Below are 57,091 nucleotides of genomic sequence, written 5' to 3'. Positions count from 1 at the left end.
ATGATGTTGAAGCCGTCGGCCGCGCCGTTTTCGAACCATAGTTGGATCGCGTCGGCCACTTGCTCCGGCGTTCCCGCGAAAGTCAGGTGGCCGCGGCCTCCTCCCAGCCTGCCGATCAGTTGGCGTACCGTGAGTTTCTCGCGGCGGGCAAGCTCCACAATGAGGGTGTAGCGGCTCTTTGCGCCTTCGATCGAGTCCTCGTCCGGAAGATCGGCGGGAAGTTGGCGGTCGAGGGGCAGGTCCTCTGGGTTCACGCGGAGCGTCTTGGCCAGCTCGGCCCTCGCGTATTCGGGCCGGATCAGCTCATCCAGTTCGCGTTCCAGGCGCAGCGCTTCGGCATGCGTGGAGGCGATCACCGGGACAATACCCGGCAGGATCTTGATGCTCTCGGCCGCCCGGCCAAGCGCGACCGTCCGGGCCTTGAGGTCTCCGTAGAACGCCTGGGCATCTTCCAGGGTTTGCTGGGCCGTGAACACGGCCTCGGCGTACCTGGCGGCCAGGCCCTTGCCGTTCTCGGAGGAACCGGCCTGGACAATCAAGGGATGGCCTTGGGGGGAGCGCGGCACGTTGAGCGGTCCGCGGACCCGGAAATGCTTGCCCACGTGGTTGATGGGCCGGACCTTGGTTGAGTCTGCCCAGACGCCAGCTTCCTTGTCGGCAATGACCGCGTCGTCCTCCCAGCTGTCCCAGAGCTTGGCGGCCACCTCCAGGAACTCGGCCGCTCGTTCATAGCGGGCGGCATGGGCGGGCTGATCGTCGATGCCGAAGTTCCGGGCGGCTTCCGGTCCGGCTGTGGTGACCACATTCCAGCCGGCCCGTCCGCCGCTGACGAAGTCCACCGAGGCGAAGCGCCTAGCCAGGTTGAAGGGATCGTTATACGTGGTGGACGCCGTGGCGATGAGGCCGATTTTCTCGGTGGCAGCCGCAATCGCTGTGAGCAGCACCGTCGGTTCCAGCTTGCCCGCGGGACGGCGTCCGACGTCGCCGAAGATCACGGGGGAGTCTGCGAAGAAGATGGAGTCGAACGTGCCGCGCTCTGCGATCCGTGCGAGGTTTTGGTAGTGCCGGATGTCGGTGCTGGCGCGCGGGTTGCTTTCCGGCAGCCGCCACGAAGCCTCGTGGTGTCCGGTGCTCATGAGGAATGCGTTGAGGTGGAGTGTGCGTTGCTGGGGGCTCATCTGTGTTCCTTTCGTTGTCTCCTGGCCGCCAATCAACCACGAGACAACCGCCCCGCGCCAGCGTCGCGAAACCTTCCCGCAACAGCAGGAAACCGGGCTTCACAGCCGGAAACCGGACTCAATCTGGCGCCACGCGAAGCAATGTTTGAGCGGCCTCCGACGCTCGCTCACTTATGTGGGGTTTCTCGCCGACGCTCGCTCACTTATGTGGGGCTTTCCCCCGACGTTCGCTCACCTATATCTGAGCCGGCGTTGGGGGATTGGGGTGGATATCTGAGCGAGCGTCCGAGGCTGGCTGGACGACGCAAAGCCGCCCACCGCCGTCGTACTTTAAGACGCTCGCTCACTTATGTGGGGTTTCCCGCCGACGCTCGCTCACTTAAGTGAGCGGGCGTTGGGTGGAACGGCCTTGTATCTGAGCGGGCGTTAGGCCCCGGGTGATAGTTCGGTCACGGAAACACCGCTTTGGCACCCCGGGCACCTCGGGCGCGACTACCATGGATCAGTGCATTCGCAGATTACCGTCCGACCCGCCCTGCCCGAAGACTACGACGCCGTAGCCCGTATCACGATGTCGTCTTACGTGACCGCTGGCTACTATGGCAGCCCGGACCACCCATACCTGGAGAAGCTGCGCGACGTGGCCGGCCGCGCCCGGTACGCCGACGTTTTCGTCGCCGAACGCGACGGCCAGGTTATCGGATCCGTCACGTCGGCGAAGGCCGGAGGCGACTTCTCGGACATCGGCCTTCCGGACGAACTCGAAATGCGTACCTTGGTGGTTGATCCGGAGGTTCAGCGCTCCGGCGCGGGACGAGCACTGGTCCAGGCCGTCGTCGACCAAGCCCGCTCCATGGATGGCATCAACGCCGTCTCCCTCACGACAGGCGCCACGTGGGAAAGCGCCAACGCCCTCTACGCCAAAACCGGATTCGAGCGCGAACCGGAGCGTGATTGGTTCGTACCCGGGACCGACATAAAACTGTTCGTTTATCGGCAGGATGTGCGCCAGCCATAAAGTTTCCTCGTAAACCCCGGTCATCGGGCCGGGTGCGGAAACTGAGAAAGGCGCGGCATGCGCAAGACATTCGGCACGGGCTCGGTCTGGGAACAGACACTTGGATACTCCCGAGCGGTCCAGGTGGACAACACGCTCTTCATTTCGGCCACGGCGGCGTCGGGACCTGATGGCATCGTCGGTGACGACTTCTACTCGCAGACCAAATACATCCTCGAAAAGCTGGGTGCGGTCCTGGCCGACGCCGGCTTCGACTACGAGGACGTCGTGCAGTCCAAGCTCTACCTGACCGACATCACCAAATGGGAAGACGCCGGCCGCGCGCACGGCGAGGTCTTCGGCGAGATCCGGCCCACCCTTTCCCTGGTCCACGTCCTGCCGTTCCTCGACGCGGAAATGCTGGTCGAAATCGAACTGGTAGCCCAGAAGAGCGCCTGAACAGCCCAACTCACTAGCAGTAAGTGTCGTTTTGACGCCTCATAACGACACTTACTGCGAGTCAGTTGGGTGGGAACTACTTGGGTGGGCGAGTCAGTTGGGGGAGAGTCGCGCGGGGACGCCGTAGCGGTGTTCCGGGCGGCCGGTGCTGCCGTAGCGCAGTTGGATTTCGACGGCGCCATCGTCGGCCAGCGAGGACAGGTACCGTTGCGCCGTGGCGCGTGAGACGCCCACCCGTTCCGCTACTTCCGTGGCCGAGTATTGTTCCCCCGGCGCCAAGGACTCCAGTACCGATGCTTCGGTCGCCGATCGCGGCTTTCCCGACGGCGCCACGTCCCCCGCGACGAGCGCCCGCTTGGCCCGTTCGATTGTGTCCTGGTCCACCGCATGCTGCCGGCCCAGGATCCGCCGGTATCTGGCATAGGAGCGCAATTGCTGCGACAGCGATTCGGCGGTGAACGGTTTGAGCAGGTATGCCAAGGCACCCCGCCGGAGGGCTGTCCTGATGGACACGGCGTCGGAAGCCGCGGTCAGCATCATGGCATCCACATCGAGTTGCCCCAGGAGATCCAGGCCCGAACCGTCCGGCAGGTAGACATCCAGCAACACGAGGTCCGGCCGAAGGCTATGCACGGACTGCAGTGCCTGCGCCGTCGAACCCACCGGGGCCAGGGCCAGGAAACCGGCCACGGAGTCCACGTAGGCGGCATGGAGCTTGGCGACGTGGAAATCGTCATCCACAATCAACACCCTGAAGTCTTCGCTCATTGGTTTCCTTCCTTGCGTTCAGCTGCGGGTGGTTCGGCTGCTGCGGAGGATTCCGCCAATGAGGCATCGCCCGGCTTGCCGGTAACCCCCGGCATCGTGGCCATGAAGACGGCGCCCGGGCCGCCGGACGAGCCGGGGTCCAGGACGCGCACGTCGCCACCGCGACGCCGGGCGAGTTGCCGGACCAGCGCGAGCCCGAGTCCCTGCCCACCTGCCCTGGCGATGACGCCTTCGGTGGGTTCCGCCGTCGTGAACCCCTCCACGAAAACCCTTTCGGGCTCGACACCGCCGAGGCCGTCGCCGGAGTCCGCGACGACGATGTGCAGCGTGCCGCCGTCGGGCCCTGGTTCGTCGAGCAGCTCAAGCTCCACCCAGCGTTGCGTCGAAGAGCCGGCGACGGCGGCATTGACGGCGTTGTCGATCAGGTTGCCAAGCACGGTGGTGACGTCCTGTGGCTCGGTGACGTGCTCCCGCACCAGCGTCTCCGGGCCGATCCGCAACGCCACCCCTCGCTCGTCCGCTTCCACGCTCTTCGCGCCGACGAACGCCTGCAGATAGGGATCCTGGAGGAGTTCGGCTTGCTGGACAGGAAACTTCAGGGGGCCGGTGGCGGAGATCCTGGCGAGGTAGTCCTTGGCCTGGCCGTGCTGGCCGATGCTCATGAATCCGGCGATCGTATGGAGCTGGTTCGCGAATTCGTGGCGCTGGGCCCGGAGGGCGGCGGACATGGTGCCCACGGCGTCGAGCTGGCGCGTCAGCTGCTGCAGCTCGGTACGGTCCCTGAGCATGACCACCCAGCCGAGATCCTCTTTGCGGTGCAGCGCCTTGCGGGCGTTGGCAACCAAGACCCGCCCGCCCGCGACGATTTCCACGGCTTCGGCGTCGTGCGCAGAGGGTTGCGTGAGGGCTTTGAGCTGCGCGGGGACGGGGGCATTCTCCCAATCGGTGCCCGCCAAGTCCGTGCCGGACCAGTCCGAGCCCGCCGCGGCAGGGGAGCCGGGAGTTACCGCGCCTTCCGGCATGCCGAGCAGCCGCCTGGCCGCGGCATTGAAGACCGTGATGCGGCCATCGGCGGAAATGCCGATCACGCCGTCGTCCACTCCTTGAAGCACGGCAACCTGGTCATGAACCAGGGTGCTGATTTCTTCGGGTTCGAGGCCCAACGTCAGGCGTTGCAAACGGCGGCGGAGGAGGAATGACGCCAGAACCCCGGCAACCAGGGAGCCTGCCGCGGTCACGGCAATCGGGACGATGTCCTTGGCAAGGCTCTGGCCGAGCGACTCCATCGAATAGCCCACACTGACTTCGCCCACCACCGTGGCTGCGGAACCTGTCCCTGCGGAACCCGGAGCGTACACCGGAACCTTGGCACCTGCGGATGGTCCCAGAGTGCCTGTGTTCCGGGTGGTGACTTCCTTCCCCGACAGCGCATCCGAGGGATCCGTGCTGACCCGTTCGCCCAGCCGGACCAAGTCCGGGTGGGCAAGCCGCAAGCCGGTCTCGTCGGTGACCACCACGAACAAAGCACCAGTGCGGCTCCTGGCGGCCTCGGCAGCAGCCTGGATGGGGCCGGCCGCGAGCACTGCGGGAGGCGGCGTTCCCGGCTCGTTGCTGATGGCTTGGACCTGGGAACGGAGCGCGGGATCCGAAGCCACAGTGCGTGCCAAAGTCAGCGCCTGGTTTTCCGCCTCCGTGCCGATCCGCCCATAGACGAGCCACGCATGCACGGTGCCGCTAAGCAGCACGACCAAGAGAACGACCCCCAGTTGCAAGAGCAGGGTCTGCGTCGAGAACCGCAGGGCAAGCCTGGGCATGCTGCCTCCTTCCGGCGGGGATTGGCCGGCTGGAGCGGGGCAGCAGCGGCGCTGTACTTCTACGTTCTACCTCTCCATTGAAGCATTGAGCACAATGAGCAAAATGCTCTCAATCAGCAGTATGTCCATCAAATCCCACAAACGCCTTGCTGTGAGCGTCGCCACTATAGGTTCTGTATCGCGCATCACATCGACGTGATGCCGTTCACTGTAGTAAGGAGCCGGCTGTGCTGGTATTGCTTGGATTCGCAATGATTGCGGTGTTCATGATCCTGATCATGACAAAGAAGTTGACGCCCGTTCTGGCGCTGATCATCGTTCCCACCATCTTCGGCCTGTTTGCCGGTGCCGGTCTTGGCATCGGGCCAATGGTTATGGATTCGATGAAGTCCATGACGTCCACGGCCGCACTCCTGATGTTCGCGATCGTTTACTTCGGACTCATGATCGACGTCGGACTGTTCGACCCGTTGGTGAGGTTCATTCTCCGCAAGCTGGGCAACGACCCCGCCAAAGTGGTTCTGGGCACCGCCATCCTGGCGGCCGCTGTATCGCTCGACGGCGACGGCTCCACCACCTTCATCCTCACCACCGCGGCGATGCTGCCTGTCTACCTCCGTTTGAAGATGAGCCCCGTGGTCCTGACCTGTGTGGCCGGCCTCGCCAACGGCACCATGAACATCCTGCCGTGGGGTGGTCCCACTGCCCGCGCAGCCACAGCCCTCAAGATCGACGTCAACGACGTGTTTGTTCCGATGGTGCCGTCCCTCATCGCCGGCCTCGTCGTCGTCTTCGTGTTCTCCTGGCTCCTGGGCCTGCAGGAACGCAACCGCCTCCGCGCCACCGCTCCCGAGATCTGGGGTGACGTCGCCGACGCAGGGGACGTGTTCGACGGCGGCACGCGCCGCGGCGCTGGCGGCACCGGATCCTCGGGCCGCGGCGGGACTGGCACCGGCGGAGGCTCCGGCGTCGTGGTCCTGGAACGCACCGAAACCTTGGTTGACCTCTCCGACACCGGCTTGACCGACACCGCACTCGATCCCCACCGCAAGACCCTGCGCCCGAAGCTCTTCTGGTTCAACCTCGGCCTCACCGTCGCCGTGATGGTCATGCTCGTGGCCAACCTTGTGCCGCTGCCCTACGTCTTCATGGTGGGCTCCGCGATTGCCCTGCTGGTCAACTTCCCGAAGGTCAAGGAACAAGGCGCGCAGTTGGTGGCCCACGCACCGTCCATCGTGGCGGTGGTCAGCATGGTCATGGCGGCGGCTGTCCTTACGGGTGTCCTCAACGGCACGGGCATGGTCAAGGAAATGTCCGCGTGGCTGGTCCACATCATCCCCGCCGAGATGGGTCCGTTCATGGGCGTCATCACCGGCCTGCTCAGCATCCCCATGACGTTCTTCATGAGCAACGACGCCTTCTACTTCGGCGTCCTGCCGGTCCTGAGTGAAACCGCCGCGCACTACGGCATCAGCGGCGCGGAAATGGCCCGGGCCTCCATCACCGGCCAGCCTTTCCACCTCCAGAGCCCCTTGGTCCCCGCGATCCTGTTGCTCGTCTCGCTTGCCAAGGTGGAACTGGGCGACCACCACAAGAAGGTCCTGTGGCGCACAGCGGTCATCTCGGTCGTCATGCTCGCAGTGGGCATGCTGACGGGAGCCATCGGCATCGGGTAACAAAGCACCCAGCAACGCGGGGTCACTTACGGCCCATTCGGGACCTCCGGATGGGCCGTAAGTGACCCCGCGTTGTTCGTCGTCCAACCCACGTAGACTAGTCCGGAAAACCATTTGAACTTTGCAGGGGAGATCCATGGCTGCGATCAACCGTGACGACGTCGCGCATCTTGCGCGTCTGGCTCACATTGAAATGAGTGCCGAAGAGCTGGACAGGATGGCGGGCGAGCTCGCCGTCATCGTCGATTCGGTGAAGTCCGTCAGCGAAGCCGCCGGGGACGATGTCCCGGCTACGTCCCACCCGATTCCGTTGAACAACGTGTTCCGCGAAGACGTTGTGGGCCACACGTTCACGGCCGAACAGGCGCTGTCCGGGGCTCCGGATTCCTTCGAGGGCCGCTTCAAGGTTCCGGCAATCCTGGATGAGGACTAAGCGAATGACTGAATTGAACAACTCCGAACTCATCCGCTTGTCCGCGGCTCAGCTGGCCGCCAAGCTGGCCGCGCGCGAGGTCACGTCCGTCGAGGTCACCCAGGCGTACTTGGACCGGATTGCCGACGTTGACGGGCAAGTCAACGCATTCCTGCACGTCAATGCTGAAGAGGCGCTCGCCGTAGCCGCCGAGGTGGACGCGATACGCGCCGCCGGAGGTGCCGAAGCCGAAGCGCTGCACGAACTCGCCGGCGTACCCATCGCCGTCAAGGACCTCATCGTCACCATCGGCCAGCCCACCACGGCCGGCTCCAAGATCCTCGAGGGCTGGCACAGCCCCTACGACGCCACCGTCATCAAGAAGCTGCGCGCAGCGAAGATGCCCATCCTGGGCAAGACCAACCTGGACGAATTCGCCATGGGTTCCTCCACGGAACACTCGGCGTACGGCCCCACCCGCAACCCGTGGGACCTGGACCGCATCCCCGGCGGCTCGGGCGGTGGCTCCGCGGCCGCCGTCGCGGCCTTCGAAGCTCCGCTGGCCCTCGGCACGGACACCGGCGGATCCATCCGCCAGCCTGGCGCCGTCACCGGCACGGTCGGCATGAAGCCCACCTACGGTGCCGTTTCCCGCTACGGCGCCATTGCCATGGCGTCGTCGCTGGACCAGATCGGCCCGGTTTCGCGGACCGTGCTGGACTCGGCCCTGCTGCAGGAAGTCATCGGTGGACACGACCCCTTCGACTCCACCTCGCTGACGGACCCCTTCGACACGCTCGTTGCCGCAGCCAAGACGGGCAACGTCACGGGCATGAAGATCGGCATCGTCAAGGAACTCCACGGCGAGGGCTACCAGGCCGGCGTTGAGAACCGTTTCAACGAGTCCCTTGAGTTGCTCAAGGAGGCCGGCGCGGAAATCGTCGAGGTTTCCTGCCCCAACTTCAAGTACGCGCTGGGCGCCTACTACCTGATCATGCCGTCCGAGGTCTCCAGCAACCTGGCCAAGTTCGACGGCGTCCGCTACGGCTTGCGTGTCCTGCCCAAGGACGGTCCCATGACGATCGAACGTGTCATGGGTGCCACTCGCGCCGCCGGTTTCGGCGATGAGGTCAAGCGCCGCATCATCCTGGGCACCTACGCCCTGAGCGCCGGCTACTACGACGCCTACTACGGTTCGGCGCAGAAGGTCCGCACGCTCATCCAGCGCGACTTCGACGCCGCGTTCGCGCAGGCCGACGTCCTGATTTCGCCGACGGCTCCCACGACGGCCTTCAAGCTGGGGGAGAAGCTGGACGATCCGCTGGCCATGTACCTCAACGACGTCGCCACCATCCCGGCGAACATGGCCGGTATCCCGGGCTTGTCCCTGCCTGGCGGCCTGGCCGACGAAGACGGCCTGCCCGTAGGCATCCAGCTGCTGGCGCCTGCCCGCGAGGACGCCCGCCTGTACCGCGTGGGCGCTGTCCTTGAATCCTTGCTTGAAGAGAAGTGGGGTGGCCCGCTGTTGGCGAAGGCACCTGAATTGAAAAACGCAGGTCTCGGTACCGCATTCAACACCGCCGGAGGTTCCAACTGATGTCTACCGACGCCATCCTCAGCTTCGAAGAGGCCATGGAGAAGTACGACCCCGTCCTTGGCTTCGAGGTCCACGTGGAGCTCAACACCAAGACCAAGATGTTCTCCTCCGCTCCGAATGTCTTCGGCGACGAGCCGAACACCAACGTCAACGAGGTTGACCTTGGCATGCCCGGCGTCCTGCCCGTGGTGAACAAGACGGCGGTAGAGTCTTCCATCAAGATCGGCCTTGCCCTGAACTGCAAGATCGCCGAGTCCTGCCGCTTCGCCCGGAAGAACTACTTCTACCCGGACACCCCGAAGAACTTCCAGACGTCCCAGTACGACGAGCCCATCGCGTACGACGGCTACCTGGACATCGAGCTCTCGGACGGCACTGTGTTCCGCGTCGAGATCGAGCGCGCGCACATGGAGGAGGACGCCGGCAAGCTGACCCACATGGGTGGCGCCACGGGTCGCATCCAGGGCGCCGACTATTCGTTGGTGGACTACAACCGTTCCGGTGTTCCACTCGTCGAAATCGTCACCAAGCCGATCGAGGGCGCGGGTAGCCGGGCACCTGAGCTCGCCAAGGCCTACGTGGCCGCAGTACGCGAAATCGTCAAGAACCTCGGCGTTTCCGACGCCAAGATGGAACGCGGCAACGTCCGCTGCGACGCCAACGTCTCGCTGCGCCCGCACGGCCGCGAACGTTTCGGCATCCGTTCCGAAACGAAGAACGTGAACTCGCTGCGCGCCGTCGAGCACGCCGTCCGTTACGAAATCCAGCGCCACGCAGCCGTCCTGGACTCCGGCGAGCCGGTCATCCAGGAAACGCGCCACTGGCACGAGGACACGCGCACGACGACGTCGGGCCGCGCAAAGTCCGACGCCGACGACTACCGCTACTTCCCGGAGCCGGACCTCGTTCCGGTCCTGGCATCCCGCGAATGGGTCGAAGAACTCCGCGCCACGCTGCCCGAGCCGCCCGCGGCGCGCCGCAAGCGGCTCCAGGCCGACTGGGGCTATTCGGACCTCGAGTTCCGCGACGTCGTGAACGCCGGCGTCATGGACTCCATCGAGGAGACCATCGCCGCCGGTGCCAGCGCCTCCGTGGCCCGCAAGTGGTGGATGGGCGAGATCGTCGGACGCGCCAAGACGGCCGACGTCGATCCTTCCGAACTCGGCGTCACGCCGGAAACCATCGTGGAGCTCAACAAGCTCGTCGAGGGCGGCAAGATCAACAACAAGATGGCTTCCCAGGTGCTCGACGGCGTCCTCGCCGGCGAGGGCACCCCGGCCGAGATCGTGGAGAAGCGCGGCCTCGCGGTCGTGTCCGACGACGGCCCCCTGCTGGAAGCGATCGACGCCGCACTGGCGGCCCAGCCCGACGTTGCGGAGAAGATCCGCGGCGGCAAGCTTCAGGCCATCGGTGCGATCGTCGGCGGAGTCATGAAGGCCACCCGAGGGCAGGCCGACGCGGGACGCGTCAAGCAGCTGATCCTGGAGCGGCTCGGCGTCGAAGGCTGACCACCCGCGCCTCACCCAACTGGGTCGCAGTTAATGTCGTTCTGAGCCGTCAAAACGACAACAACTGCGACTCAGTTGTGTCTGGATCCACAGCCCCCACACAGCTTCAAGCGTCATCATGGAGTCATCAGTTCTTTGCTGCCCGCCCCTTACCGGCCCGGGGAGGAGCGGAGAAAGGATTCGGCCATGTCCACCATGACTCCGGGGGTTCGTAAGGCCCTCATCGCCGGCGGTATTGCCGTCGTCTTGAGCGGCGGTGGTGTGGCCGCAGTCTGGGCTGCCGGCCAGATCATCCCCGCGTACGTGGCAAGCGCGACGCCGACAAGTACGGCGTCGCCCGCCACGCCGTCGCCCGGGGCTACGTCGCCCGCCACGCCGTCGCCCGGCAAGGCCAGGCCGTTCCCCGTGCTTCCCCGCGGCATCGCAGGTCCGGGGATCCACGGTGAGTTCACGGTCAAGAACAAGGACGGCAGCTACACGACGCTCGTGTCGCAGCGAGGCACCGTGCAGTCCGTCAGCGATTCGAGCATTTCCGTCAAGAGCGAGGACGGCTTCACGCAGAGCTACGCGATCACATCGTCGACCACCATCGTCAAGCTCCCCGCTTCCGGAACGGGCACGCAAGGCCGGCGGCCATCGCCCCAAACCATCAAGGCCACCGACCTGAAGACGGGCGACACTGTAGCAGTCTCCGGCACGAAGAGCGGCACCACAGTCACGGCCACACGCATTATCGCAGGTACCTTGCCTGCTGCGCCCAGTGATGGCGGACGGCGGTTGGGCTCCGGGAGCGTCTCTTCCTGAACGCTGTTCGAGCTGACCCTGCGCCCGCTCGTCTGGCTATGATGCTACTACCGCCGCACCACGCCCGTGGTCCGGCGGCTTAGCCACGAAGGAGACGAATGCGCCCCACGATCAAGTCCGTGGCGGCGGCAGCCGGGGTCTCGACGGCGACCGTGTCCTATGTGCTTTCAGGCAGAAGCGGCAAAGACGGCAGCAGGAGCGGTTCCGGGGTGGCACCAGCTACCGTGCTTCGGGTTCAAGAGGCTGCCCTCGCCCTCGGATATCGCCCCAACCAATCGGCACGGGCAATCCGCACCGGACGAACGAACCTGCTCATGTTGTCGCTCACCATGATCTCGGATCCGTGGGCATTGGATGTGAGCCGCGCTGTTGGTACGGCTGCGGCCCGACGAGGCATTACGCCGATGATCCTGGCCGATACCGACTGGCGGGTGGCCCTCAAACGGCAAAACGCGGACGTGACATTCATCGACGGCGCCGACGAGCCCGGCGATGTCGAACTGCTGGCACACGCGGCAAGGTTGCAGCGCCTTGTGGTCTTCAGCGACACCATGGAACCTGAGGGATTCGACGTCGTGCGGCCGGTGGTTGGTTCGTCGTGCGATCTGGCAGTGGAGCACCTCACCGCGCGGCACCGCCGCGTGGCTTGCCTGATCTCATCGGCACCGTCGATGAGCACCCTGGACATCCGCTTGGGTGCCTACACCCGCGGCCTTGCCAAGGCTGGTTTGGAGTACCGGGACGACTACGTCGAGGCGTATGACCGCGACGGACTCAGCGCGTTCGACGCAGCGTTTCGGCTCCTGCAGCGTGCGGACCGACCGACCGCGATCTATGCGACCACCGACTTCGCCGCGATCGCAGCCATCCATGCGGCCCAACGCCTGCAACTCCGCATTCCGGAAGACGTCGAAGTGATCGGGATCGGCAACACCACGGAAGGCGAGCGCATGACGCCGTCGTTGACCACCGTTGGTCCTGAGGGCTTTTTCGATGGCTTGGCCGCATTCCTGCTCGACCGCGCAGAGAATCCCGATGTGCCTGCCGGCATTCTGGAATTCCCGTGGAAGCTCATCGTGAGGGACTCAGCGCCCTCGGCGTGAATCCGACTCTCCGATGAGAAACCCGACGCTCCCGGCGTGAGCCGGGGCTGTCCCTTTGGCAGGTCGAGGCATGCGCCCGGTGATCGCTCTAACCGCCCTCCATGCACTTTGGTGACGTTTTGTGCCCGAAAAAGTTAAGAAAAGATCATTCGAAATCTTGCCTTTAAACGATTAACATGATGTGATCAACTGCACAACACCAGTTGGGTTGGCTGTTCGCCGAATGCGGGCCCGCCCCGAAGGACCGTCGGTCTTCTGACCAAGACATCGGAGAATTCTTATGAACCACAACGTGACCCGCAGGTCATTCCTTTCCTTTGCGGCTGCCGGTGCCGCCGTCGTTTCGCTCGCTGCCTGCGGCGGGAACAGTGCCGCAGGGGGCAGCGCAGCCAAGGCCGCCTACGCTGCTCCCGCGAAGGACCTGAGCGCGGAGCTGAGCTACGCCATCTGGGACGCTGCGCAAAAGCCCGCGATGCAGAAGATCGTGACCGAATTCAACAAGCAATACCCGAACATCAAAGTCACCATCGACGTCACGCCGTCCAAGGGCTCGGCCTACTGGACGAAGATCCAAACCCAGGCAAGCAGCAACACCCTTCCGGACGTTTTCTGGATGAACGGCCCGCACATCAAGCTTTACGCGCAAAACAACCAGCTGTTGTCCCTGGACGGCCTGGTGTCCGGCAAAGCAGTGGACACGGCCAATTACCCCAAGGCACTCGTGGATTTGTACACCGTCAACGGGGCGTTCTACGGGGTCCCCAAGGACTTCGACACCAGTGCGCTCTTCTACAACAAGGCCCTCTTCAAGGAGGCCGGCGTGTCCGAACCGACGTCCACCTGGACGTGGGACGACGTGAAATCCGCCGGCGCGAAACTATCCAAGTTCTACCAGGGCAAAGGCATCTACGGCTATGCCGGCGACCTCACGGGTGGCCAGACCAGCTACTACAACACGATGATCGAAGCCGGCGGGACCATCATCTCGACCGACGGCAAGAAGTCCGGATACGACTCCGCCGGATCAATCGCCGGCCTCCAGTTCTGGCGCGACCTGATCGAGTCCGGGGTTTCGCCCTCGATGCAGCAATTGACGGACACCTCCTCGAGCGACATGTTCACGTCCAGGAAATTGGCTATGACCATGGACGGTTCCTGGACCGTCGGGCCGGCCCAAAAGGCACTCGGTGACGATCTGGGCATTGTCAGCCTCCCGAAGGGGCCGAAGAGCAACCAGAGCGTGATCCACGGACTTGCCAACGTGATTCCCGCCAATGCGAAGAACCCTGCCGCGGCGCAGGCATTCGTGGCCTTCCTGGGAACCCAGGATGCTGCCAAGATCCAGGCGGAAACGGGAACCGTCATCCCGGCCTTCAACGGCACCCAGGACGCCTGGGTAAAGTCTGTTCCCTCCGTTGACCTCAGCGTCTTCCTTGACCTGGCCAAGGATGCCTCGCCCCACCCGGCGTCGGCCAATACAGCCGCCTGGAACGAACTCGAGAACACCCTGCTGCCGCAGGCGTTCGCCGGGACCAAGCCGGTTGCCGACGTCGCAAAGGACCTTGCCAGCCAGATGAATGCCGCCCTGGCCAAAGAATCATGAAAGCCCAGACCCTGACGCCGGCAGCCAAGGGCGTCCGTGCAGCCCTACCAGCGGGGCATCGCCGCAAAGGAAAATCGAAATCGGATGGCTGGTGGCCATGGTTGTTCGTGGTGCCCACTGTCGCGGGCATCGGCGTGTTCTACCTTTGGCCGATCGTCCAGACGTTCTACTACAGCTTCACCAAGTGGGGAGTCTTCGGCGGAACCAAGTTCATCGGCCTGGACAACTATGTGCGGATGTTCGCGGATTCCACCATTCCGCAGTCAATCGTCAATACGCTGGTCTACACGGTGGTCGTGCTGCTGGGAATTCCCATCGCGGTCATCCTTGCGTCCTTGATCGAGCGTCCCGGCCTGCGCTTCGCGGCCCTGTACCGGACGCTGTACTTCATTCCCTACATCACCATGCCGGCCGCCGTCGGGATCGTATGGAGGTTGATCTACAACGGTGACTTCGGACCCATCAACTGGTTCCTGGGCTTGTTCGGGATCCAGGGCCCCTACTGGACATCGACGCCGGGGTTCGCGCTGCTTGCCGTGGCTACCGTGGGGCTTTGGATGTCGCTGGGATTCAACCTCATCATCATCAGCGCGGGACTGCGCGAGATTCCGCGGGAGCTCTTCGAAGCCGCGGAGATGGACGGGGCCAGCCGGGTCCGCCAATTCTTCAGCATTACCGTTCCGCTGTTGACGCCCAGCATCTTCTTCGTCACGATCGTCACCGTCATCAGCGGTTTCCAGCTGTTCGATCTGCTGTACGTGATGATGGGGAAAGCGAACCTGGCCATGCCGCAGACGCAAAGCCTCGTGTACATCTTCTACAACCAGGCCTTCCTGCAGAACGACAAGGGCTATGCGGCAGCCATCGGCATCTTGATCCTGCTGATCATCGCTCTTCTGACCGCTTTCCAATTCCGCATCCAGAAGAGGTGGGTCAACTATGTCTGAATCGATGCTCTCAACAAAAAGCGGCGTCGAATCGCGGCAGAGCGGAACAGCTGCATTCAGCCCCTCTCGCGCCGGGGGCAAACCACCGGGACCCTCAAGCCGCGGCACCAAGGGCGGCAACGGCAAGAGCCGAGGCGGCACCAAGGGCGGCAAGCAAGGCTCGAACGTGCTGGCACATTGTGTACTGGGCATTGGCGGTTTGGCCATGATCTCGCCGCTCCTGTACCAGATCGTCATGTCGCTTTCGACGAACGCAGAAGTCCAAAGCACGCCGCCCACGCTGTGGCCCAGCGTTGTCCAGTGGCACAACTTCGTGGACGTCTTCACCTCCATGAATTTCGGTTCACAGCTCTGGGTGACAGTAGCAATCACCGTGATCCGGGTGATCGGGCAAGTGCTTCTCTGCTCGATGGCGGGCTACGCCTTTGCGCGGATGCAGTTCCGGTTCAAGGGGCTCGTCCTGGCCGTCGTCTTGTCGATCATCATGGTGCCGTCCCAGTTGTTCCTGATCCCGCAGTACCAGATCATCCAAAACCTGGGGTGGCTGAACAGCATTGCCGGCATCGTGGCTCCGGGCATCTTCAGCGCTTTCGGCCTGTTCCTGATGCGCCAATTCTTCATGGGGCTCCCGGACGAACTCGAAGACGCGGCACGGCTCGACGGCGCCAATCCATTCCAGATCTTCTTCCGCGTGATGCTGCCACTCGCGGCCAATGGCCTGTGGGCCCTCGTCATCATCACTGTGCTGTGGTCCTGGAATGACCTCTTGTGGCCTTTGGTGGTGACGTCGACGGCGAACGCCGCACCGTTGAGCGTCGGGCTTTCGAACCTCCAGGGTGAGCACGCCAACAATTACCCGATCCTCATGGCAGCATCGCTCATGGCCATGGCGCCGATCCTGATCATGTTCCTGCTCATGCAGAAGCGTGTCATGGCGGGCATCGGCCGCTCCGGACTCAAGTAGGGACTCACGTGGACTCACGTGGACACCCACGTAGACACTCACTTAGGAAAGGACCGCAGCCTTGACGGAACAGAACCCGGCCCCGGAAGACGGTTGGTCGTTCGTGCTCGTGGATGCCCTGGAAAAGGTCTACCCGGACGCTCCACCCCGGCCGTTCGACAGGACCATTCCGATGTCCGTTTTCCCCGGCGAGACCGCCTCGGTCCAGGTGGCCCTCCGGCCGCCCATGAAGCACGACTTCCGGCTGTCGGGGGCGTTGGAAGTCTCAGTCAACGGTCCGGCGGCAGGATTTACCTCCATTTCTCAAGTTGAGCTGGTGCCATGTTCATTGGCGGCATTCCCGGAGCATGATGCCGGTTACCACCGCGACACCCCCGGACTGTATCCGGACCTATTGCGGCCAGCCCCGGACGGGATGATCAAGCCCCTCTACGGGCAATGGACCTCCGCATGGATCGACTTCGTGGTGCCATCCGCGGAGAACGCCGGTGAGCATGAACTCGGGATCTCGGTACGGGACGCGGAAGGCAACACGCTCTTCGCCACCCACATCTGCGTCACTGTAGTGCATACGCACGCCCCGGAACTGGAGATCGTGAACGCCCATTGGTTCCACTGCGACGGCCTGGCGAGCCATTACGGCGTCGAGGTCTTCAGTGAGCAGCATTGGTCGATCATCGATGCCTTCATGGGGTCCGCGGCAAGGATGGGCGCCAACTCGCTGCTGACACCCACATGGACCCCTCCGCTGGACACGGCCATCGGGGGAACGCGGCTGGCCACCCAACTGATCCGGATCCGCGATGATTCCGGCTACCACTTTGATTTCAGCAGGCTGGAGCGCTGGGTTGGCCTTTGCGCCAAACACGGCATCGAGTACCTGGAAATCGCCCACTTGTTTACCCAAGGGGGGGCCAAAGCGACTCCGGCGATCTATGTCGAAACCGCGGAAGGCCTGGAGCGGCGGTTTGGCTGGGACGTGCCGTCGACGTCGTCCTCGTACCGGGAGCTCATGGCCGAACTGCTGCCGGCCCTGCGTTCCTTCCTGGCGGAGCACTGGTCGCTTGACCGGGTCATTTTCCACATATCCGATGAACCGGAGGGCGCCGAGGCCCTGGCGGGGTACCAACAGGCAAAGGGCGTCGTCTCGGATCTCCTGGACGGTCTGACGGTGGTTGACGCCCTGAGCGACTTTGAGTTCTACCGCAGCGGGGCCGTGCCGAATCCCATGGTGGCAAGCGATGCCGTGGCACCGTTCCTGGCGGCGGGCGTGAAGGACCTGTGGGTCTATTACTGCGTCGCGCAGGACACCGGCGTTGCCAACCGGTTCATTTCCATGCCTTCAGTGCGAAACCGGGTGTTGGGCCACCAGCTCTTCGCCCTGGAATGTGCGGGGTTCCTGCATTGGGGATTCAACTTCTATAACTCGGCCCATTCGCTGGGAACCGTCGATCCGTTCAAGGACACGTGTGCCGGGGGAGCCTTCCCGGGCGGCGATGCCTTCCTGGTCTACCCGGGACCGGACGGGGTGCCGTGGGAGTCGATCCGTTACAAGGTGTTCGCGCAGGCCATGTGGGACCACCGGGCTCTCTCGCTCCTGGCCAAGCTGGCCGGTCGCGAAGAGGTGCTGGCGCTCATCGATACGAACGGCTCCGGCGGCAGCCTCGCTATGGACAGTTTCAGCTACGACCCCCTTCACTACCGGAGGGTTCGCGAGCTGGTCAACCAGGGAATCGTGCAGCGCGTGGGTCAAACACCGCCCGCGCATCAACTTATCTAGTTAGGAAAGTACTTATGGACCTCAAAGTAGGCATCGTCGGATTCGGCTTGCGGTCGTCGCTGTGGCGCCACGCGCACAAGCCCGGCCACGGTTCGGAAGTCACGGTTGTGTGCGATCTGGGCGAGCGCGGCAGGGCTGACGCAGCAGAGAAGATCCCGACGGCGGTCATCACCGAGGACCTGGACGTCTTGTTGGCCTCCGGCCTGGACGCGGTGCTGGTCCTGACCCCGGACAACCAGCACGCCGCCGTCGCGGTCCGGACGCTCAAAGCGGGCATTCCCACCTTCTGCGAGAAACCGCTCGATGTCACGCTGGAAGCAGCCGACCTCATCCTCCAGACGGCCTTCGACACCGGGACACGACTGTACGTGGGCCACAACATGCGGCACATGCCGGTAGTGGTGCAGATGCGGGACATCATCCAGGCCGGGACCATCGGTGACGTCAAGGCCGTTTGGTGCCGGCACTTCGTGGGAAACGGCGGGGACTACTATTTCAAGGATTGGCATGCCCAGCGCGCCAACACCACCGGGCTGCTGCTGCAAAAAGGCGCGCACGATATCGACGTCATCCACTGGCTCGCCGGGGGATACAGCACCAAGGTGCAGGCAATCGGTGATCTCGCCGTCTACGGGGACGTCGCGTCCCGCCGCGACAACACGGGCCGCCGGATGGGGGATTGGTTTTCGGTGGACAATTGGCCCCCCACCGAGCAGACGGACCTCGCTGAGACGATCGACGTCGAGGACATCTCGATGATGAACATGGTCCTGGACAACGGTGTGCTTGCCTCGTACCAGCAGTGCCATTTCACCCCGGACTATTGGCGGAACTACACCGTGATCGGCACCAAGGGCAGGATCGAGAACTTCGGTGACGGGGCCGGCGATCAGATCTATGTATGGACCACCCGGACAACCTCAGGTTTCGCCGAGCCCGACCAGAAGGTCTTGGTCCGTGACGGCGAAGGCGGCCATGGCGGTGCGGACCCCTTGCTGATCGCAGAGTTCCTGCGGTTCGCCAAGGACGGGGGAACCACGGCGACCTCGCCGATCGCGGCCCGGGAGGCCGTGGCCGCGGGAGTGCTTGCCACCGACTCCCTCCGCGGCGACGGTTGCGCGAAGCTGGTTCCGGCCTTGCCGGAAGAGCTCGTGGAGTATTTCAACGCAGGGCAGCCGGCCCGGGTCCGGGAACTCTAGCGCCGCGTGCCGCCGGCGAGTTCGGTCATGACGGTTTGTAGTGCTTCGCAGACCGTCATGACCGATTTCCGTTTCAGGGTCTCCGGCCTCGCCAGGATGTCGATCTTGCGCACGGAATTCACCCCCGCGAGCGGTCGCAGCACCACGCCGGCGTCCAGGACGCGCTGGGCGGTGAACCGCGGGAGCAAACCTATCGCGCCACCGTCCGCCACGAGCGAGGCCACGGTGGAATAGTCGTTGATGCGGTGCAGGACGTCCGCCGGGCGCCCGCTGACGGCGACGACGGCGGCCAGCACGTCCGCGGGGGAGTATCCGTCGCGGCTGGTCACCCAGGGCTGCCCGACGACGTCGGCCGGCCTGAGTTCGCGGCGCGCCGCGAGCGGGTGCCCGGCAGGCAACGCGACGTCGAGCGGTTCGTCGGCGAGCGGGATGACGGCTACTTTGTCGGTGGGCCAGCCGGGACTGTGCTCCATCCGGTGCGCGAGCACGAGGTCGTAACGCGCGGCGAGGCCCGGAAAGTCTTCCTGTGCGACGTCTTCGTCGGCGAGCTTCACACGGGGAACGCTGTTTTCCGGACCCGCGGCGCGTGCAGTCGTCAACAAGGCCGCGAGCGGAGCGAACAAAGCCTGCCCCGCACTGTGGAAGGCGCTCACAGTGACGGTGGAGCCAGGGGAGTCGTGGTACGCGCCGATCGCCGCCTGGGCGTCGGCCATGGCGCTCACGACGGCGGCTCCGGCGTCGGCGAGGACCCGGCCAGCGTCGGTGAGCACCAAGGCGCGGCCTTCCTTGCGGGTCAAGGGCACGTCCACCGACTTCTGCAGGAGGGCGAGCTGCTGGGAAACGGCCGAGGGAGTGACCATGAGCGTCTCGGCCACGGCCTTGACACTGCCGAGATCTCCTAGTTCCCTGAGCATTTGGAGCTGATGTACTTCCATTTAGCAAATGCTAAATCGTTGATTGAGAAAAACCTAGTTGTGCTAAACCGTCCGTGGGGCTTCAATGAAGTGAAACGGCACACAAACGGCCCAATCCCTTGAGTTAGGAAGACCCATGAAGGCTCTCTACAAGTCCGGTCCCCACGCTGGTTTTGAACTCGTCGAACGGCCCGAACCGGAGGCAGGTCCCAGCGACGTCAAGATCCGCGTCATGACCACCGGTATCTGCGGAACGGACCTGCACATCCAGTCCTGGGACGCTTGGGCGCAGAGCATCATCGAGACTCCCTTGATCGCGGGACACGAGTTCTACGGCGAAGTGGTGTCCGTGGGCGAGGACGTCCGCGACGTCAAGGTCGGTGACCGCGTCTCCGGTGAAGGCCACGTGGTCTGCGGCATCTGCCGCAATTGCCGCGCAGGCCGCCGCCAGATGTGCATCCATACGGTGTCCGTGGGCGTGCAGCGCGACGGCGCCTTCGCCGAATACGTTGTCATTCCGGAGACCAACGTCTGGGTCCACCACGATCCCTCCGTCACCCCGGAGCTTGGCGCCATCTTCGACCCCTTCGGCAACGCCGTCCACACCGCACTGAGCTTCCCCCTCGTCGGCGAGGACGTGCTCATCACAGGCGCCGGCCCCATCGGACTCATGGCAATCGCCGTCGCGCGCCACGCCGGTGCCCGCAAGATCGCCATCACGGACGTGTCCGCTCCCCGTCTCGAACTCGCCCGGAAGATGGGCGTGGACCTCGCCGTTGATGTGTCGAAGATGCGCGTCAAGGATGCCCAGCTCGAGCTCGGCATGCGCGAAGGATTCGACATCGGCCTGGAAATGTCCGGGCATCCCACGGCCCTGCCTGAGATGATCAACAACATGAACCACGGCGGACGCATCGCCATGCTTGGCTTGCCCAGCCAGTCCATCGACATCGACTGGGGCAAAGTGGTCACCCACATGCTGACCCTCAAGGGCATCTACGGCCGCGAAATGTACGAAACCTGGTACGCCATGAGTGCCATGCTGTCCTCCAACCCCGTGCTGCACAGCCACATCTCCGCCGTCGTCACGGACAAGCTGTCCGCCACCGACTGGGAAAAGGGCTTCGAAATCGCACGCGCCGGCACAGGCGGCAAGGTTGTCCTCGACTGGACTGAACTCTAGAACGCCGAACTCTAAGACACCGTAAAGTCCTCCCCAAGACCCCAGTACCAGGAGCCACCATGTACTCAAGCATCAAAGAACAGCTGCAGGGCGAACTTGAAGAGATCCGCACCGCAGGCCTCTTCAAGACCGAACGGCACATCGACTCGCCGCAGGCCAGTCACATCTCCGCAGGCCAGCTCGGCCAGCCGGCGAACGCCGTCCTGAACTTCTGCGCCAACAACTACCTGGGCCTGGCAGACCACCCGGACATCATCGCCGCAGCCAAGTCCGCCATGGACGAGCGCGGCTTCGGCATGGCCTCCGTCCGTTTCATCTGCGGCACCCAGGACCTGCACCTTGAGCTCGAAGCCCGGGTCTCACAGTTCCTCGGAACCGAGGACACCATCCTCTTCTCCAGCTGCTTCGACGCCAACGGAGGTGTCTTCGAGTCCCTGTTCGGGGCCGAGGACGCCATCATCTCGGATTCCCTGAACCACGCCTCGATCATCGACGGCATCCGGCTCAGCAAGGCCAAGCGCTTCCGCTACGCCAACCAGGACATGGCTGACCTCGAAGCCAAGCTGATCGAGGCCTCAAGCGGCGAAGCTCCGGCCCGGCGCAAGATCATCGTGACGGACGGCGTCTTCTCCATGGACGGCTACCTCGCGCCGCTCGAAGCCATCTGCGATCTCGCCGAAAAGCATGACGCCCTGGTCATGGTGGACGATTCCCACGCCGTCGGCTTCATGGGAGCCACCGGCGCCGGAACTCCGGAACACGCGGGTGTTTCCGACAGGATCGACATCTACACCGGGACGTTCGGCAAGGCCCTGGGCGGTGCCTCCGGCGGCTACGTCTCCGGCCGCAGCGAAATCATCGCCATGTTGCGCCAGAAGGCCCGCCCCTACCTGTTCTCCAACTCCCTGGCCCCCGCGATCGTCGCAGCCACCATCAAGGCCATTGAACTGGTCCAGGGTTCGGGCGAGCTCCGCTCCAGGCTCTTCGAGAACGCCGCATTGTTCCGCCGCCGCATGAGCGAGGAAGGCTTCGAGCTGCTCGACGGCGAGCACGCCATCATTCCGGTGATGTTCGGCGACGCCGTGCTTGCCGCGAAGGTTGCCGACGAGATGCTCCACCACGGAGTGTTCGTCACCGCGTTCAGCTACCCCGTGGTACCCAAGGGAGCGGCCCGGATCCGCGTGCAGCTCTCGGCCGCGCACAGCTCCGAGGACGTCGAGGCGTGTGTCCAGGCCTTCGTGAAGAGCCGCGCAGCCGCGGGGCTCTGAGTTCCCATGATCCTCACCATCCTGGGCGGCGGGGGATTCCGGGTACCCCTGGTCTATTCAGCGTTGCTGTCCGACCATGGGCCCGGCCGGGTCACCGAACTGAGGCTGTTCGATGCCGACCCCGCGCGCCTGGGCGTGGTGGCCAGGGTCCTCGCCGACATGGCCGAGGGGGTGCCCGACGCACCAGCAGTGAGGACGTTCACGGCGCTGCCGGAAGCCTTGCCCGGCACCGACTTCATCTTCTCCGCCATCCGGGTGGGTGGACTCGAGGGGCGCGCCGCCGATGAGCGGATTGCCCTGGCGCACGGTGTCATCGGGCAGGAGACCGTCGGTGCCGGCGGGATTTCCTATGCCTTGCGGACCATTCCCGTGGTGCTGGATATCGCCGAGTCGGTGAAAAAGCATGCTCCGCACGCCTGGTTCATCAACTTCACCAACCCGGCCGGCGTCATCACCGAGGTCATGACGCAGGTCCTTGGCAACAAGGTGGTGGGGATTTGCGATTCGCCGGTGGGGCTGGCCAGGCGATGCTTGCTCGCAGCCGGAATCCACCGCGGCGCGGCTGCCTTTCGGGATGGCTCCGTGCAGATCGACTACATCGGCCTGAACCACCTGGGCTGGTTGCGCGGGCTCGTGGTCGACGGTGCGGATGTCTTGCCGCGGCTCCTGGCCGACGACGGCGCCATCGAGTCCTTTGAGGAGGGCCGGCTGTTCGGCGCTTCGTGGATCAAAGCCCTAGGTGCGGTTCCCAACGAATATCTGCACTACTACTACTTCAGGCGGGAAGCGCTCGACGCCGACCGGCGCGCCCACATTACCCGCGGCGCCTACCTGGCGCGCCAACAGTCGTCCTTCTACAGCGGGCTCGAGGCAGCAAACGACGGCGGTGCGGAGCCCGCCCAGGGGGTCCCGTCGTCGAAAGCGGCTTTCAGGCTCTGGGAGAAGACCAAGCTCGATCGCGAAGAGACATACATGCAGAGCAACAGGGACGCGGCAGGCACGTTCGAACGCGACGCCGAAGACCTGGTTTCCGGCGGCTACGAGGCCGTGGCCTTGGCGATCATGCGCGCCATCAGCCAGGGCGAATCGGCCCGACTGATCCTGAATGTCCCCAATAAAGGCACCCTGGCGGAACTCGACGCCGACGCCGTCATCGAGGCGCCGTGCCTCGTGGATGCGGGTGGAGCCCGCTTGCTCCCGGCCAAGCCCCTACCGGACTACGCGCGCGGGCTCGTCGTCAACGCCAAGGCGGTGGAACGCGCCACCATCGACGCTGCGCTCACGGGTTCCCGGCGCTCCGCCTACACGGCGATGGCCATGAACCCGCTCGTGGACTCGGTCAGGGTGGCAGAAGCGCTCCTGGCCGACTACATCGGCCATTTCAAGGAACTCCAATACCTGCGCTGAACCCCTTCGCCTAGGCCCTGTCCCGAGGCGGAGAGGAGGCCTAGTATCTGCAGCATGGACAAAGATGCAGCACCTTCCGTGACCGAAGTGTTGGATTCGCAGCAATGCTGGAATCTCCTGAGGGGCGTGTCCGTCGGCAGGCTGGCCGTGTGGCTGGGAGACCACCCTGACATTTTTCCGATCAATTACACCGTGGACCAGGGGACGGTCGTCTTCAGGACCCTTGGGCGAATTCCCGGTGGCCATGGAGGTGGACGGCGTCGACGCCAACACGGGCGTCGCGTGGAGCGTTGTGCTCCACGGCAAGGCGGCGCCCGTCAAACAGCTCGACGACGTCATCAACACGTTCTCGCTGCCCCTGTTTCCTTGGGAATCCGGCAAGAAGGACCATTTCGTGCGGGTTCCCGCGGATTCGATCTCCGGACGGCGCTTCACCGTCACGGAACCGCTCACGTGGTGGACCCCCTACAGCGGCATCAAGCCGTCCGCGTTGGAATAGCCGGCACCGGCCCTGTTCGGCACCGGGCGCTACTCGCATCTGGGCCTGCGCGCTGACAGGATGGGGGGATGGCTGCAAATTATGATGTGGTAATTGTCGGTGGAGGAATCGCCGGGTTGTCGCTCGCCTCAGCGCTGGCCGGCCAGTGTTCGGTAGCCCTCGTGGAAGCCGAACAGACACTGGCGTACCACACGTCCTCCCGCTCGGCCCGGCAGCTCATCCCCAGCTATGGACCCGCCGTCGTGCAGGAACTCACCGTCCGCACGCTGGAGCTGATGGCAGCCCGCGACGCCGGATTGCCGGTACCGGTCCTGGAACCGCGCTCGTTCATGCTGGTGGGCGACGAAGCCACCGTCAAGGCGGAAGCCAGCGGACACATGCACCCCATCACGCACGCCGAAGCCCTTGAGCTGTGCCCGGCACTGAATCCGGGGGCCTTCACGGCCGCCGGCCTGGACACGGGGTCTTTCGCCTGCAATGCGCCCGTGCTGTTGGAAGACCACCGGCAGCGCGCCGAGGCCGGGGGAGTGGACATCATCACCGGCGCCCGGGTCCATTCTGCCCAACGGCTTGGTTCCGGCTGGCAATTGGGCGCCGGGCTGGAAGGCTTCCAGTCCGCCGTCGTCGTCAACGCGGCAGGTGCCTGGGCGGACGAGCTCGCGGTGCTCAGCGGCGTGGAGAAGCTCGGCTTGCAGCCGTTCCGGCGCACGGCGGCCATCGTCGACGTCGAGCGCCCGCTTCGGCCGGGCACCCCCATGGTGGCGGCGGCCGATGACACCTACTACTTCAGGCGCGAGGGGGAACAGGTGCTCATTTCCCCGTCGGAAACGGTGCCGAGCGGTCCCGAGGACGCGCGGCCGCGGCCCGGCGACGTGGAAGAGCTCGTGGTCCGGCTGAATTCGATCACGTCGCTGGGCATCCGCTCCGTGGCAAAAGCCTGGACGGGGTTGCGCACGGAGGCTGCCGACGGCGTTCCGGTGGTGGGATTCGACGCCGAGGCTCCCGGTTTCTACTGGCTTGCCGGACAGGGCGGCTACGGTTTCCAGACCTCTTCCGCCATCGCCGAACTGGCTGCCGCGGAGATCCTGGGTTCGGGGACCGTTGGCACCGCACCGGGCATCAGTCCGGCATCCCGGACACCGAGGGAGCTGGCAGCGGCCCGTTGGTCCATCCGCCGTTGAACAATAGGTTCATGAGCGGGCAGACGAGCACACTGATCAGCAACATCGGCGAACTGATGACCCAGGACGCGGAGCATCGCGTCCTCAAGGATGCCGCCGTAGTAATCGAGGGTGAGCGGATTGCCTGGATCGGTCCGGCGTCGGAGGCTCCGTCGGCTGATGGGCACGTGGACGCGGAAGGCCGCGCCGTGCTCCCGGGGTGGGTTGACTCGCACTCGCATCTGATTTTCGCCGGGGACCGGACCGCCGAATTCGAGGCCAGGATGGCCGGCCAGAGCTACAGCGCCGGCGGCATCGCCGTCACCACGGGCGCCACGCGCGCAGCGAGCGACGAGGAACTGACCCGGCTCGCTGCCGGGCGCGTGGCAGAAGCCGTTTCCCAGGGCACCACCTACCTCGAGAGCAAGACTGGCTACGGACTGGACCTTGAGAACGAGGCCCGGAGTGCACGCATCGCGGCAGCGACCGTGGATGAAGTCACCTACCTCGGCGCGCACTTGGTCCCGGCCGGAGCCGACGCCGAGGAATACACGGACCTCGTCTGCGGTCCGATGCTCGACGCCGTCCGGCCGTACGTGAAGTGGGCCGATGTCTTCTGCGAGCGCGGCGCTTTCACCGAAGAGCAGTCGCGCCGCGTCCTGACCGCGTGCCGCGACGCGGGCCTGGGCCTGCGCGTCCACGGCAACCAACTGGGTGAAGGACCTGGCGTGCAGTTGGCCGTGGAGTTCGGTGCGGCCAGCGTCGACCACGTCAACTACCTCTCGGCGGCAGACATCGGGGCGCTCGCCGGGACCTGGAGCGGCTGGGATGCCTCCACCGGAACGGGCACGCGCGGCACGGTTGCCACTTGCCTGCCTGCTTGCGATCTCTCCACCCGCCAGCCGCTCGCCCCGGGCCGGGCACTGATCGACGCTGGGGTGCAGATTGCCTTGGCCGCGAACTGCAACCCCGGCACCTCCTACACGAGCTCCATCGCCTTCTGCGTCACCACGGCGGTGCTGCAGATGCACCTAAGCGTCCATGAAGCTGTCCGGGCGGCCACGTACGGCGGTGCGCTCGCGCTCGGCAGGGAGTCGGGCGTTGACGTCGACGGCGAACGGGCGGTGGGTTCGATCGCCGTCGGGCACCGCGCCGACCTGCACATGCTCAAGGCGCCGTCGGCGACCCATCTGGCGTACCGGCCCGGAATCCCGCTGACTTTCGCCGTGTGGCGGGCGGGCGTCCGCGCTGTCTAGCGGCGCCTCCGCAACGCGTCTCCCTACAGCTTTCGCAGCACAGGCAGGGCCTCTCCAGATGGAGGGGCCCTGCTTTTGCTTGGGCGTGTCCGAGGTGCCGCACGATCCTTGTGCGATTGAATATGATCGTTTAGTGTTTATATGGATCATAAAACGTCAAATGGTTGAGTGTTGAAGAGCGCGTCGAAGTAGCGCGGACAGGAATGGTAAGTGCGATGAGTAACAACACCCTCGGGGCCTTCATGGAAGAAGAGCTTGTTTCGCAGCCCGAGGTCTGGCAGCGGGCCGTCGAGCAATCCAAAGCGGAGCACCTGCTTCCCGTCGACGGCGAGCGGATCGCCGTCGTCGGTTGCGGTACCTCATGGTTCATGGCGCAAAGCTATGCCGCCGCCCGCGAAGCCGCAGGCAAGGGCGTCACCGACGCGTTCGCAGCGTCCGAAGCCTTCCTCAATCACAACAGCGCGGGCCGCCAGTACGACGCCGTCATCGCCATTACCCGCTCCGGCACCACCACGGAGGTGCTTGAGCTCCTGGAAGCCTTGCGTGGAAAAGTCCGCACTATCGCGGTGATCGGCGACGTGAATTCACCCATCACCACCCTGGCGGACGCCGTGATCGGCCTTCCCTACGCGGACGAGAAATCGGTGGTCCAGACCCGCTTCGCCACGACCGCCCTCGTGTACCTCCTGACGAGCCTGGGCATCGAACTCGGCACGGCAATCGAGGACGCCCGTCCGGCAGTGGCCGAGCCCGTTTCCCAGGAGTTGCTCGACGCCGAACAGTTCACCTTCCTCGGTACCGGCTGGACCGTTGGCCTGGCCCACGAAGCAGGCCTCAAGATGCGCGAAGCAGTTCAGGGCTGGACCGAATCCTATCCGGCAATGGAATACCGGCACGGTCCCATTTCCATCGCCGCCCCTGGCCGGGTGACGTGGATCTTCGGCCCGCAGCCCGAGGGCTTGGACGCCGACATGGGCCGCACCGGCGCCCTCTACGTCAACACCGGCAAGCACCCGCTCGCCGAGCTGGCACGGGTCCACAAGGTCACCCTGGAGCGGGCACGCGTGCGCGGCCTCAACCCCGACCTCCCGCGCAACCTCACGCGCTCTGTTGTCCTGAACGCCACGGCCTAGGCAATCCCATGGTTCTCGGAGCCGCTGAATCCGCAGTCCTGGCCTTCGATGTCGGAGGGACCGATCTGAAGGCAGGCCTTGTCGACACAGCCGGGAATGTCCTGGGTTTACGCCGCAGGGCTACGCCGCATGATCCTTTGCGGCCGGGCGAGGCGATCCTGGACGCCGTTGAGGCATTGGCCTCGGAATTTGCCGCTGAATTCCCCGCCCACCCGGCGAAGGCAGCATGCATTGTGGTCCCGGGAATCGTGGACTCCGACACCGGAGTGGGGATCTATTCGGCGAACCTGGGCTGGCGGAACTTTCCCTTTGGGGAAAAGGCCGCGCAACGCCTCGGACTGCCGGTCTCCTTCGGGCACGATGTCAGCACGGCCGCCGAAGCCGAATTCCGTTTCGGAGCGGCCCGGGATTTTCGCAACGTCGTGGTGATGGTGGTCGGCACCGGGATCGCCGCCGCTGTCATCTCCGACGGGTACCCGGTACGCGCAGGCGGCTTCGCCGGGGAACTGGGGCACGCCCTCGTTCCGGACCCCGACGGTCCGGGCCACACGATCCTCGAGGCCGTCGGCTCCGCCGGAGCGATCGCCCGGCGTTACAGCGACAAAGCCGGCACTCAGCGCGCCGGTGCCCGCGAAGTCCTCGAACGGGCCACAGCCGGCGATGCCCTTGCGGCCCGGATCTGGGCCGACGCCGTGGACGCCCTCGCTTTCAGCCTTAGCCAATGCGTCAGCATCATCGGCACCGAGGCAGTGGTGGTGGGAGGCGGGCTTGCCGAAGCCGGAGAAGGACTCCTGCAGCCACTGCGTTCCCGCCTCGATGAGCTGCTCGATTTCCAACGCCGGCCCATCATCATGCGCGCCCAACTGGGCCAGGATGCGGGTTTGCTTGGCGCCGCCATGAGGGCCCGGGCGCTGCTCCCGGCTGCGAAGGCCGCCTCCGGCACGGGGACGGGGCGATGAACCAGCCGATGAACCAGGCCATGAAACGGGTCATCACCGTCACGCCCAATCCGGCCATCGACCTGAGCTACCACGTCGCCGGGATCACCCCCGGAGCAAGCCATCGTGTTGCCGCGCCCCTCAGCCGCGCAGGCGGAAAAGGCCTCAACGTTGCGCGCGTGGCGCACCAGCTGGGCCATCCCGTGCTGGCACTCGCGCCCTGCGGCGGCACGGCGGGTGCCGAATTCGCTGCCGAACTCCTCAGCAGCGGCGTGCCGCATCGCCTGGTTCCAGTCGCCGCGAACACTCGGCGCAGCATCGCCCTCGTCGATACGGTGGGCGGCGAAACGTCCATCTTCAATGAAGAGGGCAGTCCACTCCAACCGTCAGAATGGCAGGCGCTGGCCGCCGCCGTCGTCGACGCCCTGGACGGTCAAAGCGCGGGAGTGCTTGTCGGATCCGGGAGCCTGCCGCCCGGCGCGCCGGCCGACTTCTACCCGGCGCTGGTGCGCCTGGCGCACGACGCCGGGATTCCCGCCGTCGTCGATACCTCCGGTCCCGGGATCATCGCCGCCGCACGCGCCGGGGCGGACCTCCTCAAGCCCAACAACCACGAGCTCCTCGAAGCAACAGGGGAAAGCAACCTGGACGTAGCAGCGGAGCGTTTGATCGGGCTCGGGGCCAAGACGGTCCTGGTCAGTGCCGGCGCCGACGGCATGCTCGCGTTCCACCATGCCGCCCCCGGAGGGTACTGGGCCGCCCGGCTCCCGGAACCACTCAGCGGCAACCCCACAGGAGCCGGCGACGCCGGAGTGGCGGCGGCCGCCGTCGCGCTCGCCGACGGCATCACCGACATCCCCACGATCCTCCGCCGGGCAACAGCCTGGTCCGCCGCCGCGGTGCTCATGCCGGCCGCCGGCGAGATCTCGCCGCTCTACGCGGACCTCGAAGACCAACTCATTCTCAGCTGGAAGGAGACCCTGTGACGCTCGTCAGTACACGGGAACTCATGGACACCGCCACGGCCAACCGAATCGGACAGGGCGCCTTCAATGTCATCCACCTCGAAACCGCGGAAGGCCTGGTAGCCGGGGCGGAGTCGGCTGGTGTTCCGTTGATCCTGCAGATCTCGGAGAACTGTGTCCGTTTCCACGGCGGACTCGTACCGATCGCCCGGGGTGCCATGTCCATCGCCCGGGACTCTTCGGTGCCCGTGGCCCTGCACCTGGACCACGCCGAATCCGAAGAACTTGCCCTGCAGGCTGTCGACCTCGGCTTCGGGTCCGTCATGTACGACGGCGCGCACTTGCCGTACGACGCGAACGTCGAAGTCACGCGTCGGGTCGCCACCTACGCCCAGGACCACGGGGTCTACGTCGAGGCCGAGCTCGGGAAGGTGGGAGGCAAGGACGGTGCCCATGCCCCGGGAGTCCGCACCGATCCGGCCGAAGCCCGTTCCTTCGTGGAAGCCACCGGCGTCGACGCCCTCGCCGTCGCCGTTGGTTCCTCGCACGCCATGACCGAACGCAGCGCAGCCCTGGACCTGGCCCTGATCACCCGGCTCAAGGAAGCCGTCCGGCTGCCGCTCGTCCTGCACGGGTCCTCCGGCGTAGCAGATGAAACGCTGGTGGCGGCAATCCGGGCCGGTATGACTAAGATCAACGTATCCACACACTTGAACGGGTTCTTCACCCGCGCCGTCCGTGAGTACCTGGATGCCAACCCTTCCGTGGTGGACTCCCGCAAGTACATCAAGGCCGGACGTGACGCCCTGGTGTTGGAAACCGCACGTCTGCTGACGCTGTTCGCGAAAGTGAACTAGTCCCAATTTCCGGAAGGTTCGTGATGACCCGCAACGATCGACTGACAGCCATCCTTGATCTCCTCGCCGAGTCAGGGCATGTTGAGGTCGAGGATATCGTGACCCGCTTGGCCGTCTCGCCGGCGACGGCCCGCCGTGACCTGGACAGCCTCGCCAAGCAGCGGCTCCTGAGCCGAACCCGCGGGGGTGCGACCACGGGATCCGTGGCGTACGAACTTCCCGGGCGCTACAACAGGGATGACCACGCCGAGGCCAAGCAGCAGATTGCCTTGGCCGCTTCGGAGCTCATCATGCCCGGGGCCGTGATCGGACTCAGCGGCGGCACCACCAACACGGCTTTGGCCCAGGTGCTTTCCACCCGCGAAGACCTGAACGCGCCCTCCAACCGGCCCATGCTGACGGTGGTCACCAACGCCATCAACATCGCAGCCCAGCTTGCCGTGCGCCCCAACATCAAGATCATGGTCACCGGCGGCATCCTGAACCCGCGTTCCTACGAACTTGTGGGGCCCTACACCGATGTCATCATGCAGAAGGTTGCCTTGGACATCGCCTTCATCGGGGTCAACGGCGTCGATCCCAAGATCGGGCCCACCATCACCGACGAGGGAGAAGCCATGGTGAATACCGTCATGGCCCGGCGTGCCACCGACTCCTATGTCCTGGCCGATTCCACGAAGATCGGCAAGCGTGCCTTCGCGGCAATGGCCGGGTACGACTTCCGGCGGCTCATCACCGATTCGGGCATCACGGCAGAAGACAAGGCTGCGTTTGAAGCAAGCGGCACCGAAGTGATCGTGGCCAAGGACGACTAGCTTCGATAAGTGCCCGTCAGAAGACCATCGGGGGAGCGTTCAGCACGGTTTCATCGGTGCTGCGCTGCACCCACTGGCTGAACGGCGTGTCCAGATCATACTTGTCCTGGTCGTTGCGGATCAGTGTCCGTAGCTCCGCGTTGCCCGGGTTGTTGAGCGATTCGAAGTACTCCACCGACCAGTGGAACCACCGCATGCAGAAGAGCCGCATGGTGAGGCCATGGGTCACCAGCAGGGTGTTGGGCGCGTAGTCGGGTTTTTCCCAATGCCGGTACAGGGTTTCCATGAAGGACGAAATCCGGTCGTACACATCGGAGCCTGATTCGCCCTCGCGGAACCGGTAGAAGAAATGCCCGTAGAGGTTGCGGAGCTCCTTCTGGTCCCCGATGTCTCCGGCGATCTGGAAGTTGGCCCAGTCCTGTTCGCGCAGCCGGGGCTCCTCGATGACCCTTTCCGTGAGGCTGCCCAGATTCAGTGCCTCGAGGGTCTGGTAGGCCCGAAGGTACGGAGAGACGTAAACGCATACGGGTTCGCCGTCGAGCTTCCTGCGCAGCGCCTCACCCGCAGCCCGTGCCTGCTCTACGCCAAGCTCCGTCAACGGGATGCGGTAATCGGGCACACGGTTGTAGATGGAAGTGTCGGCGTTGGCGGCGGACTGGCCGTGCCGGATCATGAAGATTCGTGCTGGCGCGCTCATCCCACCAAGCATAGGCTCAGGAGTGGCCCGGCCCGCGCAGGCGGACACTGGTGGACCCGCCTCAGGGGAAACCTCAGGCAAATGAAGGCAAGATAGGAGCATGCTCCTAGCCTCAACGCGCCGGTTGCGCGCCGAAGTACTGATCGTCCTTGGCCTGTCCCTGGGCCAATCGGCCGTGTACTCCGTGGTGCAGTTGTTGGACAAGATGACCCAAGGGCCTTTGGCCCATGCGACGTCCACGCTCAACCGCTCGCAGAGCACGCGCGAGTACTTCGATCTCACCTACCAGCTGCTGGACATCGCGTTTGCCCTGGTCCCGGTGGTGTTGGTGTTCTACTTCCTGTCCTTGCACCGCCAAACCGCGGAGAGTCCCTCGGGCTTCACCCGGCTGGGCTTCAACTTCGCCCGCCCGGGCCGTGACGCGTTGCAAGGACTGGGCCTCGCCGCGCTGATCGGGATCCCGTCGCTGGGCCTCTACGCGGCCGGCCGCGCCCTCGGGATTACGACGGCGATCATCCCCAGCGGCCTGGACTCCTACTGGTGGACAGTGCCCGTCCTGGTCCTCTCCGCGGTGCGGCACGCGGTCGTCGAAGAAGTCATCGTGGTGGGCTACCTCCTGGACCGGTTCGGGAAGTTCGGGTGGAGCACCACGCTGGCGATTGTGCTCAGCGCGCTCCTTCGCGGCAGCTACCACCTGTACCAAGGCTTCGGGCCCTTCATCGGCAATGCCGTCATGGGCCTCGTGTTCGGCTGGATCTACACCAAGACCAAGAGGGTCATGCCGCTGGTGGTGGCCCATGCTCTCCTGGACATCGTGGCGTTCGTCGGCTTCAGCGTCTTCGGCAAGGCAATCGGGCTGGGCTGAAGCGCGTTAAAAGGTTTCGGCCGCCACTGCGGGGTGACGTCATTGGCACCCGCATATGGCGGCCGAAGTTTTTCCCGGGCACTCCTGGCCCGATGGTCCGTCAGATGGTGACGGCTCCGTTGGCGGTTTCGAACGTTACCGACATGATTCCCGGCGTTCCGTGCGGAGCCATCCATTGGACTGCAACGTCCTCGAGAGGCTTCTCCACGGGTTCCCCTAGCCACTCGGTGACACGCTCCGCGGAGCCGGCGATGGTGAGGCTGGACATCTTGACGTCGCTTGGGTAGACGAGGGACGGGTGAAGTGCAGGGTCGCCCTCCCACCGCAGCAAGTAGGGAACCTGGGGATCGGCGATGAGCCCCAGGATGCCGATTTGCGACCAGACGAGTTCGCGGCCGTCCGGGAACTTGCGGTTGCCAGGAACGGCGGCGCGTCCAAGCCGCTGTTCGAACGGGCTCAGGTCGTCCACAGCGACGCACCAGCCCATCCAACCACCTCCCGCGGCGGAGCGTGCACGGACGGCTTGTCCAAAAGGTGCCTTGTCGGATGCCGGGTGGTCAAGGACCTCGACAACTTCCAGGTATTTGTGGTCAGCAAGGGGAATGATCATGTTCCGGGTACCGAAGCGCGGGTGCACTCCGCCCCGGACTGCGTCCACTCCCAATGCTGCGGAAATCCGCTCGGTGGTGGCCAAAAGGCCATCTCGTTCACAAGCGTAAGAGACGTGATCCATGCGCATGGCTTCATCTTGGCACTTTGTGATGGAGCTCTCAGCTAAGTCAAGCCTAACCAAGGTGGGATGTATCGAAAAGGCAGCTCAGAGTCACTTCAGGACGCGCCGGGACCGAAAACTACTGTGTTCGTCACAAAGCTTCCGGAGCCCGCAACACCATCCCTAGACTGGCGGCAACCGAACACCGGCAGGCTGAATACTTCGGCCCGGCAAGCTGAAGCACGGCACGAGCCCAGACAACCAGGAGTCCGCATGTCCCAAGGCTGGTCATTCGAAACGCGCCAGATCCACGCCGGCCAGGAGCCGGACTCCGCCACCGGAGCCCGGGCACTCCCCATCTACCAGACCACCTCGTTCGTGTTTCCCAGCGCGGAAAGCGCTGCCAACCGCTTTGCGCTCGCCGAGCTGGCGCCCATCTACACCCGGATCGGCAATCCCACGCAGGATGCGGTGGAACAGCGCATAGCGAGCCTGGAAGGCGGCTTGGCTGCGCTCCTGCTGAGCTCCGGCCAGGCCGCGGAAACGTTCGCCATCCTCAACGTCGCCGAGGCCGGCGACCACGTGGTGGCCAGCCCGAGCCTCTACGGCGGTACCTACAACCTGCTGGCCCACACGCTGAAGAAATTCGGAATTTCGGTCACCTTCGTCGAGGACCCGGACAACCTCGACCACTGGCGCGAGGCCGTGCAGCCAAACACCAAGCTGTTCTTCGCCGAAGTCGTCTCCAACCCCCGCCAGGACGTTTTGGACATCGAAGGCGTCTCCCGCGCCGCGCACGAGGCTGGAGTCCCGCTCGTCGTGGACAACACCCTCGCCACGCCCTACCTGATCCGGCCCATCGAGTGGGGCGCTGACATCGTGGTGCATTCGGCCACCAAATACCTGGGCGGGCACGGATCCGCCATTGCCGGTGTCATCGTGGACTCCGGCAACTTCGATTTCGGCAAGGACCCCGAGCGGTTCCCCAACTTCAACACCCCGGACCCGAGCTACAACGGCCTGGTCTATGCCCGCGACCTCGGCAAGGACGGTGCCCTCGGCGCGAACCTCTCCTACATCCTCAAGGCCCGGGTCCAGCTTTTGCGCGACCTCGGCTCGGCAGTTTCACCGTTCAACGCTTTCCTGATCTCCCAAGGAATCGAAACCCTCAGCCTGCGGGTGGAACGCCACGTGGACAACGCCACCAAAGTGGCGCAATGGCTCGAAGGGCGCGACGACGTCGAATCGGTCGCGTATGCGGGGCTGCCATCCAGCCCGTGGTTCGAACGAGGACGGAAGTACGGGCCACGGGGAACCGGCGCCGTGGTGTCCTTCACCATCCGGGGCGGGATCGACGCCGGCAAGCGCTTCGTGGACGCCCTGGAGCTGCATTCCCATGTGGCAAACATCGGCGACGTCCGTTCCCTGGTCATCCACCCCGCGTCCACGACGCACAGCCAGCTGACGGCTGAACAGCAGGCCGTGGCCGGCGTGAGCCCGGGACTGGTGCGGCTGTCCGTCGGGATCGAGCACATCGACGACATCCTCGCGGACCTCGAGTCAGGATTCCGGGCGGCCAAGGGCAGCTAGGCCAGCCGCCGGTTCGTTCCGTGATGGGTCGCCCACTCCGGTGGGCGCCCCATCTCGCGGTTAGCCCGCGATGTAGTACCCGGAAGTGTCGGCTATGAGCTGCACTGTGCCGTTGGAGTTGTTGGTGAAGGAAATCGTACCGTCCGGAGCAACGGGCGTAATGGCGAAGTTCGGGATGATCTGTCCCGTCGCGTAGTTCACGTTCGAGGTGCTCGGCTGCGGGCTTCCTCCGGCGTAGGCGGTGATGAACCCGAACGACGTCGGGTTGGCCACGGTGATGTTCATCGCGACAGCGGAAACACCGGACGCTGGAATGCCACCCTGTCCCGCGACCTTGACGTTGATGGTCTGTCCGGGGGCAACAGGTCCGTTGATCCCGCCGGTGCCGTTACGGGTATCCAATTGGCGGAACGGGGCCTGCGCGGAAAACGCCCCGGCGGTTGACGGTGTGCCCGCAAGGTAATAGCCCGAGGTATCGGCGATGATCTGGACGGTTCCGCCGGAGGTGTTCGTGAATGAAATCGTCCCGTCGGGAGCGACCGGCGTAATGGCGAAATTCGGAACGATCTGTCCCGCCGCGTAGTTCACGTTCGAGGCGTTCGGTCGCGGAGTCCCTCCAGCGTAGGCGGTGATGAAGCCGAACGACGAGGGATTGGCCACCGTGATGTTCATCGCGACGGCGGAAACACCGGAAGAGGGAATACCGCCGCGGCCTGTGACTTTGACGTTGATGGTCTGTCCGGGGGCAACGGGTCCGCCGACGCCACCGGTGCCGTCACGGGTATCCAACTGCCGGAACGGGGCCTGGGCGGAGAACGTCCCGGGAGCGGGCGACGCGCCAGGCGTGAGGGAGTAACCGGTGATGTCGGCGATGAGCTGGACCGTGCCGTTGGAGCTGTTCGTGAAGGAAATCGTGCCATCGGACCCCACCGGCGTGATCGCGAAATTCGGGACGATCTGCCCTGGGGCAAAATTCAGGTTCGAGGTCGCCGGACGATTTGTTCCGCCGGCGTACGCGGTGATGAAGCCGTTCGACGTCGGGTTGGCCACCGTGATGTTCATTGCGACAGCGGAAACTCCGGTCGCCGGGAGGCCGCCGCGTCCCGCAACCTTGACGCTGATCGTCTGTCCGGGGGCGACCGGCCCGTTGACGCCACCGGTCCCGTCCCGCGTGTCAAGCTGCCTGCAGGGGGTTGTAGCCGCAAATCCGCCCAACGGGTCTTGCGACGGCGAAAAGAGCGACGGGCTGACGTACAGCAGCCGGTTAGGCATGCAGTTTCCGGTCGACTGGACTATTCCGGCTGTTGCGCCGACGGTCAACGTTGCCGAGACCTGCGCGGGGCTCCACGAGGGATGCATGGCGAGGAGCATCGCGGCCGCTCCTGCCGCATGCGGAGAGGCCATCGAGGTTCCATTCAGGACAGCCGTTGCGGTATTTGACGTCTGCCAATCCGAGGTGATCTGGACTCCTGGTGCGTACAGGTCGACGCAGGGACCGTAGTTGGAGAACGATGCCTGCCGGTCGAAGCTGTCGCTCGCGGCCACCGTGATCGCGGCAGCCACGCGGCTGGGGGACAGCGTGCACGCGTCCGTGCTGGAATTGCCGGCCGCCAAGGTGACGGTAATGCCGCTATTGATCGCGCCCTGGACAGCGTCGTCCAGGCTCTGGTTCGCAGGTCCGGAGAGGCTGAGGTTGGCGACGGCGGGTTGGCCGGGCTGGTGCTGCTGGACCATCCAATCGAGGCCGGCTATGACGTCGGAGGAGTATCCCGTACCGTCGCAACCAAGGACCCGCACCGGCACGATGGTTGCCGACTTGGCCATGCCGTAGGTGCTGCCGGCCGTGATGCCTGCTACGTGCGTCCCGTGGCCGGCGTCGGGCATTGCCGGATCGGTGCAGGGGGCATTGGCGGGCTGCCCCGAGAAGGCACTCCACCCCGCGGTCACCCGACCGCCGAAGTCCACATGGGTGCCAAGCACCCCGTTGTCCACAATGTAGACCTGAACCCCGGCGCCGCTCGAAGGCGGGGTGTAGCTCCCGGACAAAGGGAGGGTGCGCTGATCGGTCCGGTCGAGGTTCCAGGGTGCCGGCGCTTGGGTGTCCGAAATCCGTACCGGGGTGTCCCGCTCGACCGATGCCACGTGGCTCGACTTCGCCAACGCAGCGGCCTTCGCTGGCGTCGCCGTGACGACCGCGGCCTTCACGGCATGCGTGAACGTCTTGTCCACCGAGACTCCCTGCGAGCGCAGCTCCGCGGTCTTCCCGTCAACGTCGGTGCCTTCGGCGTAGTGGACCACGTATCTGTCTTCGCCTGCTGCCGGAGTCGTGTCGGCGTGCGCCGGCAGCGGCACTCCCACGGTGAAACCTGATACCAGCAAGAACAGGGCTATTGGAACGACGCCGGATGGCTTTTTCACGAGCTTCAATCTTCCTGTGACGCACAGTGGCGGCGGAGACATCCGAAGGATGCAGACTGCTGCGCCCAATTCTATCTCCAGTCACACAGGCATCACCCGTCTCTTCAATTTCAGACATCCACAACCCCGGCTTCGTGAACAAAACGCGGCCAAGTGTCACAAAGCTGTCATAATCTTCGTCAGAAGGGGTCCGGTTTTCCTAGACTCTTCCCATAGGTCATGAGTGCCAGCGACAGCCCCGGCTTGCTGGCCGGCAACCCTCCTTTCGCGGCGGGGTGCCCCGGGTGAAGACCTGGCCCTTCGCTGTGTTGGCGGCGGGCAAGCGCGATGTGAGGTGTCGACGAATGACAATTGCTGCAACAGCCATACCCCTTTCAGGTACCCAGGACGGAACCCTCAAGTATGTTTCCGTAGGAGGGCTCGAACTGGAGGCCGGGGGTTTCCTCCCTGAGGTCGTCCTTGCGTACGAGACCTGGGGCCGGCTCAACGCCGACGCTTCCAACGCCGTCCTCGTGGAGCATGCACTGACCGGCAGCACCCATGTGGCCCGTGGCGAGAGCGACGAAGAAGGCTGGTGGGAGCAACTCGTTGGTCCCGGCGCCACCATCGACACGGACCGCTACTTCGTGGTCTCCGTCAACATCGTGGGAGGCTGCTACGGCAGCACCGGGCCGTCGTCGAGCGCTCCCGACGGCAAGCCGTGGGGCTCCCGCTTCCCGCTCGTCACCCTGCGGGACAGCACTGTAGCCGAAGCCCGGCTGGCCGACGCCTTGGGGATCCACAGCTGGCACACCGTGGTGGGCGGGTCCATGGGCGGTGCCCGCGCACTGGAATGGGCCATCAGCTATCCGGACCGCGTCAAGCGATGTGCCGTGATTTCGATCGGGGCGTACAGCACTGCCGAACAGATTGCGTTCGCGCAGGCCCAGACGCTCGCCATCCGGCAGGACGCCGACTTCAAGGGCGGCGACTACTATGGCCAGGCAGCGCCCGAGGCGGGGCTGGCCCTCGCTCGGCGGATCGCCCACATCACCTACCGTTCGGCGGATGAACTGGACTTCCGCTTCGGCAGGAACGCCCAAGGCGGCGAGGCACCCCTACAGGCTGCGGCCTTAGGGGACCGTGGCCGCTACCAGGTGGAGAGCTACCTCGACCACCAGGGACGCAAGCTGGTCCAGCGCTTCGACGCCAACAGCTACATCGCCATCACCGAGGCGCTCATGAGCCACGACATCACTCGCGGCCGGGGCTCGTTGGAGGACGCGTTGTCCGTGGCCACGGCGAAGTTCTTCGTTGCCTCGGTGGACTCGGACCGGCTCTATTTCCCGGAACAATCGCACGAGCTGGCCAAGGCCTTGCCCGGAGAAGTCCCCGTTCATGTGATCGAGGCGCCCATCGGGCACGACGGTTTCCTCACCGAGATCGGCCAGCTCGGCCCCCAGCTGCGGGAGGCGTTCTTCGGCTGAATCAGCCGTTCATGATCTCCTGGCGGAGCTTCATGTAGTCCTCCATGGCAATTTTCCCGTCGCTGTACTCCTGGTCGAGTTCGGCCAGTTTCCGTGCCCGGTAGCCTTGCGGCGCGCTGTCCGGCTGGGGCGCGCTGTTCGCTTGCGGAGTAGCCGACGACGGCGGAGCGGCCTGAGGTGCGGGCATTCCCACCGGGGGTTGCGGCTCAGCCGGGAAGATGACCGGGGGTTGCTCCGGGTATCCGACGGGGTAGTGCTGTGGAGGATAGGGCTGCCCGGGGTAATCCTGCGGAGGGAAGTCCCGGAGCCTGCGCTGGCGCGATCGGTTGTACATGCGGATCCCCATGGGAATCAGCCAGGAGCAGACGATGATCCAGAAGATCACATTGTTCACGGTGGAGGGCCTCCCTAGTCTTTCACCAGCTTAGCCCCGCTTCCTGTGACCCACAGGGGTCCGGTTCAGCTCCGGGGCAGGATGGTGTCGGCAGGACCGAAGACGGGTCCCGGCGTCGGGCGTTTCGGCAGGATGCCGTCGCCGGAGGAGCGGTGCCGGATCCGACGGATGACCCACGGGACAAAATACTCCCGTGCCCATACGAGGTCGCCCGAGCGGGCCTCGCGCCAACTCCGCTGGGGGAGTGGCTTGGGGAACAGCGGCTCGAGGTTGTGCGGCACGTTGAGCGAATCGAGGACCATCGCCGCGACGGTGTGATGGCCGAGCGGCGAGAAGTGCAGGCGGTCTTCGTCCCACATCTGGGAGTTGGAGAGTTGCCGCAGGGACCACATATCGGCGATCACGGCATCGTGGCGGGCGGCCACCGTGCGGAGGTTTTCGTTGTAGATGGCCACTTTGCCGCGGATCCGGCCGAGGACCGATGACGCGGTGTCCGGACCGTTGAAGAGAACCACGGTGGCGCCGTCGGAACTCAGGGTCTGCACTGCGGCATCGAGTTTCTCGGCCAAGGCGTCGGGATCGCCGCCGGGACGGATGAGGTCGTTGCCGCCTGCGGAGATGCTCACGAGGTCCGGCTTGAGGTCCATGCACGGGCCAAGTTGTTCGTCGAGGATCTGCTGGAGCAACCGCCCGCGGATGGCCAGGTTGGCGTAGGCGAAATCCCGGTGCCCCCGGCTCAGTTCCTCGGCTACGCGGTCGGCCCAGCCACGATGTCCCCCGGGGTTGTTGGGCTCGGGGTCGCCGATCCCTTCGGTAAAGGAATCACCCAATGCCACGTAGCGGGTCCATGGATGAATCCGTTCGTCCGGCTTTGGTCCCACCGTGGGATCAATGTCACTCACGTCCATATCCTGCCTCTTGCTGCAACGCCACGCGCCCGTAGCTTGTTACTCATGGGTAACTGCAAGAATAGTCCCATGAGTCAAGCTTCCGCCTTTCCTGCCCCGGTCGTTTTGTGGTCCCACGAAGAGGAGGAGCGGGCTGGGAAGCCATTGCTGGTCCTGTTGCACGGTTACGGGTCCAACGAGCAGGACCTCTTCAGCCTTGCAGGCTTGTTGCCCCAGGACTTCGTCGTCGCTTCGCTCCGTGCGCCGATCGCGACGGGCCCGGGCTTCACGTGGTTCCCGCTCACGGCGTCCATCGACTATTCCCTCGACGCCGTCAAGGACGCCGCGGAGTACGTGTTTTCCTGGTTGGACTCCTTCAAGTCCAACCACAGCTCGGTGACGCTTCTCGGCTTTTCCATGGGCATGGCCATGGCCACCTCGCTGTTGCGGCAGCGCCCGGCGGACTTTGCCGCCGTCGTCGGGCTTTCAGGCTTCGCCGTCGACGCCGATGCGGACCCCGCATTCCGCGACGCCGAACTGGACGGTTCCGTGCCGCTCTTCTGGGGACGGGACCAGCAGGATCCTGTTATCACCCCGGACAAGATCGAATACACCATGGACTGGGTCCGAAAGCACACGGATCTGACCAAGGTGCTCTACACAGGCATGTGGCACGGCATCAACCAGCAGGAAATCGGCCACGTTGGCGAATTCCTGGAGCACAAGGTCCTCTCGTAGCAACGCGGGGTCACTTACGGCCGATCCCGAGGTACGTTTTGGGCCGTAAGTGACCCCGCGTTGCCCTAGGAAGCGGCCGCGATCCGCACCGTCTGTCCGTTGACGGTCACCGTATCGCCGACATGGAGTTGGCGGCCGCGCCGATCGTCGATCTCGCCGTTGACTTTGACCAGGCCGTTCTTGATGAGTTCCGTGGCTTCCACGCCGTCCTCCACCAGGTTGGCGAGCTTCAGGAGCTGGCCGAGTCGGATCATGTCGTCGCGGATGGGGATTTCTTCGATTTCCGGGTTGCTCATACAAGCAATGATGCCTGAAGTAAGGTGGTGAAAATGCCGCAATCGTCCCGTCCCGCCATCCGAAGCACCTCCCGTCCGTTGCTCACCGGCCTGCTTCTCGCGGTGGCCAACGGTACCCTGCTTCCGGTCCAAGGCCGGATCAACAGTGCGCTGGGGGCAAAGCTCGACGACGGCGTGGCGGCCGCCGTCGTCAGCTTCACTACCGGGCTGGTACTGATCGCCGTGATCGGCCTTGCGCTGCCGAAAGGCCGCGCTGGTTTGCGCCGGATAGTGCCTGCCGTCAAGGAGCGCAGCTTTCCGCGGTTCTATGTGGTGGCTGGCGGGATCGGCGCCCTCTACGTGATTGCCCAATCGTTCACCATTGGCCTTCTTGGAGTCGCGTTGTTCACGGTAGCCGTGATCACAGGGCAGACCATGAGCGGCCTGTTCGTGGACCGGCTCGGCATCGGTCCCGGCGGGAAACGCTCGATCACGGGGGTCAGGATTTTGGGAAGCATCCTGACGATCGCGGCCGTCGCCTGGGCCGTGTCGCCGCGCCTCGGGGCTGCGGCCGACGTCGGGTCCTTGCTGTTCCCGATCCTGTTGCCAGTCGTGGCGGGTTGCCTCATGAGTTTCCAGCAAGCCATGAACGGGACTGCCACGGTGCACTACGGCAGTCCCATCGCCGCGACGCTGGTGAATTTCGTGGCCGGAACGGTCATTCTCTGGATCGCCTGGCTCATCAAGGCGTCGTTGCTTGGTCCCGGGCACGCCCTTCCTGCGGAGTGGTGGTATTACGTGGGCGGCCCGATGGGGTGCGTCTTTATCGGCCTGGCTGCTTTGTTGGTCCGCAGCCTCGGTGTTTTGGTGACGGGGCTGGGGATGATTGCCGGGCAGCTGCTCGGATCCCTCGCGCTTGACCTGATCCTGCCGGCTCCGGGAACCTTGGTGGCTTTCCCCACGATCCTTGGCACCTTGCTGACCCTGTTCGCCATCATCGTTGCCACGCTGCCTTGGCCGAAGGGCGCGCTCTCTCCCCGCCGTCCCGCCAAGCGCCATTCGGGCCAGTCCCGGAGGCAGGACAGCGGCCAAAGGCCGGTAGGCTAGGACACGCAGCTTCCTGCACAGCATTACCTTCGCGCACAACCACGGACCGCACCCAGCGGCCCTGTAGAACATTGGAGTACCCATGGCAGCAAAATCCGTCCTCGACCAGGTCATTTCCCTCTCCAAGCGGAGGGGCTTCGTGTTCCAGGCCGGTGAAATCTATGGTGGCTCCCGGTCCGCGTGGGACTACGGCCCCCTCGGTGCCGAGCTCAAGGAAAACATCAAGCGCCAGTGGTGGCAGAGCGTTGTCCGCGGCCGCGAAGACGTGGTGGGCCTGGATTCCTCCGTGATCCTGCCCCGCCAGGTATGGGAAGCCTCCGGCCACGTCGAGGTGTTCTCCGACCCCCTGGTCGAGTGCCTTTCCTGCCACAAGCGCTACCGCGCCGACCACCTCGAGGAAGAGTACGAGGAAAAGAAGGGCCGTCCCGCCGAAAACGGCCTCAAGGACATCGCCTGCGCCAACTGCGGCACCCGCGGCCAGTGGACCGAACCGCAGGAGTTCTCCGGCCTGCTCAAGACGTTCCTGGGCCCCGTGGCCAGTGAAGAAGGCCTGCACTACCTGCGCCCGGAAACCGCGCAAGGCATCTTCGTCAACTTCAGCAACGTGCTCACCACGTCCCGCAAGAAGCCGCCGTTCGGCATCGGCCAGATCGGCAAGTCCTTCCGCAACGAGATCACGCCGGGCAACTTCATCTTCCGCACCCGCGAGTTCGAACAGATGGAAATGGAATTCTTCGTCGAGCCGGGCACGGATGAGGAATGGCACCAGTACTGGATGAAAGAACGCATGTCCTGGTACACCGATCTGGGCATCCGGCCGGAGAACCTGCGTTTCTTCGAGCACCCGCAGGACAAGCTCAGCCACTACTCCAAGGGCACCACGGACATCGAGTACCGCTTCGGTTTCCAGGGCTCCGAGTGGGGCGAGCTCGAGGGCATCGCCAACCGCACCGACTTCGACCTCTCCACCCACTCGAAGGCCTCGGGCCAGGACCTCAGCTACTTCAACCAGGCCACCAACGAGCGCTACACGCCGTACGTCATTGAACCGGCCGCCGGCCTGACGCGCTCCTTCATGGCCTTCCTTGTGGACGCCTACACGGAAGACGAGGCACCCAACGCCAAGGGCGGCGTCGACGTCCGTACCGTCCTGAAGCTTGACCCGCGCCTGGCGCCGGTCAAGGCAGCCGTGCTGCCCCTGAGCCGCAACGAGGACCTGTCCCCGAAGGCCAAGGACTTGGGCACCCAGCTGCGCAAGAACTGGAACATCGACTTCGACGACGCCGGCGCCATCGGCCGCCGCTACCGTCGCCAGGACGAGATCGGTACCCCGTTCTGCATCACCGTGGACTTCGACACCCTCGATGACCAGGCCGTCACCATTCGTGAGCGCGACACCATGAGCCAGGAACGTGTGTCCCTGGACAAGGTGGAAGGCTACCTGGCCGCACGACTGATCGGCGCCTAAGCGTGTCCATCGAGTACCGCGAATGGCGTGAGGGCGACGACCTCGCGCTCCTGGAAATGTGGGGTGGGCCGGAGACCCTGCCGGCCCAGCAATTCCGCGCCGCCCTTGCGCCGTCGAGCAACAGCGGCCAGGGCCAGCCTTGGCGCCGGTGCATCGTGGCGGAAGACGTCGTTGACGGCATCGGAATTCCGGTGGCCGCGGGGGTGGTCCACGAGGCGTCCCTGCACGCGGAACGTCTCTGGGCCTACATCGAGGTTGCCAAGGACCACCGCCGGAGCGGGATCGGGGCCACGCTCCTGACCATGCTGCGGCGCGAAGCCGGGCAGTCGCCGTCGGGCGTCACCAAGCTGCGCAGCAAAGTGGAGCCCGGCACGGCCGGTGCCGCCTTCGCCGAGTGGGCAGGGCTTGCACCCATCCAGCGTTCCCGGCCTGTGGTGGTGGATCCCGAGCCGCTCAGGCTGCCTGTGTTTGGTGACGGCTCCGAAGAAGCCGCTTCCGAGCGGGTGGAGGACCTCGCCACGGGATCGGTGGAACTGAGCGACGTCGTCGGCCGGTACTACACAGCCGTGCACCACTGGGACAACCCCGGCGAGCTGGGCATCCCCACCGTGCAGCGGCTGTTCCTCGACGATCTGACAGGGGCCCACGGAGCCGTCGTGCTACGAGCACCCAAGGCGAGTGCCTTTGGCGCCGGCGTTCCGGCCACCCGCAAGGGCAAGCTGCAGGCCTTCGCCATCAGCTATGCCCAGGGCAGCTCGGACGAGCCCTCGGAAGTGTTCCTTGGCCACGACCCGCTTTTGCCGGATGACGAGGCGCGGGAGGCGGTCCGCGACCTGCTGGCGCTTATTGCTTACCAGCACCCCGTGCTCCTTGAAGTGGACGATTCCATGACGGCCGTGTGCGCCGTCGTCGATCCCTTGCTCGAGCAGGGCAAGGCGAAGCTCCGCGGTGCGGACACCCTGGTGGTCAGCGAATAGCTTGCGGCTGGCCCAACTGACTCGCAGTTGTTGTCGTTTTGAGCCCTCATAACGACAACAACTGCGAGCCAGTTGGGTGAACCCTTGACGGCGCCGCTGCCCTGGGTGTAGGCATGACGACGTAAGCCCCGGCCGTTGCTCTGGTGGGGTAGCGGCGGGTGGAACGAATCCGGTCTCATGAAGAGAATCGGCGGTAACACCCATGAATGGAACAGCCCTCGACGGACTCCGTGAACAGCTCCGTGGGCAACTCGTCACTCCCAGCGATCCTGACTATGACTCCGCCCGTGCAGTCTTTAACGGGATGATCGACAAGCATCCGGCGGGAGTCGTCCGGGTGGCCCAAGTGGCGGACGTCATCGCGAGCGTGAACTTCGCCCGGGACAATTCCCTGCCATTGGCTATCCGCGGCGGCGGCCACAGCGCCCCCGGTTTCGGGACCTGGGACGATGCCCTTGTCATAGATTTCGTCAATCGTACCGGGGTCCGTGTTGACCCCGACGCCGGTACGGCCCGTGCCGAGGCGGGAACAACCTGGGCAGATTTCAACCACGCCACCCATGCCTTCGGACTCGCTACCACTGGCGGGATTGTGGGATCCACCGGCATCGCAGGCCTGACCCTGGGTGGCGGCATCGGCTATCTTGCCCGCAAGCACGGCCTGTCCTGTGACAACTTGATCTCCGCTGACGTGGTGACTGGGGACGGCAAGTTCCTGACTGCGAGCGAAACCCGGAACGAGGATCTCTTCTGGGCCTTGCGGGGAGGCGGGGGAAATTTCGGTGTGGTGACGTCGCTGGAGTACAAGCTGCACCCGGTGGACATGGTCCATGTGGGCATTGTCATCTACGGAGCGGAGAACACCGAGACGGTGGCGAAGTTCTACCGGGATTACATGGACTCCGCTCCCGAAGAGTTCGGCGCGTTCCTCGGCTTCCATCAAGGCCCGCCGGTGCCGTTCCTTCCCGAAGAATGGCACGGCAAGCCAGTGTGCGTCGTGGTCGGGATGTGGACGGGAGACATGGCCGAAGGCGAATCCCGCTGGGCGCCGTTCCTCGAAGCCGCACCTGTAGCCGGATCCCTGATCACCCCGATGCCGTACCCGGCACTCAACGTGGCATTTGACGGGCTCAATCCCAAAGGGCTGCAAGGATACTGGAAAGCCAACTTCATCAGTGAACTCAACGATGGCGTCATTGGTGCGCATGCGGAGTTCGGGTCCACGGTGACCAGCCTCAACACCGCCGTCCATGTCTACCCGATCGACGGCGCGGCGGCCCGGGTCGGAGCCCAGGACACCGCCTTCGCGAACCGCGGCATGAAGTTCGCCCCGGTGATCGCGGCACAATGGCCGGACCCCGCGGACAACGAAGCCAACATTGCCTGGGCCCGGAACTACGCGGAGGCTCTCCGTCCGCACTCTGCTGCCAGCGGCTACATCAACTTCATGGATGCAGAAGACCAAAGCAGGATCAGCGACAACTACGGGGTCAACTACGAGCGGCTGCAAGCCATCAAGGGCAAGTACGATCCAGGAAACCTCTTCCACGTGAACCAAAACATCAAACCCGCCTAAGCACCCGGGTATCAACCGCGCCCAACTGGCTAGCAGTAGGTGTCGTTTTGAGCGCTGATAACGACACCAACTGCGAGCTAGTTGGGTGGGACACAGCGCTGCCCCACGTAGGCTTGTGGGCATGAGGTTTTGCAGCTAATGGGTCACGGCCATTCACACGGACACGCAGAGCATTTCGAGCCAAGCCCGACGGCGCTCGCGTCACGCAGGCGGGCCAACTGGCTCCTCGTGGCCGTGCTGGCTCCGATCGCGGTACTCACGATCGTTGCCATGGTGGTCATGTGGCCATCGGGGAGCAAAGAGGGCATCACGTTCGCGAGCCCCTACACGGCCGCTCCCGGGGTGACGTTCGATACGGGCAAGATCCAGGCGGTTACTCAGGAAAGCTGCACGCAAGGTACGCAGGCGCCGAGTACGAACGGCACGAACCAAAGCAGCGGCGCACAGCCGCAGGGGTCCCAATGCACCTTCGCGTCCACGCAACCGGATAACGGCGGCAGCCCGGTGAAAGTGGTCATCAACCCGGACGTGGCCAAGTCCCACGGCGTCAAAGTGGGGGACAGCATCCGCTACCTGAACCTCTCCGGGGTGCAGGGCGCAGCGGCAGGCAACGGCTCGCCGTCGTACGTTTTCCTCGACTTCGTGCGGACCGTTCCCATGGCCCTTCTGGCGATCCTGTATGCCGTGGTGGTCATTGCGGTGGCGCGCTGGCGCGGCTTCAGGGCGCTCCTCGGGCTGGCCGGAGCCTACGTGGTGATGGTGAGCTTCATGCTTCCGGGACTGGTGGAAGGCAAGCCGCCGCTGCTCGTGGCTTTGGTCGGCTCCACCGCCATCATGATGGGGGTGCTCTATTTCGCCCACGGATTCTCGGCCAAGACCTCCACCGCGTTGCTGGGTACGATCTTCGGCCTCGGCATTACGGCGCTGCTGGCGGCCTGGGCCACGGATGCGGCCAACCTGACCGGGATCGCGAGCAGCGAGGGCGCCACGCTCGTGAACATGTCGGACAAGATCTCGCTCTCCGGAATCATTCTCTGCGGTCTGATCATTTCCGGGCTCGGAGTGCTCAACGACGTGACGATCACCCAGTCCGCGGCCGTGTGGGAACTCTACGAGCTCGCACCCGAGACTGGCGCGCGAAAGCTGTTCACCTCGGCCATGAGGATCGGCCGGGACCACATCGCCTCCACGGTCTACACCATCGCCTTTGCCTACGCCGGCGCAGCGCTACCCCTCCTGATCATCGTCATGCTGTACGACCGTCCGCTGGTCGATGCCCTCACGAGTGCCGAGTTGTCCGAGGAAGTCATCCGTACACTGGTGGGCTCCATCGGCCTGGTGCTGGCCATCCCCGTGACCACCTTGATCGCCGTGCTGGTGGTGAAGGCGACCGGTCCGAGGCGGCTCGCGGCTGCCGTCGCGGCGGATGCGGCGCCAGCTCTCGACGACGACGGGAAGGTCCGCGAGCTTGAAAACGCCGGGTCCACCGATGCCTTCGAGTCCTTCGATACTGGCGAGCTTGCCGCCGTCGTCATGACCAGGCGGGCACGCAGGGAAGCCGAGCGCCGCTAGCCTCCGATGACATTTGTCATCCTTCATTGGTGACACACGCCCGGGCGCCGGACACGGATCCCGGCTTTGATGGGTAGTGGAGCAAACCAAAGCCAAGGAGAGTCATGACAACAGCGAGTGTGCCGGCCGTCCAAGCCGCCGGACTGCACAAGAGCTTCGGGAAGGTCCACGCCGTACGCGGCCTGGACCTCACCGTGCAGCCGGGGGAGGTGGTGGCGTTCCTCGGTCCCAACGGGGCGGGCAAGACCACCACGATCGACATGATCCTCGGATTGAGCGCCCCGGACCAGGGTAGCGTCTCCATCTTCGGCCACACTCCCCGGGGAGCCATCGCCCGCGGCCAGGTGGCAGCCGTGATGCAGACCGGCGGCTTGCTGCGGGACATCAGCGTCCGCGAGACCGTGCAGCTCAACGCTGCCATGTTCGATTCCTCCCGGCCCGTGGACGAAGTCCTGGCGCGGGCGGGCATCCTGGAGATCGCCGACCGCAAGGTCGAAAAGTGCTCAGGCGGCCAGCAGCAGCGGCTGCGCTTCGCCATGGCCCTCGTCTCCGATCCCGGATTGCTGATCCTGGACGAGCCCACCACCGGCATGGATGTGGCGGGACGACGGGACTTCTGGACCGCGATCAGGAGCGACGCCCAGCGCGGACGGACCGTCATCTTCGCCACCCATTACCTCGAAGAAGCCGACGCCTACGCGGACAGGATTGTGCTGGTCCGGCAAGGCAGCATCGTGGCGGACGGCACCGCCGCCCAGATCAAGAACCTTGCCTCGGGCCGTACCGTCAAGGCTTCGCTTCCGGCGGCAGAGCGCGGGCTCCTGGCCGGGATGCCGCCCGTCGAAAGCATGGATTACAACGGCGGCCGCCTCACCGTCCGCACGGGCGACTCGGACGCCGTCGTGCGCTTCCTGCTCAACAACACGGGCGCCCACGACGTGGAAGTGGCGGCCAACAACCTCGAGGAGGCCTTCGTGGCCCTCACCGGAGACGATGCGGTGCCGGAATCCACGAGCATCACGTTTGAAGGAGACCTCGTATGAGTGCGGCAACAGTCCTCCAGGAACGGAAACCGTCCGCCGGCGGGGTCAACCGCACGTTCCTGTGGATCGAAATCAAGCGGATGCTCCGGAATCGGCGGACCATCATGTTCACGGTGTTCATGCCGGCCGTCTTCTTCTTCATTTTCGGCTTGTCCAACAAGGACAAGCTCCTGCCCAACGGGCACAGCTACGGCCAGTACATCCTCATCAGCCTCACGGTCTATGCCGCGATGACCGCAGCTACGGGCGCCGGCAGCCAAGTGGCGGTGGAGCGTGCCCAAGGGTGGAGCCGCCAGCTTCGGCTCACGCCCCTCCTGCCCGGTGCGTACATCGCGGTGAAGGCCATGGCTGCGCTGACGCTGTCCCTCGTTGCCGTCGTGGCCCAGTTCGTCATCGGCGCCCTTGCAGGTGTCACCATGGATGCCCAGACCTGGCTGACCGCGGGGTTGGTCGCTTGGCTGGGTTCCCTGGTCTTCGCGGCCCTGGGCTTGTTCGTCGGATACCTTATGCCGAGCCAGAATGTCATGCAGATCCTCGGCCCGGCCCTGGCCATCCTTGCCATGCTCGGTGGACTTTTCATGCCGATCGAGATCATGGGGGAGACCTTCGGGAACATCGCCAAGTTCACGCCCGCGTACGGGATCGGGCAATTGGCCCGAAGCCCCATCACCGGCGAGTTCGACTGGGCGTGGATCGTCAACGTCCTCATCTGGCTCGCGATCTTCGTGGCCGGGGCTGCGATGGCGTTCCGCCGCGACACGAAACGTGTCTGAACAGGCCGCTAGGGTGGTCACCATGACCAGCAGCCAAGGCCGAACCTCCTTCAGGGACATGCTCGTCAGCAACATGTTCCGCGGTGCCATGTTCCGCGGTCCTGGGCCACGGGGCTGGTTCATCGGCGCGGGACTTTCCATCCTGCTCTGGGCCTGGCCGACGTGGAACATCGTGTGGTCCGTGGACGAGCCGCTGGCCTGGAAAACGGCGGCGTCGGCGTCCCTGATTGTGTTCTTCGCCGCCTACGTCTTCCTGCCACAGATCAGTTGGCGCCTGGGCGTCCGGGCGGGGATCGTGTCCGTCTTCATCCTGCTGGCGCTGAACGGGGTGATGATCCTCATCATCGGACGGGAAGCCTTGTGGACCTGGACGTTCCTGGCCTGCGCCATCGCCATGACGTCCCTTCCGCCGCGCGCGGATTTCTTCCTCATCGTCGGATTGGCCCTCGCTTCCTTCACCACCCAGTTGGTGACGGGCAACGAGGAGCAGGCCTTGCTCCAGGCCGGGATCATCGTGTCCCTCGGCCTCATGATGTCCGCCTTCGCGCGGCTGATCAGGCAGACCGCACGGCTCCGGGAAGCGCAGACTGAACTGGCCGATGCAGCCGTGGCGGCGGAGCGCAGCCGCGTGGCCCGGGACATGCACGACATCCTGGGGCATTCCCTGACGGTCATCGCAGTGAAGGCCGAATTGGCCGGCAGGATGCTGGACACCGTCCCCGGCGAGTACCCAGCCCGCGACCGGGCCGCCGCCGAGATCTCCGCGGTGCAGGACTTGGCCCGTGGCGCGCTCGCCGACGTCCGCGCCACGGTGGCCGGTTACCGCGGCGTCAACGTCCTGGCGGAACTCGCAGTCGCCCGGACGGCCCTGGAATCGGCAGGGATCGACGCCGAATTGCCGGGAACCGTCGAACAGGTTCCGGCGCGTCACAGGGAGCTCTTCGGCTGGGTGCTGCGCGAAGGCGTCACCAACGTTGTGCGGCACTCCGGCGCCGCGCGCTGCCGCGTCCGGTTGACGGCGTCGAGCGTTCTAGTCGAGGACGACGGCGTCGGTCCGGCCTCCGGGGGCCGCTCCGGGAACGGACTGGCCGGGATCCGCGAACGCGTGGGTGCCGCCGGGGGAACGGTCAGCATTGGCCCGAGCGACCTGGGAGGGTTCAGATTGGCGGTGGAGGTATGAGTATCCGATTGGTGATCGCAGACGACCAGGCGCTCGTGCGCGGAGCATTGGCCGCGTTGCTGGGGCTGGAGCCGGACATCGAGGTGGTCGCCGAACTGGGCGACGGGACAGGGGTGGCGGCCGCCGTCGTCGAGCACTCCGCCGACGTGGCAATGCTCGACGTCGAGATGCCTGGCCTGGACGGGATCAGCGCGGCAGCGGCCGTGCGGCGGGCCGCGCCGTCCTGCCGGGTCCTCATGGTGACCACGTTCGGGCGGCCAGGCTACCTCAAGCGCGCCATGCAGGCCGGCGCTTCCGGATTCGTCGTCAAGGACACGCCCGCCCGGCAATTGGCCGAAGCGGTACGCCGCGTACACCAAGGTCTCAGGGTGGTGGACCCGGTGCTTGCCGCGGAATCGTTGACCGCGGGAGACAGCCCTTTGACCGAACGCGAGGGGGAGGTGCTCAAGGCAGCGTCCGACGGCGGAACGGTAGCCGACATCGCGAAGTCGGCGATGCTTTCCGAAGGGACGGTGCGGAACTACCTGTCCGCCGCGATGGCCAAGACCGGCGGCCGTACACGTGCCGAGGCCGTGCGGATCGCCGAAGACAACGGCTGGCTGCTCTAGCGGCCAGGCACGTATTCGACCGTCCCGTCGATTTGCCCCGCTTTGAGACAATGGACGGGTGACTGTAGTAGCAACGCCCCCTTCGCCCAAGCTCGAACTGCCCCCGCTGCAGCTCGGCCGGATCACGGTGGACACCCCCGTGATCCTCGCCCCGATGGCTGGAATCACCAACTCGGCCTTCCGTCGGCTGTGCCGTGAATACGGCGGCGGCCTGTATGTGGCGGAGATGGTGACCTCCCGTGCCTTAGTGGAGCGCACCCCGGAATCGTTGCGCATCATCTCCCATGACGACGATGAAAAAGTCCGTTCCGTGCAGTTGTACGGCGTGGACCCCGTCACCGTTGGCCAGGCAGTGCGCATGCTCGTCGAAGAAGACCGGGCGGACCACATCGACCTCAACTTCGGCTGCCCCGTGCCCAAGGTCACCCGGCGCGGCGGCGGATCCGCCCTCCCCTGGAAGATCGACCTTTTCACCTCGATCGTCCAGACGGCTGTCAAGGAAGCCTCCAAGGGCGACATCCCGCTGACCATCAAGATGCGCAAGGGCATTGACGAGGACCACCTCACGTACCTCGACGCCGGCCGGATCGCCCGCGATTCGGGCGTTGCCGCCGTCGCGCTCCACGGCCGCACAGCCGCGCAGTTCTACTCCGGCCAGGCCGACTGGTCCGCCATCGCACGCCTGCGCGAAGCCCTCCCGGACATTCCCGTCCTGGGCAACGGGGATATCTGGTCCGCCGAAGACGCAGTCCGCATGGTGCGCGAAACCGGGATCGACGGCGTCGTAGTGGGCCGCGGTTGCCAAGGTCGCCCGTGGCTCTTCGGCGACCTCCAAGCCGCGTTTGAAGGAAGCGACCAGCGCCACCGTCCGGGCCTGCGCGAAGTAGCCGAGGGCGTCTACCGCCACGCCGAGCTCATGATCGAAACCTTCGGCAACGACGAGTACAAGGCGCTGCGTGAGATCCGCAAGCACATGGCCTGGTACTTCAAGGGCTACGTGGTGGGAGGGGAGCTGCGTGCCAAACTGGCCACGGTGCCGACGCTCGAGGTCCTGCGCGAGCTGCTGGACCAGCTGGACATGGACCTGCCGTACCCAGGCATCGATTCGGAAGGCCCGCGCGGACGCGCAGGTTCCCCCAAAAAGCCGGCGTTGCCCAAGGATTGGCTTCTCAGCCGGCAGATGGACGCGGACCAGACGCGCGATATCGCCGCAGCCGAACTCGACGTCTCAGGCGGCTAGAGCGCCGCCCGGACCGGCGCGTGCACGCGCACGGCCCGAGTCGTGGAAAACTGGCTGCATAGGCACGGGCTGAAGAGACGCCGGTGCACGGCAAGCGGAGGAGGCAGATACCCATGGGAACTGAAGCGATGTCTGCAGCACGCCCGGCCGAAAACGCAACGGGCATTCCAGGCTACGTGGAGGCCGACTCGGCACGCTGGGTCCAGGAACCCCGCAAGAATACCTACCGCTCGGACTTCGAGAGGGACCGGGCACGGGTGCTGCATTCGTCAGCCCTCCGGCGGCTCGGGGCCAAGACCCAAGTGGTGGCCCCGGATACCGATGACTTCGTGCGCACCCGGTTGACGCACAGCCTTGAAGTGGCCCAGGTGGGCCGCGAATTGGGCCGCGCTCTCGGTTGCGATCCGGATGTTGTGGACACGGCGTGCCTGAGCCACGATCTTGGCCATCCGCCTTTCGGGCACAACGGGGAATCGGCGCTCAACGAGGTCGCCCATGGAATCGGTGGCTTCGAAGGCAACGCCCAGACCCTGCGCCTGCTGACCCGGCTTGAACCCAAGGTCCTTGCCCCCGACGGCCGGCCCGCGGGCCTGAACCTGACCCGGGCCAGCCTTGACGCCGCGTCCAAATACCCGTGGTCCGCCGTCGACGCCCCCGTCATCCACGGACAGCGGAGCAGCAAATTCGGCGCTTACGAGGACGATCTGCCCGTGTTTGCCTGGCTTCGTGACGGAGCGCCGGGGAACCGTTCCTGCATCGAGGCCCAGGTGATGGACCTGGCCGACGATATTTCGTACTCCGTCCACGACGTCGAGGACGCCATTGTTGCCGGCCATTTCCAGCTGAAGTGGCTGGACAATCCGGACCACCGGGCCCGCGTGGTGGGCTACACCAAGCAGTGGTACCTGCCCCACAACGATCCCGCCGAAATCGACGCCGCACTGGCACGCCTCGAAGCCACGAGCGTGTGGGTCCGCGAAGCCGACGGCAGCCGCAAGTCGATGGCCGCGCTGAAGGACATGACCAGCCAGTTGATCGGCCGGTTCTGCCAGAGTGCCTTGGAGACCACGAGGGCGCACTTCGGCCCGGACCACCTCACCCGGTACGCTGCGGAACTCATGGTCCCCGAGGAAACCGTCACCGAGATCGCGGCCATGAAGGGCCTTGCCACGACGTTCGTGATCTCCACCGACCATCGGCAGCCCGTCTATGAGCGCCAGCGCGAAGTCCTGCACGCCCTCGTCGGCGTGCTCAACGCGAGCGGAGACCGGCATCTGGAACCGATGTTCGCCGCGGACTGGCGGGACGCCCCCGACGACGGCGCCCGGCTTCGCGTTGTCATCGACCAGGTGGCGTCCCTGACGGACGCTTCGGCGCTGGCGATGTACGAACGCCTCGTGGGCAGCCTCCCCTCGCTCTGGTAGCCCGACGGCGGCCCGCGGCTGCCCGTGCGGAGCGACTAGGATGGTGACGTGGCTGGCCTGATCAAACGTGAAGATATCGACGAAGTACGCCAGCGCACCGATATCAAGGAAGTAGTGGACGGCTACGTCACCCTCAAGGGCGCCGGCCTGGGGACCTTCAAAGGCCTGTGTCCCTTCCACGACGAGCGCTCGCCGTCGTTCACTGTCCGTCCGCAAGTGGGCCGGTACCATTGCTTCGGCTGCGGCGAAGACGGCGATGCCATCTCCTTCGTCCAGAAAATGGACCACAGCTCCTTCCACGAAGCCGTGGAAAAGCTCGCAGCCCGGATCGGCTACGAGCTCCGCTATGAAGACGGCGGCACGGGTCCCAACCGCGAAGAGGTCGGCAAGCGCCAACGGCTGCTGGATGCCCACAAAATCGCCGACGAGTTCTTCCGTGCCCAACTGCTCACCGCAGGTGCCGCAGAGGGCCGCAACTTCCTCCACGGCCGCGGCTTCGATCGGACCGCGGCCGAACAGTTCGGCGTCGGCTACGCGCCCCAGGGTTGGGACTCGCTGCTGAAGCACCTGCGCGGACGCGGGTTTACGGATGCCGAGCTGAAGCTAACGGGAATGTTTTCGGAAGGCAACCGGGGCATTTACGACCGCTTCCGGGGCCGGCTCATCTGGCCCATCCGGGACATCGCCGGCGACACCATCGGCTTCGGCGCCCGCAAGCTCTACGAGGACGACCAAGGACCGAAGTACCTGAACACTCCGGAGACCGTGCTCTACAAGAAGTCCCAAGTCCTCTACGGCATCGACCTGGCCAAGCGGAACATCGCCAAAGACCGGCAACTGGTGGTGGTGGAGGGGTACACGGACGTCATGGCCTGCCACCTTGCCGGCGTCGGTACCGCTGTGGCCACGTGCGGTACGGCCTTCGGTACGGACCACATCAAGATCGCCCGCCGCTTGCTGTCCGACGACGGCACCGGGGGAGAGGTCATCTTCACCTTCGACGGCGACGCCGCCGGGCAGAAGGCCGCATTGCGCGCCTTTGAAGAAGACCAGCGATTCGTCGCGCAGACGTACGTGGCCGTGGAACCGAGCGGAGCGGACCCCTGTGATCTTCGCCAGCTCAAGGGCGACGCGGCTGTCCGGGACCTGATCGGCACCCGCCGGCCCCTCTTTGAATTCGCCATCCGGGCCTCGCTCAAGCGACACAACCTGGACACCGTGGAAGGCCGGGTCGCCGCCCTGAGGGAATCGGCCCCCGTCGTGGCGCAGATCCGTGATTCCGGTATCCGTCCCGCCTATGTCCGCGAGCTGGCAGGCTGGCTCGGCATGCCCATCGAGGAAGTCAGCCGGGCCGTGGGCTTGGCCGCCAAACGCGCTGCTTCCGGCGCGGCGGGCAATACAGGAACTGCGGGATCTGCGGGCACTCCAGGAACCCCGGGGCACGGGCAAGGCGCAGCGCCGGGCCAGTCCGGCCAGCCAGCGGCAGCACCGCCGTCGAACGCTCCCATCGCGTTCATGCGCCCGGATCCGCGGGATCCCATTGCCGCCATGGAACGGCAGGCCCTCGAAGTGGTCATCCAGAACCCGGCCGTACTGGGTGGCGAAGCTGCGCTTAGCGGCGGAGCATGGGAACGGTTTGAAGCGTCCCATTTCGTCACTCCGGCCTACTCAGCCGTGCACACCGCCATCCGGGCCGCCGGGCTGGCACACGCGGGAGACCCTGTGGCCTGGGTGGAAGGGATTCGCCAGGAGGTTCCGGAACCGCTCCAAGGCCTGGTCTCCGAGCTTGCCGTCGTCCCACTGCCGGCCAGCACGCCCGAAGCGCTTCAGCGCTATTGCCGCGACATTTTGGCCCGGCTTTTCGAGCTGCAGATCACCAGGGTCAAAGCGGACAAGATGGGTCAGTTACAGCGACTGGACGCCTCGGCCCAGCCGGAGGAGTTCCAGCGCCTCAACCGGGAACTCATGCAGCTGGAAATGCAGCGCCGCGCGCTCCGCATGGACAGCTGAGGGCCGCCCTGGCGCCGATTTCGTTTCCCGGCAGCCCTTTGTTAGGCTTGTACACGCTTCATTCCTCCGTAGCTCAATTGGCAGAGCATTCGACTGTTAATCGAAGGGTTACTGGTTCAAGTCCAGTCGGAGGAGCGCTACTCAAAAATCCCCGTCCTCAGTAGAGGGCGGGGATTTTTGGCGTCTGTGCCTCACCTGTTGGTGAGGGTGATGTCGTCGAGGTACATCCAGGTGTCGTCGGCGGGGCTGGAGCCGTCGAGGTGGACGTTGTACCAGAGGGTGATGGTTNACCTGTTGGTGAGGGTGATGTCGTCGAGGTACATCCAGGTGTCGTCGGCGGGGCTGGAGCCGTCGAGGTGGACGTTGTACCAGAGGGTGATGGTTTGGCCTTTGTAGGCGGTGAGGTCGGCGGTGAGCTGGGTCCAGGTGCCGTTGTTGTTGCAGAGTTTGAAGAGGCTGCCCAGGGTGGTGCCGGTGGTGGTGCGGACTTGTGCTTCCATCCAGTCGTACGGGCAGGCGTTGCCGGTGCAGGGGTCTTCCTGGCTGTGGGGCTGGTACCAGAAGGACAGGGTGGTGGTTCCGGTGGCGGGGATGGTGAGGGTCTGGGACAGGCTGCTGTCCCCGAGGGGTTCGGTTCCTGAGGCCAGGCCCAGGAGCGCGGAGCCGGTGCCGGTGTGGGCGGTGGTGGAGGCCACGGGTGCCCTGACGCCGCCGGTGGTCCAGGCGGTGAGCCCGGATTCGAAGCCGCCGTTGGTGATGGCCGAGCTGGTGGTTCCCGTGGGGGTGACCGGTGCGGAGGCTGCCGACGCCGGGGAGGTGCCGATCGCGTTCGTGGCGGTGACGGTGAAGGTGTAGGCCGTGCCGTTA

50 protein-coding genes, 1 tRNA gene, 1 pseudogene and 1 riboswitch (1 of these 53 cut by a window edge) are annotated in these 57,091 nt (G+C 65.0%); of the genes and pseudogenes, 42 read left to right on the top strand and 10 right to left on the bottom strand.

The annotated features are described in order from the left end of the window. A protein-coding gene (locus tag VLA65_RS00255; RefSeq protein WP_306961308.1) for an LLM class flavin-dependent oxidoreductase crosses the window boundary here: on the bottom strand, positions 1 to 1,178 show its 5' portion. 178 nt of this gene lie to the left of the window's left edge; 1,178 of the gene's 1,356 nt are visible here — the first part of the coding sequence; it begins with the start codon at positions 1,176 to 1,178; its stop codon lies off the left edge, out of view. Positions 1,179 to 1,683: 505 nt separating this feature from the next. Between VLA65_RS00255 and VLA65_RS00250 the strand changes: the two genes are divergently transcribed. Beyond that, complete coding sequence (locus tag VLA65_RS00250; RefSeq protein ID WP_306961310.1) at positions 1,684 to 2,196, top strand: GNAT family N-acetyltransferase; 513 nt, start codon at positions 1,684 to 1,686, stop codon at positions 2,194 to 2,196. A 57-nt stretch (positions 2,197 to 2,253) separates the two neighbouring features. Beyond that, the gene (locus tag VLA65_RS00245; RefSeq protein ID WP_332601473.1) at positions 2,254 to 2,634 is read left to right on the top strand and encodes a RidA family protein; all 381 of its coding nucleotides are present in this window, start codon (positions 2,254 to 2,256) and stop codon (positions 2,632 to 2,634) included. A gap of 93 nt (positions 2,635 to 2,727) precedes the next feature. Here VLA65_RS00245 and VLA65_RS00240 read toward each other — a convergent pair whose 3' ends face one another. Together VLA65_RS00240 and VLA65_RS00235 are read right to left on the bottom strand one after the other, a co-directional pair. Next, positions 2,728 to 3,402 carry a response regulator gene (locus VLA65_RS00240; RefSeq protein ID WP_306961313.1) on the bottom strand — a complete coding sequence of 225 codons (675 nt, stop codon included), beginning with the start codon at positions 3,400 to 3,402 and terminating at the stop codon, positions 2,728 to 2,730. After that, positions 3,399 to 5,216 carry a sensor histidine kinase gene (locus VLA65_RS00235; protein ID WP_332601472.1) on the bottom strand — a complete coding sequence of 606 codons (1,818 nt, stop codon included), beginning with the start codon at positions 5,214 to 5,216 and terminating at the stop codon, positions 3,399 to 3,401. The genes VLA65_RS00240 and VLA65_RS00235 overlap by 4 nt, the downstream gene beginning before the upstream one ends. A gap of 227 nt (positions 5,217 to 5,443) precedes the next feature. Here VLA65_RS00235 and VLA65_RS00230 point away from each other — a divergent pair, with 227 nt between their 5' ends. The 11 genes from VLA65_RS00230 to VLA65_RS00180 all read left to right on the top strand — a co-directional run bounded on the left by VLA65_RS00230 (position 5,444) and on the right by VLA65_RS00180 (position 18,809). Further along, a complete protein-coding gene (locus tag VLA65_RS00230) occupies positions 5,444 to 6,892 on the top strand; it encodes a CitMHS family transporter (protein WP_332601471.1) in 1,449 nt (482 codons plus the stop codon). Positions 6,893 to 7,028: 136 nt separating this feature from the next. Next, entirely contained in the window at positions 7,029 to 7,325 is a 297-nt protein-coding gene (gene gatC, locus VLA65_RS00225) for an Asp-tRNA(Asn)/Glu-tRNA(Gln) amidotransferase subunit GatC (protein ID WP_184736130.1), read from the top strand. A gap of 4 nt (positions 7,326 to 7,329) precedes the next feature. Beyond that, positions 7,330 to 8,901, top strand: a complete 1,572-nt coding sequence (gatA, locus tag VLA65_RS00220; RefSeq protein ID WP_306961319.1) for an Asp-tRNA(Asn)/Glu-tRNA(Gln) amidotransferase subunit GatA — start codon at positions 7,330 to 7,332, stop codon at positions 8,899 to 8,901. Beyond that, on the top strand, positions 8,901 to 10,409 hold the full coding sequence (gene gatB, locus VLA65_RS00215) for an Asp-tRNA(Asn)/Glu-tRNA(Gln) amidotransferase subunit GatB (protein ID WP_284989768.1): 1,509 nt from the start codon (positions 8,901 to 8,903) through the stop codon (positions 10,407 to 10,409). The genes gatA and gatB overlap by 1 nt, the downstream gene beginning before the upstream one ends. A gap of 186 nt (positions 10,410 to 10,595) precedes the next feature. Next, the gene (locus VLA65_RS00210) at positions 10,596 to 11,213 is read left to right on the top strand and encodes a hypothetical protein (RefSeq protein ID WP_332601470.1); all 618 of its coding nucleotides are present in this window, start codon (positions 10,596 to 10,598) and stop codon (positions 11,211 to 11,213) included. A 98-nt stretch (positions 11,214 to 11,311) separates the two neighbouring features. Beyond that, on the top strand, positions 11,312 to 12,316 hold the full coding sequence (locus VLA65_RS00205; RefSeq protein WP_332601469.1) for a LacI family DNA-binding transcriptional regulator: 1,005 nt from the start codon (positions 11,312 to 11,314) through the stop codon (positions 12,314 to 12,316). 280 nt (positions 12,317 to 12,596) lie between these two features. Then, on the top strand, positions 12,597 to 13,919 hold the full coding sequence (locus VLA65_RS00200; RefSeq protein WP_332601468.1) for an extracellular solute-binding protein: 1,323 nt from the start codon (positions 12,597 to 12,599) through the stop codon (positions 13,917 to 13,919). Beyond that, positions 13,916 to 14,866 (top strand): carbohydrate ABC transporter permease, encoded by a 951-nt coding sequence (locus VLA65_RS00195; protein ID WP_284989764.1) that lies wholly within the window; start codon positions 13,916 to 13,918, stop codon positions 14,864 to 14,866. The genes VLA65_RS00200 and VLA65_RS00195 overlap by 4 nt, the downstream gene beginning before the upstream one ends. After that, positions 14,859 to 15,830: a carbohydrate ABC transporter permease gene (locus VLA65_RS00190; protein ID WP_332601467.1), complete on the top strand. Its 972-nt coding sequence runs from the start codon at positions 14,859 to 14,861 to the stop codon at positions 15,828 to 15,830. The genes VLA65_RS00195 and VLA65_RS00190 overlap by 8 nt, the downstream gene beginning before the upstream one ends. Before the next feature lie 61 nt (positions 15,831 to 15,891). Then, positions 15,892 to 17,610 carry a DUF4091 domain-containing protein gene (locus tag VLA65_RS00185; RefSeq protein WP_332601466.1) on the top strand — a complete coding sequence of 573 codons (1,719 nt, stop codon included), beginning with the start codon at positions 15,892 to 15,894 and terminating at the stop codon, positions 17,608 to 17,610. Between the two features lie 14 nt (positions 17,611 to 17,624). Further along, positions 17,625 to 18,809 (top strand): Gfo/Idh/MocA family protein, encoded by a 1,185-nt coding sequence (locus VLA65_RS00180; RefSeq protein ID WP_332601465.1) that lies wholly within the window; start codon positions 17,625 to 17,627, stop codon positions 18,807 to 18,809. On the opposite strand, the gene VLA65_RS00175 is transcribed toward VLA65_RS00180, so the two are convergent. Further along, positions 18,806 to 19,744: a LysR family transcriptional regulator gene (locus VLA65_RS00175; protein WP_284989760.1), complete on the bottom strand. Its 939-nt coding sequence runs from the start codon at positions 19,742 to 19,744 to the stop codon at positions 18,806 to 18,808. The genes VLA65_RS00180 and VLA65_RS00175 overlap by 4 nt on opposite strands. A 115-nt stretch (positions 19,745 to 19,859) precedes the next feature. Between VLA65_RS00175 and tdh the strand changes: the two genes are divergently transcribed. The 12 genes and pseudogenes from tdh to VLA65_RS00120 all read left to right on the top strand — a co-directional run bounded on the left by tdh (position 19,860) and on the right by VLA65_RS00120 (position 31,204). Further along, positions 19,860 to 20,906, top strand: coding sequence for an L-threonine 3-dehydrogenase (tdh, locus tag VLA65_RS00170; RefSeq protein ID WP_284989759.1), 1,047 nt, complete (start codon positions 19,860 to 19,862; stop codon positions 20,904 to 20,906). Positions 20,907 to 20,965: 59 nt separating this feature from the next. After that, a complete protein-coding gene (locus tag VLA65_RS00165; protein ID WP_332601464.1) occupies positions 20,966 to 22,174 on the top strand; it encodes a glycine C-acetyltransferase in 1,209 nt (402 codons plus the stop codon). A gap of 6 nt (positions 22,175 to 22,180) precedes the next feature. Next, the gene (locus VLA65_RS00160) at positions 22,181 to 23,581 is read left to right on the top strand and encodes a 6-phospho-beta-glucosidase (protein WP_332601463.1); all 1,401 of its coding nucleotides are present in this window, start codon (positions 22,181 to 22,183) and stop codon (positions 23,579 to 23,581) included. 54 nt (positions 23,582 to 23,635) lie between these two features. After that, positions 23,636 to 23,743 (top strand): annotated as a pseudogene (locus VLA65_RS21955) (pyridoxamine 5'-phosphate oxidase family protein); the annotation flags it as partial. Positions 23,744 to 23,804: 61 nt separating this feature from the next. Next, the gene (locus VLA65_RS21950; RefSeq protein ID WP_442880120.1) at positions 23,805 to 24,080 is read left to right on the top strand and encodes a pyridoxamine 5'-phosphate oxidase family protein; all 276 of its coding nucleotides are present in this window, start codon (positions 23,805 to 23,807) and stop codon (positions 24,078 to 24,080) included. A 68-nt stretch (positions 24,081 to 24,148) separates the two neighbouring features. After that, positions 24,149 to 25,261, top strand: a complete 1,113-nt coding sequence (locus VLA65_RS00150; protein WP_332601462.1) for an NAD(P)/FAD-dependent oxidoreductase — start codon at positions 24,149 to 24,151, stop codon at positions 25,259 to 25,261. 11 nt (positions 25,262 to 25,272) lie between these two features. Beyond that, a complete protein-coding gene (hutI, locus tag VLA65_RS00145) occupies positions 25,273 to 26,496 on the top strand; it encodes an imidazolonepropionase (protein WP_332601461.1) in 1,224 nt (407 codons plus the stop codon). A 215-nt stretch (positions 26,497 to 26,711) separates the two neighbouring features. Continuing rightward, complete coding sequence (locus tag VLA65_RS00140; protein ID WP_332601460.1) at positions 26,712 to 27,629, top strand: SIS domain-containing protein; 918 nt, start codon at positions 26,712 to 26,714, stop codon at positions 27,627 to 27,629. An 8-nt stretch (positions 27,630 to 27,637) separates the two neighbouring features. Beyond that, positions 27,638 to 28,588, top strand: coding sequence for an ROK family protein (locus VLA65_RS00135; protein ID WP_332601459.1), 951 nt, complete (start codon positions 27,638 to 27,640; stop codon positions 28,586 to 28,588). After that, entirely contained in the window at positions 28,585 to 29,553 is a 969-nt protein-coding gene (locus VLA65_RS00130) for a 1-phosphofructokinase family hexose kinase (RefSeq protein WP_442880119.1), read from the top strand. Before VLA65_RS00135 ends, VLA65_RS00130 begins: the two co-directional genes overlap by 4 nt. Then, the gene (locus tag VLA65_RS00125; RefSeq protein WP_332601458.1) at positions 29,550 to 30,389 is read left to right on the top strand and encodes a class II fructose-bisphosphate aldolase; all 840 of its coding nucleotides are present in this window, start codon (positions 29,550 to 29,552) and stop codon (positions 30,387 to 30,389) included. Before VLA65_RS00130 ends, VLA65_RS00125 begins: the two co-directional genes overlap by 4 nt. A gap of 23 nt (positions 30,390 to 30,412) precedes the next feature. After that, the gene (locus tag VLA65_RS00120) at positions 30,413 to 31,204 is read left to right on the top strand and encodes a DeoR/GlpR family DNA-binding transcription regulator (RefSeq protein WP_059387875.1); all 792 of its coding nucleotides are present in this window, start codon (positions 30,413 to 30,415) and stop codon (positions 31,202 to 31,204) included. A gap of 16 nt (positions 31,205 to 31,220) precedes the next feature. On the opposite strand, the gene VLA65_RS00115 is transcribed toward VLA65_RS00120, so the two are convergent. Next, positions 31,221 to 31,901, bottom strand: coding sequence for a histidine phosphatase family protein (locus VLA65_RS00115; protein ID WP_059387874.1), 681 nt, complete (start codon positions 31,899 to 31,901; stop codon positions 31,221 to 31,223). Positions 31,902 to 32,001: 100 nt separating this feature from the next. Here VLA65_RS00115 and VLA65_RS00110 point away from each other — a divergent pair, with 100 nt between their 5' ends. Beyond that, positions 32,002 to 32,766, top strand: a complete 765-nt coding sequence (locus VLA65_RS00110; RefSeq protein WP_284989751.1) for a CPBP family intramembrane glutamic endopeptidase — start codon at positions 32,002 to 32,004, stop codon at positions 32,764 to 32,766. A gap of 100 nt (positions 32,767 to 32,866) precedes the next feature. Here VLA65_RS00110 and VLA65_RS00105 read toward each other — a convergent pair whose 3' ends face one another. After that, positions 32,867 to 33,505 carry a VOC family protein gene (locus tag VLA65_RS00105; RefSeq protein WP_028266517.1) on the bottom strand — a complete coding sequence of 213 codons (639 nt, stop codon included), beginning with the start codon at positions 33,503 to 33,505 and terminating at the stop codon, positions 32,867 to 32,869. A 246-nt stretch (positions 33,506 to 33,751) separates the two neighbouring features. On the opposite strand from VLA65_RS00105, the gene VLA65_RS00100 reads away from it, so the two are divergent. Further along, positions 33,752 to 35,068, top strand: a complete 1,317-nt coding sequence (locus VLA65_RS00100; protein ID WP_332601457.1) for a bifunctional o-acetylhomoserine/o-acetylserine sulfhydrylase — start codon at positions 33,752 to 33,754, stop codon at positions 35,066 to 35,068. A 60-nt stretch (positions 35,069 to 35,128) separates the two neighbouring features. Here the strand turns inward: VLA65_RS00100 and VLA65_RS00095 are convergent, their stop codons facing one another. Then, positions 35,129 to 37,486 (bottom strand): S8 family peptidase, encoded by a 2,358-nt coding sequence (locus tag VLA65_RS00095; protein ID WP_332601456.1) that lies wholly within the window; start codon positions 37,484 to 37,486, stop codon positions 35,129 to 35,131. Positions 37,487 to 37,701: 215 nt separating this feature from the next. Further along, a riboswitch (SAM riboswitch) is annotated at positions 37,702 to 37,817 on the top strand. Positions 37,818 to 37,830: 13 nt separating this feature from the next. On the opposite strand from VLA65_RS00095, the gene metX reads away from it, so the two are divergent. Further along, on the top strand, positions 37,831 to 38,952 hold the full coding sequence (metX, locus tag VLA65_RS00090; RefSeq protein ID WP_332601455.1) for a homoserine O-acetyltransferase MetX: 1,122 nt from the start codon (positions 37,831 to 37,833) through the stop codon (positions 38,950 to 38,952). A gap of 1 nt (position 38,953) precedes the next feature. Here the strand turns inward: metX and VLA65_RS00085 are convergent, their stop codons facing one another. Together VLA65_RS00085 and VLA65_RS00080 are read right to left on the bottom strand one after the other, a co-directional pair. Then, positions 38,954 to 39,346 (bottom strand): hypothetical protein, encoded by a 393-nt coding sequence (locus VLA65_RS00085; protein ID WP_306961359.1) that lies wholly within the window; start codon positions 39,344 to 39,346, stop codon positions 38,954 to 38,956. Between the two features lie 65 nt (positions 39,347 to 39,411). After that, entirely contained in the window at positions 39,412 to 40,254 is an 843-nt protein-coding gene (locus tag VLA65_RS00080) for an SGNH/GDSL hydrolase family protein (protein WP_284989746.1), read from the bottom strand. Between the two features lie 69 nt (positions 40,255 to 40,323). On the opposite strand from VLA65_RS00080, the gene VLA65_RS00075 reads away from it, so the two are divergent. Then, complete coding sequence (locus VLA65_RS00075) at positions 40,324 to 40,971, top strand: alpha/beta hydrolase (protein WP_059387869.1); 648 nt, start codon at positions 40,324 to 40,326, stop codon at positions 40,969 to 40,971. Positions 40,972 to 41,036: 65 nt separating this feature from the next. On the opposite strand, the gene VLA65_RS00070 is transcribed toward VLA65_RS00075, so the two are convergent. Then, positions 41,037 to 41,267, bottom strand: a complete 231-nt coding sequence (locus tag VLA65_RS00070; protein WP_059387868.1) for an RNA-binding S4 domain-containing protein — start codon at positions 41,265 to 41,267, stop codon at positions 41,037 to 41,039. Between the two features lie 33 nt (positions 41,268 to 41,300). On the opposite strand from VLA65_RS00070, the gene VLA65_RS00065 reads away from it, so the two are divergent. The 13 genes from VLA65_RS00065 (at position 41,301) to VLA65_RS00005 (ending at position 56,359) form a co-directional block, all read left to right on the top strand. Then, the gene (locus VLA65_RS00065; protein ID WP_332601454.1) at positions 41,301 to 42,353 is read left to right on the top strand and encodes a DMT family transporter; all 1,053 of its coding nucleotides are present in this window, start codon (positions 41,301 to 41,303) and stop codon (positions 42,351 to 42,353) included. An 82-nt stretch (positions 42,354 to 42,435) separates the two neighbouring features. Beyond that, on the top strand, positions 42,436 to 43,821 hold the full coding sequence (locus VLA65_RS00060) for a glycine--tRNA ligase (protein ID WP_059387867.1): 1,386 nt from the start codon (positions 42,436 to 42,438) through the stop codon (positions 43,819 to 43,821). A gap of 2 nt (positions 43,822 to 43,823) precedes the next feature. Then, positions 43,824 to 44,798, top strand: a complete 975-nt coding sequence (locus tag VLA65_RS00055; RefSeq protein ID WP_332601453.1) for a GNAT family N-acetyltransferase — start codon at positions 43,824 to 43,826, stop codon at positions 44,796 to 44,798. Positions 44,799 to 45,000: 202 nt separating this feature from the next. Beyond that, positions 45,001 to 46,374, top strand: a complete 1,374-nt coding sequence (locus VLA65_RS00050; RefSeq protein WP_332601452.1) for an FAD-binding oxidoreductase — start codon at positions 45,001 to 45,003, stop codon at positions 46,372 to 46,374. 138 nt (positions 46,375 to 46,512) lie between these two features. Next, complete coding sequence (locus VLA65_RS00045) at positions 46,513 to 47,946, top strand: YibE/F family protein (RefSeq protein ID WP_284989742.1); 1,434 nt, start codon at positions 46,513 to 46,515, stop codon at positions 47,944 to 47,946. A 104-nt stretch (positions 47,947 to 48,050) separates the two neighbouring features. Then, on the top strand, positions 48,051 to 48,989 hold the full coding sequence (locus VLA65_RS00040; RefSeq protein WP_284989741.1) for an ABC transporter ATP-binding protein: 939 nt from the start codon (positions 48,051 to 48,053) through the stop codon (positions 48,987 to 48,989). Continuing rightward, the gene (locus VLA65_RS00035) at positions 48,986 to 49,762 is read left to right on the top strand and encodes an ABC transporter permease (protein WP_306961375.1); all 777 of its coding nucleotides are present in this window, start codon (positions 48,986 to 48,988) and stop codon (positions 49,760 to 49,762) included. The genes VLA65_RS00040 and VLA65_RS00035 overlap by 4 nt, the downstream gene beginning before the upstream one ends. A 22-nt stretch (positions 49,763 to 49,784) precedes the next feature. Further along, positions 49,785 to 50,942, top strand: coding sequence for a sensor histidine kinase (locus VLA65_RS00030; RefSeq protein WP_332601451.1), 1,158 nt, complete (start codon positions 49,785 to 49,787; stop codon positions 50,940 to 50,942). Next, positions 50,939 to 51,550 carry a response regulator transcription factor gene (locus VLA65_RS00025; RefSeq protein WP_234750748.1) on the top strand — a complete coding sequence of 204 codons (612 nt, stop codon included), beginning with the start codon at positions 50,939 to 50,941 and terminating at the stop codon, positions 51,548 to 51,550. Before VLA65_RS00030 ends, VLA65_RS00025 begins: the two co-directional genes overlap by 4 nt. Before the next feature lie 58 nt (positions 51,551 to 51,608). Beyond that, the gene (dusB, locus tag VLA65_RS00020; protein WP_284989739.1) at positions 51,609 to 52,790 is read left to right on the top strand and encodes a tRNA dihydrouridine synthase DusB; all 1,182 of its coding nucleotides are present in this window, start codon (positions 51,609 to 51,611) and stop codon (positions 52,788 to 52,790) included. A gap of 113 nt (positions 52,791 to 52,903) precedes the next feature. Further along, positions 52,904 to 54,214 (top strand): deoxyguanosinetriphosphate triphosphohydrolase, encoded by a 1,311-nt coding sequence (locus VLA65_RS00015; protein ID WP_370872192.1) that lies wholly within the window; start codon positions 52,904 to 52,906, stop codon positions 54,212 to 54,214. A 48-nt stretch (positions 54,215 to 54,262) separates the two neighbouring features. After that, positions 54,263 to 56,224, top strand: a complete 1,962-nt coding sequence (gene dnaG / locus VLA65_RS00010; protein ID WP_284989738.1) for a DNA primase — start codon at positions 54,263 to 54,265, stop codon at positions 56,222 to 56,224. Between the two features lie 62 nt (positions 56,225 to 56,286). Then, positions 56,287 to 56,359, top strand: a tRNA-Asn gene (locus tag VLA65_RS00005). Positions 56,360 to 57,091 lie beyond the last annotated feature (732 nt).

This window comes from Arthrobacter sp. S2(2024) (assembly GCF_036662515.1).
Lineage (GTDB): Bacteria > Actinomycetota > Actinomycetes > Actinomycetales > Micrococcaceae > Arthrobacter.
Note: the sequence above shows the minus strand (reverse complement) of the source record. Positions and strands in the feature narration are given on the sequence as shown.

What these genes read in the sequence shown, in the direction of transcription:
- VLA65_RS00180 (WP_332601465.1), top strand. Translation starts at nt 17,625, where the DNA reads ATGGACCTCAAAGTAGGCATCGTCGGATTCGGCTTGCGGTCGTCGCTG.
- VLA65_RS00160 (WP_332601463.1), top strand. Translation starts at nt 22,181, where the DNA reads ATGATCCTCACCATCCTGGGCGGCGGGGGATTCCGGGTACCCCTGGTC.
- VLA65_RS00030 (WP_332601451.1), top strand. Translation starts at nt 49,785, where the DNA reads ATGACCAGCAGCCAAGGCCGAACCTCCTTCAGGGACATGCTCGTCAGC.
- VLA65_RS00210 (WP_332601470.1), top strand. Translation starts at nt 10,596, where the DNA reads ATGTCCACCATGACTCCGGGGGTTCGTAAGGCCCTCATCGCCGGCGGT.
- VLA65_RS00130 (WP_442880119.1), top strand. Translation starts at nt 28,585, where the DNA reads ATGAACCAGCCGATGAACCAGGCCATGAAACGGGTCATCACCGTCACG.
- gatA (WP_306961319.1), top strand. Translation starts at nt 7,330, where the DNA reads ATGACTGAATTGAACAACTCCGAACTCATCCGCTTGTCCGCGGCTCAG.
- VLA65_RS00060 (WP_059387867.1), top strand. Translation starts at nt 42,436, where the DNA reads ATGGCAGCAAAATCCGTCCTCGACCAGGTCATTTCCCTCTCCAAGCGG.
- VLA65_RS00015 (WP_370872192.1), top strand. Translation starts at nt 52,904, where the DNA reads ATGGGAACTGAAGCGATGTCTGCAGCACGCCCGGCCGAAAACGCAACG.
- VLA65_RS00075 (WP_059387869.1), top strand. Translation starts at nt 40,324, where the DNA reads ATGAGTCAAGCTTCCGCCTTTCCTGCCCCGGTCGTTTTGTGGTCCCAC.
- VLA65_RS00065 (WP_332601454.1), top strand. Translation starts at nt 41,301, where the DNA reads ATGCCGCAATCGTCCCGTCCCGCCATCCGAAGCACCTCCCGTCCGTTG.
- gatB (WP_284989768.1), top strand. Translation starts at nt 8,901, where the DNA reads ATGTCTACCGACGCCATCCTCAGCTTCGAAGAGGCCATGGAGAAGTAC.
- VLA65_RS00195 (WP_284989764.1), top strand. Translation starts at nt 13,916, where the DNA reads ATGAAAGCCCAGACCCTGACGCCGGCAGCCAAGGGCGTCCGTGCAGCC.
- VLA65_RS00120 (WP_059387875.1), top strand. Translation starts at nt 30,413, where the DNA reads ATGACCCGCAACGATCGACTGACAGCCATCCTTGATCTCCTCGCCGAG.
- tdh (WP_284989759.1), top strand. Translation starts at nt 19,860, where the DNA reads ATGAAGGCTCTCTACAAGTCCGGTCCCCACGCTGGTTTTGAACTCGTC.
- VLA65_RS00110 (WP_284989751.1), top strand. Translation starts at nt 32,002, where the DNA reads ATGCTCCTAGCCTCAACGCGCCGGTTGCGCGCCGAAGTACTGATCGTC.
- VLA65_RS00135 (WP_332601459.1), top strand. Translation starts at nt 27,638, where the DNA reads ATGGTTCTCGGAGCCGCTGAATCCGCAGTCCTGGCCTTCGATGTCGGA.
- VLA65_RS00035 (WP_306961375.1), top strand. Translation starts at nt 48,986, where the DNA reads ATGAGTGCGGCAACAGTCCTCCAGGAACGGAAACCGTCCGCCGGCGGG.
- VLA65_RS00140 (WP_332601460.1), top strand. Translation starts at nt 26,712, where the DNA reads ATGAGTAACAACACCCTCGGGGCCTTCATGGAAGAAGAGCTTGTTTCG.
- VLA65_RS00200 (WP_332601468.1), top strand. Translation starts at nt 12,597, where the DNA reads ATGAACCACAACGTGACCCGCAGGTCATTCCTTTCCTTTGCGGCTGCC.
- VLA65_RS00105 (WP_028266517.1), bottom strand. Translation starts at nt 33,505, where the DNA reads ATGCGCATGGATCACGTCTCTTACGCTTGTGAACGAGATGGCCTTTTG.
- VLA65_RS00040 (WP_284989741.1), top strand. Translation starts at nt 48,051, where the DNA reads ATGACAACAGCGAGTGTGCCGGCCGTCCAAGCCGCCGGACTGCACAAG.
- VLA65_RS00080 (WP_284989746.1), bottom strand. Translation starts at nt 40,254, where the DNA reads ATGGACGTGAGTGACATTGATCCCACGGTGGGACCAAAGCCGGACGAA.
- VLA65_RS00100 (WP_332601457.1), top strand. Translation starts at nt 33,752, where the DNA reads ATGTCCCAAGGCTGGTCATTCGAAACGCGCCAGATCCACGCCGGCCAG.
- VLA65_RS00245 (WP_332601473.1), top strand. Translation starts at nt 2,254, where the DNA reads ATGCGCAAGACATTCGGCACGGGCTCGGTCTGGGAACAGACACTTGGA.
- VLA65_RS00050 (WP_332601452.1), top strand. Translation starts at nt 45,001, where the DNA reads ATGAATGGAACAGCCCTCGACGGACTCCGTGAACAGCTCCGTGGGCAA.
- metX (WP_332601455.1), top strand. Translation starts at nt 37,831, where the DNA reads ATGACAATTGCTGCAACAGCCATACCCCTTTCAGGTACCCAGGACGGA.
- VLA65_RS00190 (WP_332601467.1), top strand. Translation starts at nt 14,859, where the DNA reads ATGTCTGAATCGATGCTCTCAACAAAAAGCGGCGTCGAATCGCGGCAG.
- gatC (WP_184736130.1), top strand. Translation starts at nt 7,029, where the DNA reads ATGGCTGCGATCAACCGTGACGACGTCGCGCATCTTGCGCGTCTGGCT.
- VLA65_RS00165 (WP_332601464.1), top strand. Translation starts at nt 20,966, where the DNA reads ATGTACTCAAGCATCAAAGAACAGCTGCAGGGCGAACTTGAAGAGATC.
- VLA65_RS00070 (WP_059387868.1), bottom strand. Translation starts at nt 41,267, where the DNA reads ATGAGCAACCCGGAAATCGAAGAAATCCCCATCCGCGACGACATGATC.
- VLA65_RS00025 (WP_234750748.1), top strand. Translation starts at nt 50,939, where the DNA reads ATGAGTATCCGATTGGTGATCGCAGACGACCAGGCGCTCGTGCGCGGA.
- VLA65_RS00150 (WP_332601462.1), top strand. Translation starts at nt 24,149, where the DNA reads ATGGCTGCAAATTATGATGTGGTAATTGTCGGTGGAGGAATCGCCGGG.
- VLA65_RS00235 (WP_332601472.1), bottom strand. Translation starts at nt 5,216, where the DNA reads ATGCCCAGGCTTGCCCTGCGGTTCTCGACGCAGACCCTGCTCTTGCAA.
- VLA65_RS00240 (WP_306961313.1), bottom strand. Translation starts at nt 3,402, where the DNA reads ATGAGCGAAGACTTCAGGGTGTTGATTGTGGATGACGATTTCCACGTC.
- VLA65_RS00175 (WP_284989760.1), bottom strand. Translation starts at nt 19,744, where the DNA reads ATGGAAGTACATCAGCTCCAAATGCTCAGGGAACTAGGAGATCTCGGC.
- VLA65_RS00045 (WP_284989742.1), top strand. Translation starts at nt 46,513, where the DNA reads ATGGGTCACGGCCATTCACACGGACACGCAGAGCATTTCGAGCCAAGC.
- VLA65_RS00115 (WP_059387874.1), bottom strand. Translation starts at nt 31,901, where the DNA reads ATGAGCGCGCCAGCACGAATCTTCATGATCCGGCACGGCCAGTCCGCC.
- hutI (WP_332601461.1), top strand. Translation starts at nt 25,273, where the DNA reads ATGAGCGGGCAGACGAGCACACTGATCAGCAACATCGGCGAACTGATG.
- VLA65_RS00205 (WP_332601469.1), top strand. Translation starts at nt 11,312, where the DNA reads ATGCGCCCCACGATCAAGTCCGTGGCGGCGGCAGCCGGGGTCTCGACG.